This is a genomic window from Streptomyces sp. NPDC001828, assembly GCF_042892175.1.
Lineage (GTDB): Bacteria > Actinomycetota > Actinomycetes > Streptomycetales > Streptomycetaceae > Streptomyces.
This window is the reverse complement of sequence record NZ_JBIATV010000001.1, coordinates 1-54,999: the sequence shown is the minus strand read 5'-3', so window position 1 is coordinate 54,999 and position 54,999 is coordinate 1. Positions and strand designations below refer to the sequence as shown.

The following is a 54,999-nucleotide window of genomic DNA, read 5'->3' as shown; positions in this document are numbered from 1 at the left end:
AGGTCGCTCAGCACCGCGTCTTCACCGTCGTCGACTGCGTCGGCCTTGTTGAGCGCGACGACGATGTGGTCGACGCCCACCTGGCGGGCGAGCAGGACGTGCTCGGCCGTCTGCGGCATGATCCCGTCGAGCGCGGAGACCACGAGGATCGCCCCGTCCAGCTGGGCGGCGCCGGTGACCATGTTCTTGACGTAGTCGGCGTGGCCCGGCATGTCGACGTGCGCGTAGTGGCGGGTGTCCGTCTCGTACTCGACGTGCGCGATGTTGATGGTGATCCCGCGGGCGGCCTCCTCGGGGGCGCGGTCGATGCGGTCGAACGGGACGAAGGTGCCGCTGCCGCGCTCGGCGAGCACTTTGGTGATGGCGGCGGTCAGCGTGGTCTTGCCGTGGTCGACATGGCCCATGGTGCCGATGTTGAGGTGGGGCTTGGTGCGTACGTATGCCGTCTTGGGCATGGCTGAGTGTCCCTCGCGTGGTCGCGGAGCGGTGCTGGGACCCCTGGGTCCGGCCGACCCTCCCCGTGCGGGGTCCGCCGGACTTTCCGGGAAGGGTCAGCTTCGGGCGCCGCCGAGGGGCGCTGCGGCCTCGAATGCGCCGGCCGCGGTGAAGACGGCAGCCTTCGGCGCGTCCGCGACTGCGGACGGCGCTGCGAGGAAGGCGTACCTGGACATGCCGCCGATCATCCCTGGTGGGCGGGGGCGCGTCGAATGGTTTTCCGCGGGCGGAAGTTGCGTGCGGCCCGGGTGCGCGCGAGCTCCCTTACGACGGGCGACCGGCCGGGTCGGTTAGTCTCCCTTGATGTTCGAGCCCGTTGCCCGACCGACGCCAGGTCTCGCCGCACGCTGCGGGAGAGCACTGCTCTCGCCGTGGTCGCGGCTCGCGCTGCTCGTGGTGGTGCTCGCGGCCGCCGGAAGTGCCGTGCTCGTCCTCCAGCCGCAGCGGCTGCTCGCCGACGGCTGGCCGCCCCAGATGGGCGGGGCCTGGGCGGTGGTGCTCTTCGCGGTGGCGTACGGGCTGTGCGCGGCGGCGTTCGTGCCGCGCCCGATCCTCAACCTGGCCGCCGGCGCCCTCTTCGCGACCCCGGCCGGCTTCGTGGCCTCGCTCGTGGGCACGGTCCTCGGCGCGGGCATCGCGTTCGGGCTCGGCCGGGTGCTCGGGCAGGACGCGCTGCGGCCGCTGGTGCGGGGGCGCTGGCTGAAGGCCGCGGACGGGCAGCTGTCGCGGCACGGGTTCCGTTCGATGATGGCCATCCGGCTCTTCCCCGGCGTGCCGTTCGCCGCGGCCAACTACTGCGCGGCGGTCTCGCGCATGGGCTGGGCGCCGTTCCTCGTGGCCACGGGCCTCGGCTCGGTGCCCAACACCCTCGCCTACGTCGTCGCGGGCGGCAGCGCCTCCTCCCCGACCTCCCCCACGTTCCTGATCGCGATGGGCTTCATCGTGCTGAGCGGGGCCGGGGCGGCCGCGGTGGCCTGGCGCAAGCGGAGCGGGCTGCGCAAGCGGTAGGGCGCGGGGGCCGGGCGACCGGGGCGGGCGCGGGGCGACGGAGCGGACGGGGCGACGGAGCGGACGGGGCGGCCAGGAGCGGCCGGGGCGGGCGGGGAGCGCTCGCCAGGCGACGGGCGGCGCTTCTCGCAGGCCGCCCGGCGTCAACCATCCGTTAACCCGGGCCCGTTACCGTGCCGCTCGATCCGCGCAAGATCACCGGTGTGGCCGTGTCGCCCCGGTGCTCCGGCCGGTCCCGGTCGTGCCGACCGGCCGTGGCCCCGACCCCCCTTGGATGGCGCAGTAACCCATGTCTTGGTTCGAATCGTTCATACTCGGGCTCGTCCAGGGGCTTACGGAGTTCCTGCCCATCTCCTCCAGCGCGCATCTGCGGCTGACCGCGGCCTTCGCGGGCTGGCAGGATCCGGGCCCGGCGTTCACGGCGATCACGCAGATCGGCACCGAGACGGCCGTCCTCATCTACTTCCGCTCCGACATCGCGCGGATCGTCTCGGCATGGTTCCGCTCCCTCACCGACCGTTCGCTGCGCGACGACCACGACGCCAAGATGGGCTGGCTCGTCATCGTCGGCTCGATCCCGATCGGGGTGCTCGGCATCGTCCTGAAGCACCAGATCGACACGTCCTTCCGCGATCTGCGGGTGATCGCCTCCACCCTGGTCGTGATGGGTGTGGTCCTCGGCATCGCCGACCGGCTCGCGGCCCGCGACGAGTCGGGGGGACGGCATCGCGCCGCCAAGGAGCGCAAGTCGCTGCGGGAACTCGGCACCAAGGACGGCCTGATCTTCGGCATCTGCCAGGCCATGGCCCTGATCCCCGGCGTCTCCCGCTCCGGCGCCACCATCAGCGGCGGCCTCCTCATGGGCTACACCCGCGAGGCGGCGGCCCGTTACTCCTTCCTGCTCGCCGTCCCGGCCGTGCTGGCCTCCGGGGTCTTCGAGCTGAAGGACGCGGGCGGCCCGGGTCAGGCACCGATGCTGCCCACCCTCTTCGCCGCGGTCATCGCCTTCGCGGTGGGATACGCGGTCATCGCCTGGTTCATGAAGTTCATCTCCAGCAAGAGCTTCATGCCGTTCGTGGTCTACCGCATCGTCCTCGGCATCGCCCTGTTCGCCCTGATCTCCGCCGGCACCCTGAGCCCGGACGCGGGCGGCGGCCTCTGACGGGGGTCCGGGGGCGGCGGCTCGCCGACCGCGCGTCCGGGGGCGGCGGCTCGCCAACTCGGGGCCCGAGGACGGCAGCCCTCCAACTGGGCTTCTGCGGGCGGCAGTTGAGAGCCGGTCCCTCAGTCCTCCGACGCCTGTGGGCCTTCCCCCTTGGACTCCTCCGCGCGCAGCGCCAGATCCTGGAGCACATCGGCCGACGACACGTCCTGCTCGCCGGAGTCATGGACCTGGGCGAGGGCCACGAACGCCAGGCTGAAGGCGGCCACGAGCTGGCGAATGGCCCCGCCGACCTCCCGGGCCACCAGGGTCGCCATCTCCTGCGGTGTCGCGTCGGCCGGGATCTCGATGTGCGGCATCGTCTCGTTGAGCAGGGCGGTGACGATGCCGGTCTCCGTGTCCCGGGGCCCGCGTGCGGCGTCCTCCTCGATCCGGCGGCGGTAGTCGCCGGCCTCGGTGAGAATGCCGATCACTCGCTTGAGAACCTCGCTCTGCTCCATTCCGCGAGGATAGGCGCCGCCGCCTCCCCAGGCGCGGGCCAACGCCCGCACCACTCGGGCCAGTTGTCCCTACGGTCCGAGCGGTGGCCGGTTCACGCCGTCCGGCTCCCGCTCTCCGACCGGGCTCGCGCGGGCCGTCCCTCCCGGCCCAACTCCTTAATGTTGGCTGAGAGTTCCCACTCCGTGGCGGTGGGTCACCTCATGGCCGTAGGCTTGCCCCATGCCCCCGACTTCCGACCGCCGATTCCTTCGCCCCGCCGACGTGGTGAACGCGGACATCCGCTCGCTGTGGGAGCAGTCCGACGGCCGACTCTCGCCCGACGAGGAGGAGCGCTACCACTGGCTCCTGGTCGAATGGGCCGCCGCCGTACGGGGTGACACCGCCCAGGCGGCGTGACGTACGTCGCTCCAAACCTCCTCCCGCCTGTGACCTTGCCCACCCCGCACCCCTCCCACCTGGGGTTCGGCCGGTTCGGCGGGGTCGTTCGCCCGACCGGACCCGTAGCCTGGTCGTATGTCCCACTCCACCGACCGGCCCGACCCCGCGCCGTCCGACGCGGATGCCGCCAACGACGCCATCCGTGCGCTCGTCGACGGCGCGGACGGACAGTGGCCCGCGGAGGAGTACGAGCGGCTGCTCGCCGACTGGGCGGCCGCCGTCGGCGAACCGACCACGCTGGCCGCGGGAACCGCCGCGAAGCCGCGCCCCTGAGCCGGAAGCCGCGAACCCAAGCCGCGAGCTCCGCCCGAAAGACCTCGCACCAACAACACCCGCGCCCGAACCCGCACCGCCTTAATTCCGGTTGCTGTGGCCCTCCTCACGGTGTTGGAGTGGCCGCATGCTGACCCCCGCGCCGGACGGCGCCACCGATGACTCCCTGCTCGCGGCCTTCGACCTCCAGCTGCGCCGGCACGCCCGGCCCGACGGACCGAGCGCCACGGTGGAGCGGGCCGGCGGTGTCGTACGGCAGGTGGGTCCCGGCCACGTCTGGAACGGCGTCATCTGGTCGCAGCTGACCGAGGCCGACGCGGACGACGAAATCGCGGCGCAGGTACGGCACTTCGCGTCGCTCGGCCAGGCGTGGGAGTGGAAGCTGTACGCCCACGACCACCCCGCCGACCTCGGACAGCGCCTGCTGGCGGCCGGGTTCGAGGCCGAGCCCGCCGAGACCGTCATGGTCGCCCGCGTCGCGGACCTCCCGCACGACGACGCGCCCCCGGCCGGCATCACCCTGCGCCCGGTGACCGACGAAGCGGGGGTGGAGCTGATGACGCGGGTCCACGCCGGCGCTTTCGACAACGACCCCGCGCCGTTCAGGGCGCGCCTGCTCGCCCAGTTCGCGGAGGCGCCCGACACCGTGACGGCGGTCGTCGCCATGGCCGGTGACGTACCGGTCAGCTCGGCCCGCATGGAATTCCACCCCGGCACCGAGTTCGCCAGTCTGTGGGGTGGCGGCACCCTGCCCGAGTGGCGCGGCAGGGGCATCTACCGCGCCCTGATCGCCCATCGCGCCCGCATCGCCGCCGAGCGCGGGTACCGCTACCTCCAGGTCGACGCCTCGGACCTGAGCAGGCCCATCCTCCAGCGCCTCGGCTTCACCCCGCTGACGGTGACCACGCCGTACGTACGACTGCCGTAGCCCCGCGCGGCGCGGGAGCGAGCGTCCCCTCAGGCCGTCCCTCGCCCCGGGCCGTCGAACGCTCCGTGCCGGCCCGCTCCCGCCGCGAACCTCGCCGCGCCCTCGGCCGCCTCACCCAGCGCGTGCATGCCGTGCCGCACCTCGTTGAGCAGCGCTTCGGATTCGCCGAGGCCCTCCTGTTCGAGCAGCGACATCCGGTCGTGGCGCAGACAGGTACCCGGGAAAGCCGCGATCTCCGCGGCGAGTTCCTCCGCCCGCGCGCGGGCGGTACCGCTCGGCACGACCCGGTCGGCGAGTCCGATGGCATGGGCCTCGGCCGCGTCCACCGGCCGGCCGGTGAGGATCAGGTCCATGGCGCGGCCGGCTCCGATGAGCCGCGGCAGCCGAACCGTCCCGCCGTCGATCAGCGGCACGCCCCAGCGCCGGCAGAACACCCCGAACACGGCGTCCTCCTCCATCACCCGCAGATCGCACCAGAGCGCGAGTTCCAGGCCGCCCGCCACCGCGTGCCCGGCCACGGCCGCGATCACCGGCTTGGAGAGCCGGAGCCGGGTCGGCCCCATCGGGCCGTCGCCGTCCTCGGTCACCGTGTTGCCGCGCTCGGTGCCGATCGCCTTGAGGTCGGCGCCCGCGCAGAACGTGCCGCCCTCGCCCCAGAGCACCGCGACCGCCGCCGCCTCGTCCGCCTCGAAGGCGCGGAAGGCGTCGGCGAGCGCCCGGGCGGTGGGGCCGTCCACCGCGTTGCGCGCCCCGGGACGCGCGAGGACCACCGTGGTGACCGGGCCGTGCCGTTCGCTGCGTACCGCTGGAGCCGTCTCGTCAGTCATGGCGCCAGCGGTAGCACGCGGCCCCAACCAGCCACAAGTGCGGGGCTCTTGGCGTTCGGGGCGCACTGGCGGAGACTTGGCCGATGACGCAGCGCGTGGATCTCGGGACCCTGCTCGACCGCTTGGCCATCGACGAACTCATCTCCGGATACGCCGCGGCCGTCGACGACGGGGACTGGACCGCCTACCGCGCCCTGTTCGCCGCCGACGGCCGCGCCGACTACCGCCCCGCGGGCGGCATCGAGGGGCCGGCCGAGGAGGTGGCGCGCTGGCTCGAGGAGACCATGCGGCTCTTCCCGGTACGCCAGCACCTGATCACCAACCGGCTGCTCAGCCTCCAGGACCTCGGCGGCTATCCGGGCGACCGGGCCGAGCTGCGCGCCGACTACCTCAACCCGATGTGCTTCGGCGGCAACGGCGACGGCACCCCGCCCGCGCCCGGCTTCGAGTCCGGCGGGCGCTACGCCTTCTCACTGCTCCGCACGGACGCGGGCTGGCGGCTGCGGTCGGTGACCGTGCACGAGAAGTGGCGGCGGGTGTCGGGGGCGCTCGCCGGGGCATGAGCGACGGGAGGGACGCGCCGCACGCCGGGCCATCTGTGCGTGGCGCCGGCTCTCCCGCACACTGGCAGGGCGGAAACACCACTGATCACGGGGGTGGGCAAGGAGGCGCGGTATGCGGATCCCGGTCGGCCGTCACGGTCCGCGCCTGAGCTCTGCCTGGTGGCGCGCGGCGGCCGCGCTGCTCGCCGGGGCGCTGCCCGCGCTCGCCTTCCCCGCGCCCTCGCTGTGGTGGCTCGCCTACGTCGCGCTGGTGCCGCTGCTGCTCCTGGTCCGCTCCGCGAGCAGCGTCCGGCGGGCCGCCGTCGACGGCTGGCTCGGCGGTACGGGCTTCATGCTCGCGGTGCACCACTGGCTCTTCCCGAGCCTCAACGTGTTCATCGTGGTACTGGCCGCGCTGCTCGGGCTGTTGTGGGCGCCGTGGGGCGTCCTCGTCCGCTCCCTCATGGGCGGGGCTCCCTCCGCGCCGCGCGCGCTCGCGGCGGTCGTGGTGGTGCCGTCGGGCTGGCTCGCGGTGGAGCTCGTCCGGTCGTGGCAGGGGCTCGGCGGACCGTGGGGACTGCTCGGCGCGAGCCAGTGGGAGGTGACTCCGGCGCTGCGGCTGATGTCGGTGGGCGGGGTGTGGCTGGTGAGCCTGCTCGTGGTGGCGGTGAACACCGCCGTCACCCTGGGTGTGGTGCTTCCCCCCGTACGTACCGCCATGGTCTCGGTCCTGGTGGTGTGTGCGCTCACCACAGGTGCCGTGTGGATGTGGGCGCCGCACATGGACCGCGACGGCCACCTCAAGGTCGCGGTGGTGCAGCCGGGCGAGATCGAGAACGGGGATGCCCGCTTCGCCCGCAGCGAGGCGCTGACCCGCTCGCTCGCGGGGCAGCACGTGGATCTCGTCGTGTGGGGCGAGAGCAGTGTCGGGCAGGATCTGGCGTCCCGGCCGGACCTGGCCGCGCGGATCGCGAGGCTCTCCCAGGACCTGGGCGCCGACATCCTGGTGAACGTGGACGCGCGCAGGTCCGACAAGCCGGGGATCTTCAAGAGTTCGGTCCTGGTCGGCCCCGGCGGGCCGACCGGGCAGCGCTACGACAAGATGCGCCTCGTACCGTTCGGCGAGTACATCCCGGCCCGTTCGCTGCTCGGCTGGGCGACGTCGGTCGGCAAGGCCGCCGACGAGGACCGCCAACGCGGCACCACGCCCGTGGTGATGACCCTGCCGGACGCGGTGCGGGTGGGGCCGCTCGTGTGCTTCGAGTCCGCGTTCCCCGACATGAGCCGTCATCTGGTGCGCATGGGCGCCCAGTTGCTCATCGCGCAGTCCTCGACCTCGTCGTTCCAGGACACCTGGGCCCCTGCCCAGCACGCCTCGCTCGGCGCGCTGCGGGCCGCCGAGACGGGCCGCCCCATGGTGCACGCGACGCTGACCGGCATCAGCGCGGTCTACGGTCCCGACGGGGGCCGCGTCGGGACCTGGCTGCCCACCTCCGCGAGCACCGCCGCGGTGTACGACGTCCCGCTCGCGACCGGCACCACGCCCTATGTCCGCCTGGGCGACTGGGCGGTGTACGCGGCCCTCGCCGCGCTCGCCCTGTTCTGCGCGGCCGAGGCGGCCCGGGCGTTCAGGAAGCCTGCTCCCAGGCCTCCCGCACCACCCGCTCGCACAGCTCGTGTGTCGCGAGGGCGTCCTGGGCACTGAGCGTCTTGCCGGCCCGTACGGCGTCGAGGAAGGAAAGGACCGACTGCTCGATGCCGCGCTGACGGGCGACGGGCACCCAGTCGCCGCGGCGGCGCACGGTCGGCTGGCCCTTGTGGTCGACGACCTCGGCCAGGTTCAGGACCTGGCGCTTGGTGTCCTGGCCGGAGACCTCCAGGAGCTCCTCGGTGGAGCCGTTCATCCGGTTCATGGTGCCGATCGCGGTGAAGCCGTCACCGGAGAGCTGGAGGACCACGTGCTCCATCAGGCCCTCGCGGACCCTGGCCCGCACGACGGTGTGGTCGATCGGGCCGGGGGCGAGGAAGCGCAGCGTGTCGACGACGTGGATGAAGTCGTCGAGGACCAGGGTGCGCGGGTCCTCGGGGAGCCCGACCCGGTTCTTCTGCATCAGGATCAGCTCGCGCGGGTGGTCGGCGCACTGGGCGTAACCGGGGGCCAGACGCCGGTTGAAGCCGACGGCGAGACTGACGCCGCGCTCCTCCGCGAGCGCCACGAGGCGCTCGGACTCGGCGAGTTCATAGGCCAGCGGCTTGTCGACGTACGTCGGTACGCCCGCGTCGAGGAGCCGGGTCACGATCTCCGGGTGCACGGCGGTCGGCGCGTGCACGAACGCCGCGTCGAGTCCCTGAGCGAGCAGCGAGTCGAGACCGGTGTGGCGCTGCGCGGCCGGTATGCGGTGGACGTCGGCGACGGCGGCGAGGGTGGCCGGGGTGCGGGTCTGCAGATGCAGCTCCGTACCCGCCAGCGCGCTCAGCACCGGCAGATAGGCCTTCTGCGCGATGTCCCCGAGCCCGATGCATCCGACCTTCACGCGGTTCTCCTGTCGCCGAGGGGTGTTCTGCGTCCTTGGCTGGTCAGCATACGTGCGGCGGGGTTTGCGGTGCGGGGTGATGGGCGTTGCCCTGCGGGCGGCGGGGGTTGCCGTGCGTTGCCCTGCGGGCGGCGGGGGTTGCCGTGCCGGCGGGCGGAAACGGCCGCTTCGGCTGCGGACCGTGCGGGGCTGGTCGCGCAGTTCCCCGCGCCCCTGGCGGGGTCGGTGCCGGCCCGAACCTTCAGCCCCAGCACCCCGCGCCCCCGGCAGGGTCGATGCCGGCCCGCATCAGCCTGCGCCGGCGCCCCTGCTGGACCGGCCCTGGCCACGAGCGCCCTTAAGGCGCGAACGGGGGTGCAGGGGGCGGAGCCCCCGCCCCGGGCCCGGTTCACCGTGCGGACCGTGCGGGGCTGGTCGCGCAGTTCTCCGCGCCCCTGGCAGGGTCGATGCCGAGCCCGAACCTTCAGCCCGCAGCACTCCGCGCCCCCGGCAGGGTCGGCGCCGGCCCGCATCAGCCTGCGCCGGCGTCCCTGCTGGACCGGTCCTGGCCAGGCCAGGCAACCTCAGCCCGTCCGGCGATTGAGGACGAGCGCCCTTGAGGCGCGATACGGGGTCCGGGGCGGAGCCCCGGGGACAACCGGGGGCGATAACCGTTGGCCAGGGACGCGGCGGGGCGGCCAGGATGGCCGCATGACGACCCCCGACGTACAGCCCGCCGAAACCACCGACCGCACCGAACCCGCCCTGGACGCCACCGAGCGGGCCATGCTCGAAGGCTGGCTGGAGTACCACCGCGAAACCCTGGCCCAGAAGTGTGCCGGGCTCACCGACGAACAGCTGAAGCGGACCGCCGTCCCGACCTCCGCGCTCACCCTGCTGGGACTGCAGCGCCACCTCTCCGAGGTAGAGCGCTGGTGGTTCGTCACGGTGTTCGCCGGCGGCACCGACGAAGGCGTGTACGGCACCGACGAGGACCCGGACGGCGACTTCCACTTCGGCCCCGGTGACACCTACGCGGAGGCCCTCGCCACCTGGCACGCCGAGGTGGCCGCAGCCCGCAGGGCCGCGGCCGGACGCGGTCTCGACGAGCTCAGCGTCGGCACCGCACGCGGCGGCCGGCACTTCAGCCTGCGCTGGATCTACACCCACATGATCGAGGAGTACGCCCGCCACAACGGCCACGCCGATCTGCTGCGCGAGGCGATCGACGGCACGACCGGAGCCTGAGCCGGGGCGGGCGGCCCACCACGGGGTCACTCGTGCGGGCCATTGTGGGCGCCCGAAGTGGCCCAACGGCCCTCACGGCCAGCAGAGTTGACGGATGCACCGCACCCGCAACACGCTGACGCTCCTGACGGCCGCGGCCACCCTGACCGTCTGCGCAAGCGTCGCGGGCTGCGTAGCCGTCGAGGGCGGCCGCGCACCCTCCGCACCCGCCGCACCGCCCGCCCGGCACCTGTCGGCGACCGCCCCGCAGGCCGTCCAGGCCCCGGCGCGCGAGGCCCTGGACACGGTCATGCCCCCCGATGCCCCCTCCCCCTCCCCCGGCGTTCCGTCAGTCACCCCGCCCGCACCCCCCGAGCGGCATGAGCGGCCCGACCCGCCCCGCCCGGAGCGCCACCCCCGGGCCGATAGGCCCGGGCACCCTTCCGCCGCCCCCGGAAAGCCGCACCCCCGAACCGCCCCGGCGCCGCCCGCATCGGGTGACATCTGCGCACTGGGCCGGCGCTACGGCGGCTGGCGCGAGGACAGCCCGGAGGCAAGCATCTGCCGCGCTACGTACGGTAATTGACGAGCCATCACATCCGCATCGCCGTCACCTGCCCGCAAGGCTCTCGTTCCGGCACACAGCGCGAGCCGAGCCCAGCCCAGCCCCTCCCGCAGGCCCCGCCCCCTCATACCGCGTCCAACTGCCGCTCCAGGCGGCGCAGCGCCTCGCGGATGCCGTTCCCGTACGCGTCGTCGGAGAGCGTGTCCAGCGCGTCATGGGCCCGGTCGAGGTGGAGGCGGGCCTCCTCGGGGCGGTGCAGCTTCACGTAGTCGGCCGCGAGGTTGAGGTGCAGCGAGGGATAGAAGGCCCGTACCGCGAGGGAGGCGTGGTGCTCGGTGAGACGCGCCTGGCTCAGACCGTCGGCGGCCGCCAACGCCCGCAGATCCCAGGCCAGTTCGTCCCCGGCGTCGTCCTGCGTGTCCGCCATGTAGTGGGCCAGGGTGCAGCGGTGCAGCGCGTCGCCGCTCTCGCCGATCTCCGACCACAGGACGCCGAAGCGGTTGCGGGCCTCCTCGCGGTCCCCGCCGTGCAGCAGCATCATCGCCTGCCCGATCCGGGTCATCACGACGTCCCCCGGGGCTTCCTGCATGTCCGTCACCGCTGTCTCCACCCGTCGTCACCAGAACTCCAACGGCTTCGACGCTAACCGCCGCCACTGACAATCGGCCTGAGGCTCGGGCGGGCGCGCCCCCACCTGTCAGCCGGACGCCGTCACACGCCCCGCCGACGGGCCTACCGAGGGGCGCCCGCCCGGCCTCCGCCCGGCGGACCTCAGGCCAGGTTGGGGATGCGCCAGTCGATGGGCTCGTGGCCCTGCGCCGCGACCGCCTCGTTGATCTGCGTGAACGGGTGGGAACCGAAGAACTTCTTGGCCGAGAGCGGCGAGGGGTGCGCGCCCTTGACCACGACGTGGCGCTCCTCGTCGATCAGCGGGAGCTTCTTCTGCGCGTAGTTGCCCCACAGCACGAACACCACCGGGTCCGGGCGCGAGGCGACGGCCCGGATCACCGCGTCGGTGAACTTCTCCCAGCCCTTGCCCTTGTGCGAGTTGGCCTCGCCCGAGCGCACCGTGAGCACCGCGTTGAGCAGCAGCACGCCCTGCTCGGCCCACGGCATCAGATAGCCGTTGTCCGGGACCTCCAGGCCGAGCTCGTCGCGCATCTCCTTGTAGATGTTGCGCAGCGAGGGCGGTGTCCTGACCCCGGGCCGCACCGAGAAGCACAGCCCGTGGCCCTGGCCCTCGCCGTGGTAGGGGTCCTGGCCCAGGACCAGGACCTTCACCTTGTCGTACGGAGTCGCGTCCAGCGCCGCGAACACCTCGTCGCGGGGCGGGAAGACGGGGCCCTTCGCCCGCTCCTCCTCGACGAACGCGGTGAGCTCCTCGAAGTACGGCTTCTGGAGCTCCTCGCCGAGGACGCCCTGCCAGGACGCGGGCAGCATGGCGGTATCGGTCACGTCAACAACCTCCGTGGGACATTCGGTTCCCGCACTCTCTCGCGGAATTCCGAACCTACCCGCCGCCACTGACAACGCCGTCCGCGCCCGCACCTACCAGCTGGTCTTGCGGTGCAACTCCCACATCTGCATGACCGTCTGGGGGTCCATCGCCCGCTCGCCGCCCGCGATGTCGTCGCTCTCCGCGAGGTAGATCTTGCCCTGCCACAGGGGCAGCAGCCGTACGTCGTCGACCAGGATGTCCTGGGCCCGCTCGAACTGCTTGCTCGCGGCGCCCCGGTCGGAGATCTGGCGCGACTGCGGGAGCAGCTGCGTGGTGATCTCGGGCTGGTCGTAGGGCGTGCCCACCGCGTTGTCCTTGCCGACGAAGGGCGCGATGAAGTTGTCGGGGTCGGGGAAGTCGGGGAACCAGCCGCGTCCGAAGACGGGGAAGTCGCCGGCCTGGAAGCCCTCGGTATAGGTCTTCCAGGGGCGGCTGTTGAGCGTCACGTCGAACAGCCCGGAGGCGTCGAGCTGCCGCTTGAGCTCCTTGAACTCCGCTGCCATGGACGAGCCGTAGCGGTCGGTGGTGTACCAGAGGGTGAGCGGGACGGGGGTGGTGATGCCGGCCTTGCGCAGGATGTCCTTCGCCTTGGGCACGCTGGGCGAGCCGAAGGTGTCGAAGAAGCTCGTGGTGTGCCCGTTCACACCGGTGGGGACCATCGAGTACAGCGGTTCGGCGGTGCCCTTGTAGACCTTGGCGACCAGGGCGTCGCGGTCGACGAGCTGGGCGACCGCGCGGCGCACGGCGGGCTTCGCGGCCTCGGGGTCCTTGGGGTTGAAGACCAGGAAGCGGATCTCGGTGCCGGTGTTCTCGACGAGCTGGAACGGCTTTCCGGCGGCCTTCTCGTTGCGGATGTCCTCGACCTCGTCGGCGGTGATGCCGCGGTAGGTGATGTCGATCTGCTTGTTCTTGAGGGCGTCCAGCATGCCCTGCGAATCGCGGAAGTAGCGAATGGTGACGCCGTCGTTCTCGCGCTGCGCGAAGCCCTGGTACGTGCCGTTCTTCTTCAGGACGGCACGGTCGCCCGCCTTGTAGGACTCCAGGGTGTAGGGGCCCGAGCCGGTGAGGCCGCCGTCGTCGCGGAGCTTGTCGGCCGGGTACGCCGCCGGGTCCACGATGGACATGGCGGGCGCGCCGAGCACGTAAGGGAATGTCGCGTCGGGCTTGTTGAGGTGGAAGGTGACGGTCAGGTCGTTGTCGACGGTGACCTTGTCCAGGCTGCTGAGCAGCCCCTTGGGGCCGGCCTTCACGTTGATCTTCATGATGCGGTCGATGGAGTACTTGACGGCGTTCGCGTCGAGTCTGGTCCCGTCCGAGAAGGTCATTCCCTTGCGCAGGGTGCAGGTGAAGGTGCGGCTCGACTTGTCCTGGAATCCGCAGGACCGCGCGGCGTCGGGCTGCGGGGCGCTGCTGCCGGTCGGGAACGCCACCAGGGTCTGGAAGACGTTGCGGTACAGCTCCCAGGATCCGTCCCAGGAGGCGGCCGGGTCGAGCGTGCTCGGCTCGCTCGTGGTGCCCACCGTGATCTCCTGCGGAGTGCCCGAGGACCCGCCCGGAATCAGTCCGCATCCGGCGAGCAGGGATATGGACGCAAGGGCCGTCACGGCGGGTCGGCAGTTGGTCCCTCTGAACACGTGCACGCTCCTCGATCGGCCATGGATCGGCAGACCATACCGCAGTGCCCTGCTGGGTCAACCGACCGTCTCAGCAGGGCACTTGGCATATTCAGGAGCAAATCCGCTCAGGGGTGACGGACGGTGCCTCGGGGCACCCCCGGCGCTGTCGCGTCAGTGCACCCCGACGTTCAGGAAGAGGCCGCCGTCGACGACCAGGGTCTGGCCGGTGACCCAGGCCGACTGGTCGGAGGTGAGGAACGCGGCCGCGCCGCCGATGTCGGAGGGGACGCCGAGCCGGCCCATCGGGTAGGCCGCGGCGGCCTCCGCCTCGCGGCCCTCGTACAGCGCCTGCGCGAACTTGGTCTTGATCACGGCGGGGGCGATCGCGTTGACCCGTACCGTCGGCGCGAACTCGTGCGCCAGCTGGAGGGTCAGGTTGACCATGGCCGCCTTGCTCATGCCGTACGCGCCGATGAAGGGCGAGGCGGAGACGCCGGCGATGGAGGCGATGTTCACGATCGCGCCGCCGTTCTCCTTCTGCCAGGCCTTCCAGGTCTGCTGCGCGAAGCCGAGCGCGGAGATCACGTTGGTCTCGTACACCTTGCGGGCGACGTTCAGGTCGAGCTCGGCGATCGGGCCGAACACCGGGTTCGTACCGGCGTTGTTGACCAGGAAGTCGACCCGGCCGAAGGCCTCCATGGTGCGCTCGACGGCGGCGGCCTGGTGGGCCTCGTCGGCGGCCTTGCCCGGGACCGCGATGACCCGGTCGGAGCCGAGCTTGTCGACGGCCTCCTTGAGGGCGTCCTCGCCGCGTCCGGTGATGCACACCCGGTCGCCGCGGGCGACGAGCGCCTCGGCGATGCCGTAGCCGATGCCGCGGCTGGCCCCGGTGACCAGGGCCACCTTGCCCGACAGTTCAGGAAGTTCAGTCATGTTCCTTGTCCCCGGCCTTAGTTGAGCGGTCCGCCGGCCACGTACATGACCTGGCCGGAGACGAAGCCCGCGGCGTCGCCCGTGAAGAAGGCGATGGCGTTGGCGATGTCCTCGGGGTGGCCGACGCGCTGGACCGGGATCTGGGTGGCGGCCGCGGCCTGGAAGTCCTCGAAGCCCATACCGACGCGGGCCGCGGTCTGCGCGGTCATCTCGGTGACGATGAAGCCGGGCGCGACCGCGTTGGCGGTGATGCCGAACTTGCCGAGCTCCTTGGCGAGGGTCTTGGTGAAGCCCTGCAGACCGGCCTTGACGGCGGAGTAGTTGGCCTGGCCCCGGTTGCCGAGCGCGGAGGACGAGGAGAGCGAGACGATGCGGCCCCACTTGGCGTCCACCATGTGCTTCTGACAGGCCTTGGCCATCAGGAACGCGCCCTTGAGGTGCACGTTCATGACCAGGTCCCAGTCCGACTCGCTCATCTTGAAGAGGAGGTTGTCGCGGAGCACGCCGGCGTTGTTGACGAGGATGGTCGGCGCGCCGAGCTCGGCGGCCACGCGCTCCACGGCCGCCTCCACCTGGGCGCTGTCGGAGACGTCGCAGCCGACGGCGATGGCCCGGCCGCCCGCCGCGGTGATCTTGTCGACGGTGTCCTTGCAGGCCGCCTCGTCGAGGTCGAGTACGGCGACGGCCCGGCCCTCGGCCGCAAGCCGGACGGCGGTCGCGGCGCCAATGCCCCGCGCCGCCCCGGTCACGATGGCGACACGCTGCTCGGTGGTGGACATGCTGTTCTCCTCGCCCTGGGATCCGCGGCCCTCAGTCACTGAGCAACCGCTTAGTAGCTTCAGCAGACGTGACGCTAGAAGCCCTGGCACCCGGTGTCAACGGCCCACGGATCCCCCGGCGCATGTCACACCCCCGCCGGGGCCCGGTTCAGCGCACCAGCAGGTCGAGCAGCCGCTCGGCCTCGGCCTCCGGATCGGCGGTCAGGCCGGTGTGCACCGGGCCGGGCTGCACGACCGTGGAGCGCGGCGCGATCAGCCAGCGGAAGCGGCGGCCCGCGTCGTCACCGGCGGCCTGCCCGGCCGCCTCGCCGCCGCCGCAGACACCCTCGACGGCGCGCAGCGCGGCCCGTACGCCCACGACGTCGGCGTCCGGGTCGAGCGCCTTCAGCTTCGCCTCGTCCAGGTGGGTGCGGGCCGCGACGAAGGAGTGGGCGCGGCAATAGACCAGCACGCCCGCGTTGAAACACTCACCGCGCTCGACGCGTGGCACCACGCGCAGCAGCGCGTACTCGAAGACATCGCGCTTGCTCAACGGTCGTCGTCCTTCTTGCTCTGCTTGGTGGGGTGCGGCCAGGGCTTGATCCGGTCGGTCAGCCAGCCGGGGGCCCGCGAGGGCTTGGTGGCCGTGGGCGCGTCGAGGACGATCCGCTCGTGGATCGTGGCGGCGCGGGCGAGCAGCGGCTCGACATAGGCGCGGCGCAACTCGTCGGTCGTCCCGAAGCCGGGCTCGTCGACCAGCCACTCGTCGGGGACGAGGGCGGTGACCTCGGTCAGGAGTTCCTCGGTGATCAGCGGCGCGAGCTCGGCGGCAGCGGCGGCGATGTCCGGCCCGAAGGGCGCGAGCGCGTGGTCGGAGGCGTTGTAGGGCTTGGCCGCGGAGGCGGCGGCCCCCGGCCAGTTGTGGTGCCAGATCATGGTGGCGCCGTGGTCGATGAGCCACAGGTCGCCGTGCCAGACCAGCATGTTGGGGTTGCGCCAGGACCGGTCGACGTTGTTGATCAGCGCGTCGAACCACACGACCTTGCCGGCCTCGGCCGCGTCCACCTCGTAGGCGAGCGGGTCGAAGCCGAGCGAGCCCGGCAGATAGTCCATGCCGAGGTTGAGACCGCCGCTCGCCTTGAGGAGTTCCTGCACCTCCTGGTCGGGCTCGGACAGGCCGATGACCGGGTCGAGCTGGATGGTGACCAGCTCCGGTACGCGCAGCCGGAGCCTGCGGGCGAGCTCACCGCAGATGATCTCCGCCACGAGCGTCTTGCGGCCCTGGCCGGCCCCGGTGAACTTCATGACGTACGTGCCGAGATCGTCGGCCTCGACGATGCCGGGGAGCGAGCCGCCCTCACGCAGGGGTGTCACATAGCGGGTCGCGACGACCTCATTCAACATTTTTCCCGGCCATCCATCTCTTCAGCCTTCACCAACGGCCCACTTCGGAGGAGCCCAACAGCGGGGTCGCGCATCGACGGCCCTGGAGAGAACCGGGAAACCTTCCGCTGTCGTGCGGCTCCCCCTGCTCCCCGAGCCGACCGCCGAAGGCAGTGCGCCCCTTGCTCCCATGCCTCGGGCATGAAGTGAGCATAGTAACCGCGGGTGATCGCGAGCGAGAGGTACCGGAGCCACCGCGCCAGGGCCACAAACAAGTACCCGGGGCCCATCACGTTTCCGCGCCGCCAGAATCCCTGGGGCACAGAACGCCAGGCGATAGCGAGGAGCGGCCGGGGGGAATCGGCCTGACAGCACGACAGCGGAATCGGTGAACCTGAATTCCCGGTGTCCTCACGGCTGTTCGTGCATCCCGACAAATCCGGTCCAGGCGAATCCGGCGCGAGCGAATAGGAAGGCTCAGCCTTCGGGCCTCACGGCCAAAGGCCCGTCGCCGGCCCAGCACCCGGATCCGGGAGGCGCTCGGGGCGGGCCCGGGGGCGGTGCCGCCCCGGGGCCCAGGGGCGTGGGAGGAGAGCCTCGCCCCGCTCCCACGCCTCGGCCCTCACACCTCCAGGAGGGCGAACAGCCTTTCCCAGCGGGCGACGATCTTGTCGGTGGAATAGCGCTGGATGTTCACGCGGGCGGCCTCGCCCATCCGGTCGCGCAGATCCTTGTCCGCCATCAACTTGCCGAGCTGGCGGGCCAGTTCGGGCGTGTTGCCGGGCGGGGCGAGAAGGCCGTCCTCGCCGTCGCTGATGATTTCGTGGACGCCCGGGGCGACATCGAGGGCGACGCACGGGACGGCCGTCGCCATGGCCTCCATCAGGGCCAGCGGGAAGCCCTCGCCGCGAGAGCTGAGCACGAAGAGCGAGCTGTCCCGCAGCGCGCTGGGGACGTCGTTGGTGCGCCCCATCCACTCGACGGAGGACGCGATGCCGAGCTGCGAGGCCTGCTCGCGCAGAGCGGACTCCTCGGGCCCCGCGCCGAAGATGCGCAGCGTCCAGTCGGGGTGCTCCGGGGCGACCAGGGACCAGGCCTCGAGGAGCAGGTCGACACCCTTCTCCTCGTGCAGCCGGCCGATGCTCACCACGGTCTTGGCCTCGCGGCGCGAGGGCGTCTCGGGGAAGAACGGCAGCGGGTTCGGCATGAAGCCCGCGTTGTCCATGCGCTGACGGATCCAGTTGTCCGCGTCCTCGCGGGTCAGCGCGAGCATGCGGTCCACGTCCGCGTAGTAGCGCAGCACCCGCTGGAAGCGGGAGGACTTGCGGCAGGTCTCGAAGGACTCGTGGCTCATGCCGATCACGGTCACGTTGGAGGTGTCGGCGAGCGCCACCCACTCCATCGCCCAGACCTGCGTGACGACGACGACCGCGCCCGGGCGCGCGGCCCGGAAGATCGCGGTCAGCTTGGCCGCCTGCTGGCGCATGCCGGCGTCCCGCGCGGCGCGGCGGCGCTGTTCGGGAATGTCGAGCCGGTCCTTCAGGCCCCGCGCGGCCTTCACGCTGGGCGGGTGGACGTCGTACAGCGTCGCCGTGCGGTACGGCAGGTCGTCGCCGAACTCCGCGGCCCGGCCTTCGGGGGCCGGGACGATTCCGACGATCTGCACCCGGTGGCCGCGCTCGCTGAGGAGGCGGGCCAGCTGGTGGGACCAACTGGTGATGCCGCCCATCTCGTTCATGCTGTTCGAGACGAAGATGATGTCCCGGGTCACGGCCGCGGCCGGGTCCTGGGGCAGCACCCCGGAGATCTCGGACGTGGTTGCGGTCTGCTTGGCCATCAACGGCTCCACTTGGCGAAGAACTGGTCGACGATGCTCTCGGCGGCGTTGCCGGTGTCGTACTCGCCGAACCGGTCGACGAACTGCCGGCGTGCCGGGGCGTGTTCGAGCGCCTGGGCATCGAGGGATTTCACGGCGGCGTAGAACTCCTCCTCGGTGGTGAACACCGGGCCCGGGGCGGCCTTCTTGAGGTCGAAGTAGGTGCCCCGGCTCTCGTGCGCGTACTCCTCGTAGTCGTACGCGAAGAAGAGCATCGGGCGGTCGAGGAGCGCGTAGTCGAACATCACGGAGGAGTAGTCCGTGATCAGCGCGTCCGCGAGTTCCATGATCGGGCCCACGTCGTGGAGGTTCGACACGTCGATGACGCTGCCGCGCACCGTCGGCGGCAGCACCACGTGGTTGAGGTAGTGCGCGCGCACCAGGAGGACGTACTGGTCGCCGAACTCCTCGGCGAACCGGGCCACGTCGAAGGGCAGCTCGAACTGCTGCCCACCGCTGCTGCGGCGGAACGTCGGCGCGTACAGGAGCACCTTCTTGTCGGCGGGGATGCCGAGTTCGGCCGCGAGCGGGCCGCGCTCGACGCTGCCCTCGGCGAGCTCGCGCCGCCGCAGGCGCACCATCGAGTCGTTGCGCGGGTAGCCCACCCGGAGCAGGGCCCGCTCGGGCAGCCGGAAGGCCTTGGCGAGCGTGCGCACATCGTGCTCGGAGCGGACGAGGAAGCGGTCGAAGCGGTCGAGGGCCGCCTGCTGCTCCTGCTGCTGGCCTCGGGTCATCGCCTTGAGCTCGGCCAGGTCGAAGCCCATGCGCTTGAGGGCCGAGCCGTGCCAGGTCTGGATGTACGTGGTCTCGGGGCGCTTGGCCAGCTTCAGCGGGAAGCCCTGGTTGTCCACCCAGAACTCGGCCTGCGCCAGCGCCTTGAGGTAGGGCAGCGACCAGCGGCGCACCAGGGTGGCGTCCTTGGGGAAGTCCTTCTGGCTGCCGGTGTAGGACCAGATCGCCTCGAAGTCCAGGCCCCGCCGGCGCATCTCCTCGTAGATGGCGCGCGGGCTGTCGCTGTACTGCCGTCCCATGTGGGACTCGAAGACGACCGTGCGCTTCTTGACGGGGAGGCGGCTGAAGGCCTCGTCGTAGACCCGCAGCTTGGTGTCGCCCGAGGTGAGGGTCTTGCGCAGCGACTTGGCCCGACGGTAGCCCGACTTGGCGAGCGCGCCCGGCTTGCCGCGCATGCCGCGGTCGATGAACCCCTGGACCCGCTCGCCGGCCTGGCTCTCGGTGACCAGCTCGAAGGAGAGGTGCCCCTTGGCGGAGACGTGCGGTTCGAGGTGGTCGGCGACCATGCGGGTCAGCCGGGGCCGCACCGGCAGGGCTCCCCGGGACAGGTCCGTGTCGCCGACGGTGAGCCGGGTGGTCGTGCGCGTGCCGTCCGCGTCCAGGGTCAGTCGCACGTCCCAGACGGTGTCGACGATGCCCAGCGGGCGCAGCTGGGCCGTGAGGTCGGCCGCGGCGTCCCAGTGGATGCTCCGGCCGTCGTGCCGCAGCGACTGCACGGGGAAGCTGAACGACTGGAGGCTGCGGCGGCGGGCGGTGAACTGCAGCTCGCCCTTCAGCGTGGCGCCGACCGGGATGATGCCCAGCGGGTTGACGATCTCGCCGGCCATCCGCACGGTCTGGCCCGTGGTCGAGAAGCCGGTGAGCTGGTTGCGCAGGAACAGCTGGTTCAGCGGCTTGTCGTGGTAGCCGAGGCCCGTCACGTCCAGCACGGTGCGGCCGAACGCGTCGTCCAGGTGCTCCTCGCACCAGTAGATCCGTCCGTCGCGCTCGGCGAGCGGGGAGGAGATCTTGTCGCGATGGGTGAGGGTGTCGACGGCGGGGATCAGCCGCTCCCAGTCGCCCTGCCGCAGCAGGTAGGCGCAGATCGCCTGGATGGGCAGGACCTGGGAATAGGCCGCCGGGTCGAGGGTCGCGAGGTAGTCGCCGGCCAGTTCGGCGAATTCACGGCGGTACGCGTCGTCGCGGAACGGCAGATCGCGCAGGTGCAGCACCAGATCGTGCTTGAGGAACTTGACGTCCTTGGCGAACTTCAGGCCCGTCAGCCCGTGTTCGGCCAGAAGGGCGTCGATTCGGCGGTGAATCTCCAGTCGGTGCACGAAGTTGGTCATGTCGTGCCGGCTGTTGGTCACCGACTTGTTCGCGGCGCGTTCGAATACATGCCAGAAATAGACCTGGTTGGGAATGAGAGTGATGCTCTCCGCGGCCAGGTAGGCCTCGGCTATGAACATCAGGTCCTCGTAGTACATCCCCTTGGGAAAGCGCAGATCATTGTCGAGGAGGAACTCGCGCCGGTAGCACTTGTTGGTCGAAAGGGTGTCCCAGACGAACAGGTCCGGCAGGTCGGCGACGGAGGTGAGGGTGCGCGTTTCCGAGTAGAGCCACGAGTACCATTCGTCACGCTTCTGGTTGCGCGTGTCCTTGTGCAGGCGCACGCAGAGGCCGGAAACGATGTCGGAGCCGGACTCCTCGGCGGCTTCGAAGAGGTTCCGGCAGGCGTTGCGCTCCAGCACGTCGTCGCTGTCGAGGAACATCACGTAACGGCCGGTCGCCTGGCTGATGCCCAGGTTGCGGGGTTCGCCGCCGGCGCCGCTGTTCTCGGGGAGCTGGAAGGCTCGGACCCGGTCGCGGTGAGTGGCCGCCAGCGTCTGGGCGACCTGGAAGGACCCGTCGGTACTGCAGTCGTCGACTATCACCACTTCGACATTCCGCAGCGTCTGGTCGAGCACAGACTGGACTGCGCTGGGCAGCCGTTCGGCGTCATTGTAGACGATCACCACTACGGAGATGTCCGGCACAGCAACCTCAACCCTCGCTCTGGATAACTCTGGCGCTTCAAAGATATCCATACGATGTGTGCGCCCTCGGCCACCAGGGTGCCAGGTAGCTGAAACGAGGCGCCCACCCGATCCGGCGGCACCCGCACCCGGCCGGGGCCGTGCCCCCAACGCCCGGACCGCCCGCTCCGCAAGCCCCGCAGGCCTCGTCGACGGCCGCTCCGGGAACATTTCGCCGCCGTAGGATAATCCTTATGCGTTGCAGGATGCGTCACAGGATTACATAGAGGGTCAAATGTACATAAATGATCACTATATCACCGACCCGCCAGGGTGTGCATGTGACGTAGACGACTACTTCGATTCGCTCGCGCACCACCCCGATTGCTACGGCTACGCGGGGCCGCCGGAGTTGGCGAAGGTGGAGCGAGCGCGCCCGCTGGAGGAGTCCCTATAGAGGACGCCGCACGGGTCCGCCCGCCGGCCCGTCCGCCGGCCCGTCGAGCGGCATCTCCTCCAACCGCTCACGTTCCCCGCACAGCGAAGGCACGTGCCGGGTGAACGGGGAAGTCACCCCGGCGCTGAACGCCCCACGCCCCTCTCCCGTACTCCCCCACGCAGTCAAGCGTCGTACGTCGAGAGGACAGTCAGCATGAGCACCGAATCGCAGTCCGTACCCGTCCAGGTACCGGCTCGCCGGACCGTCATCGCCTGCGTCGGCGCGGCCGGGCTCGCCGCCGCGCTCACCGCGTGCGGGAGCGGCTCGGACGGCGCGGCCGCGGCCGGGCCCGCCACGGCCGCCGGGGACGGCGGCGCCAAGGGCGGCGGGAGCGTGCTCGGCAAGACGTCGGAGATTCCGCAGGGCGGCGGGAAGATCTTCGCCAAGGAGGGCGTCGTGGTCACCCAGCCCGCCGCCGGCCAGTTCAAGGCGTTCTCCGCGAAGTGCACGCATCAGGGCTGCGCGGTGTCGTCCGTGTCGGACGGCACCATCAACTGCCCCTGCCACGGGAGCAGGTTCGACGTCACGGACGGCAGCGTCAAGGGCGGTCCCGCGCCCTCCCCGCTGCCCGCCGCCGCGATCTCGGTCGAAGGGGACTCCATCAAGCTCGCGTGACGCGGCGCCCCGCCTTCAGGCAGCCCAGGATGTCGTCCGTGGTGGTCACCGTGGCCACCAGGGCGAGGGTGTGCCGGATCATCGCGGGGGTGTAGTCGGCCGGCACCCCCGCGATCGCGTCGGCCGCGACCACGGCGGTGTAGCCGAGGTTGACCGCGTCGAAGACCGCGTTGGGGATCGCCACGTTCGCCGAGACCCCGGTGATGATCAGGGTGCGGCAGCCGAGGTTGCGCAGGAGCGGGTCCACGTCGGTGCCGGACACGGGCGAGAGGCCGTGCAGACGGCGTACCACGATGTCCTCGTCCGCGACCTCGATCGGCTCGGCGATCCGCACCGCCCGCGAGCCGGAGTGCTGCTGCACGGGCAGCCGCTCGGCGGCCCGGAAGAGCCGTGCGTTGCGGCTGGCCCCACGGCCGTCGGGGCGGCGTTCCGCGACCGCGTGCAGCACCTGGACGCCCACCTCGTGCGCGCAGGCCACCAGACGGGCCACGTTGTGCAGGGCGCCCGACTCCCGTGCCTGCTTGGCGAGTTCGGGCAGCGCGCTGTCCGCGCCGACCACGCCCTGCTGGCACTCGACGGTCATCAAGGCCGTGGTGGCCGGGTCGAGCTGTTCCGCGAGGAGTTCCTTCTTCGCCATGGCGCGGGAGGCTAACCGCCATTGCGTGCCGAGGGAAGAGCACGCCATGATTCCTGACGTCCCGTCAGAACACTGCGGGACGGGGACCGTGGAATCGCGAAGGGGAGGCGTCATGACCGCCACACAGCGCCGGGGCCGACGGATCATGATGAGCGACGAGGAGCGCGACGCCTTCCTCGGCGAGCAGCGCACCTGCCGGGTCGCCACCGTGTCGCTGGACGGCAGCCCGCATGTCGCCCCGCTCTGGTACGTCTGGCACGGCGGCTCGCTCTGGCTGTACTCGATCACCCGCAGCCGCCGCTGGGCCCAGCTCGGCAAGGACCCGCGCGTCGCGGTGGTGGTGGACGACGGCACGGAGTACGGGGAGCTGCGCGGGGTGGAGCTCGGCGGCAGTGTCGTGCCGGTCGGGGAGGCGCCCCGCACCGGTGAGCCGTGCCCCGAACTCGCGCCCGTGGAGGCTTTGTTCGCGGCCAAGAACTTCGGTCTCCAGGAGATGATCCACGACGGGCGGCACGCGTGGCTGCGCCTGACGCCGGACACCGTAGTGTCCTGGGACTTCCGCAAGCTGGGCGGCGACTTCGGGCGCTGAACTCCGAGGCCCGAGCGCGGACCCCACCAGGTCCAAGCGCGCCGGCCTTCGCCTCCGAGCGCCCGCCTCCGCATCCGGGCACCGATCCCCGCGTCCGAGCGCCGGCCTACGGGGTCCGGGCGCCGACCCGGGCTCTACTGGCCCGGCACCAGCTCCTCCCCCGCCGCCGCGAGCGCGTCGACCGCCGCCCTGATCGAGGGCCTGCGGTCGGCCTCGGCACGCCACACCGCGTACACGTGGCGGCTCATCGCCGCGCGCACCGGGACCGCCCGGACCCCGTCCGGGATCGGGCCGCGCCCCAGGCGCGGGGTGATGCTGACGCCCAACCCGGCTTCCACCAGGGCGAGTTGGGTGGCGTGTTCGCGGGCCACATGGGCGACCCTCGGCTCGATCCCCTTGCCACGCAGGGTGAACATCAGCCACTCGTTGCAGAACTCGCCCTCGGGCCAGGTGATCCACTCGTCGTCGGCGAACTCCTCCAGGTCCACCGCCGCGCGGCCGGCCAGCGGGTGGTCCGCGGGCAGGGCGACGTCCGCGAGGTCGTCGAGGACCGCCCGCTTGGCGAGGCCCTCGGGCAGCGGCAGCGGCTTGTTGTACCAGTCGAGTACGAGCGCGACGTCGAGGTCGCCCAGGAGGACGCCCCGCACCGACTCCTCGGCCTCCAGCTCCTCGGAGCGGACGGCGAGCTGCGGGTGCTCCGCGCGCAGCGAGGCGAGGGCCGCGGGGAAGAGCCCGCGCACCGCGGTGGCGAAGCCCGCGATCCGCAGCCGGCCGACGACGCGGTCCCGTTGGGCCTCCAACTCGGCCTGGGCGAGCTGCACTTGGGAGAGGATGCGGGCGGCGTGCTCGGCCAGGAGCTGCCCGGCGTCGGTGAGCCGCACGCCGCGCCCGTTCTTGGCGAGCAGCGGCTGGCCGGCTTCCCGCTCCAGTTTGGCCAGCTGCTGGGAGACCGCGGAGGTGGTCACGTGCAGGGCGTCGGCCGCGCCGCCCACCGAGCCGTGCCGGGCCACCGCGTCGAGGGTGCGCAGGCGCTCCAGGTTCAACATGTAAGCGATGCTAACCGATCACCGCCATGAAGTCTCGCTTGTGCTACGCGGTGCTGAGCCTCATCGTGGTCGTCATGAGCACCGCCACCCCTCCCCGGCCCACCTCCGCCACCGTCCCCCCGGCCGCTCCCCCGGCCCCGTCCACGGCAGGGCGCCGCCCCGCCCTCGACTGGCGGCTCCGGTTCGCCGGGCTCTCGCTGATCTGGGGCTTCAGCTTCCTGCTGATCAAGGTCGGCACGGACGGCTACGCCCCGTTCCAGGTCACCTTCGGACGACTGCTCTTCGGCACCCTCGTGCTCGCGGTGGCGATGGCGGTCAAGCGCGAGCGGCTGCCGCGCGGGCGCCGCACCTGGCTGCACCTCACGGTGGCGGCACTGCTGCTCAACGCCGCGCCGTTCTCGCTGTTCGCGTACGCGGAACTCACGATCCCCTCGACCCTGGCCGGGATCTGCAACGCGACCTCGCCGCTGTGGGGCATGGCGCTGTCCATGGTGGCGCTCTCCGAGGACCGGCCGACCCGCCGCCGGGTCGCGGGCCTCGGGCTCGGCTTCCTCGGGGTCCTCACGGTCCTCGGCGCCTGGCAGGGCTTCCACGGCCTGGACGTGACGGGGACGGCGATGGCCCTGCTCGCCTCGCTCTGCTACCCCATCGGCTGGATCTACGTCCGGCGCACCCTGGCGGGCGGCGGCCACTCCAGCCTGTCCCTGATCGGCTCCCAGCTCGGTGTCGCGACCCTTCAACTGGCCCTGGTCACCCCGCTGTTCGCGGGCCTCCCCCGTTCCTTCCCGCTCGTTCCGCTGCTCGCCGTCGCGGCGCTCGGCGCACTCGGCACGGGCCTCGCGGTGCTCGTCCAGTACGGGCTCGTCAACGAGGTGGGCCCGACGACGGCCCAGATGGTCACCTACTTCATCCCGGTGATCGCCACGGCCGCGGGCGTCGCGGTCCTCGGCGAGAGCATCACCTGGAACACCCCGGTCGGGGCGGCCGTCGTGCTCGCGGGCGCCGCCCTCACCCAGAGCCGCCGGCGCGCGAGGCCGAAGGCTCAGTAGGCGAAGCGGACGCCGGGGCCCGGCCCGACCGCGGAGGCCACGGCGTCCGCGAGCGGCCCGAGCTCGTCCGGGCCCAGGCTCGACACGGTGATCCGGACCCCGGGCGCCGAGGCCATCCGGAAGCGTGCCCCGGGCGCCACCGCCCAGCCCGCGTGCAGCAGCCGGGAGACGGCCCCCGTCTCCTCGGGCACCGGCACCCACACCGTGAATCCGCTCCGCCCGTGCGCCGGGACCCCGCGCTCGCGCAGCGCCCGCAGCAGCCCCTCGCGCCGCTCGCGGTAGGAGCGGGCGACCTTCGCCGGGTCGACCGCGCCGGAGGTCCACAACTCGACCACGGCCCGCTGGAGCAGCCGGCTGACCCAGCCGGGCCCGAGCCGCTGCCGCCCGCGCACCCGGTCCAGGGTGACGGCGTCCCCGGTGAGGACGGCGAGCCGCAGGTCCGGCCCGTACGCCTTCGCCACCGAGCGCACGAAGGCCCAGTGCTCGGTCGCCGGGGCGATGGGGTGCAGCGGCAGGTCGACCATGCCGTGGCCGTGGTCGTCCTCGATGAGCAGCACCCCGGGGTGGGCGGCGAGCACCTCGCGCAGCGCCCGGGCGCGGGCCGCGCTCACGGCGGCTCCGGTGGGGTTCTGCGCCCGGCAGGTGATCACGACGGCCCGGGCGCCCGCCGCCAGGGCGCGATCGAGCGCCTCGGGCAGCGGGCCCTCGTCGTCCAGCGCCATGGGTTCGGGCCGGAGGCCGAGCGCCGGTACGAGATCGAGCAGCGCGCTCCAGCCCGGATCCTCGATCGCGACCGCGTCGCCGGGCCTCAAGTGCGCGGTGAGCACCCGCTCGATGGCGTCGAGCGAGCCCGACAGCACCCCGACCGGCCCGTCCGGCACGCCCTGCTCGTCGAGTTCGGCGCGGGCGAGCCGAGCCAGCTCCTCGTCCACGGGCTCCTGCCCGTACATGAACCGCTCCGGCTGCCCGGCGTTGGCGCGGGCGGCCGCCGCCAGCGCGTCGCCGAGCGGGGGAAGCAGCCGCGCGTCCGGGTTGCCGTCGGCGATGTTGCGCACGCCCTCGGGCACGTCCGCGCGGATGAGGTCGCGGGCGGTGCTCGCGGGCCTCGGCCGCACCCGGCTGCCGCGCCGGCCCGCCGTCTCGATCACCCCGCGGTCGCGCAGCAGCCGGTAGGCGGCCGCGACGGTGTTGGGATTGACGCCGAGCTCGGTGGCCAACTCCCGCAGCGGAGGCAGCAGTTGACCGGGTTCGAGCCCGCCTGAACCCACCGCGCGCTCCACGCTCTCGGCAATCTCCGATGCGCGACGCCCTACGATCCGATATTCTCCTAGCACAAACCTGATTATGCACTAGTGCAATGGAGATCGCAATGTCGGACACCGCGACCGCAGCCCCCTACCAGGCGACCGACCGCACGGTACCGACCCGCTCGCGCGAGCGGGCCTCGTACGACCGCGAGCTGGTGCACGGCATCCTCGACACGGCGTACGTCTGCCATCTGGGCTTCGTCCGCGACGGGGCGCCCGTCGTGCTGCCGACGCTCTTCGCCCGGGTCGGCGAGCGGCTGTACATCCACGGCTCGACCGGTTCGCGTCCGCTGCGCGCGGCGGGCCAGGCCGATCCGGGGCTGCCGGTCTGCCTGACGGTCACCCACGTCGACGGCCTGGTGCTCGCCCGGTCCGCCTTCCACCACTCGATCAACTACCGCTCGGCCGTGGTGCACGGCACCGCGCGGGAGGTCACCGACCCCGAGGAGAAGCGCACCGCGCTCGACGCGATCGTGGACCACGTCGTCCCCGGCCGCTCCCTCGACTCGCGCCCGGCGAACGCCAAGGAACTGGCCGCGACCGCGGTGATCAGCCTCGACCTGAACGAGGTCTCGGCGAAGCTCCGCACCGGCGGCCCGAGCGACGACGCCGAGGACCTCGCGCTGCCGCACTGGGCCGGCGTCCTTCCGCTCGCCCCCGGTTACGGCGCCCCCCTCCCGGCGGACGACCTCGACCCGGCGGTGGCCGTACCGGACTACCTCACCGTGATGTGAACCGGATCGTGCCCCCGGACGGCCCCCGTCTCGCGGCGGGGGCCCCGTGCCTCACAGGAGGACCGCTTCGCGTCGTGTCCTCGCCGCCTGCCGGGTCTCGGCCGCCGCGAGCCCGAGCACCGCGAGCAGCAGCAGCGCGGTGCCGACGGCGGTGGCCGCGGTGATCCGTTCGCCGAGTACGGACACGGCCAGCACGGCCGCGCTCACCGGCTCCAGGAGCATGATCACGGAGACGGTCGCGGCCCGGACGACAGCCGCCCCCGCGAAGTAGAGGGCGTACGCGAACGCGGTGGGCACGGCCGCCACGTACAGCAGGAGCACGACCACCCGCAGCGGTTCCCCGGTGTGCGGCAGCAGGCCCTCCGCGCCCGCGAACGGCAGCAGGCACAGGGCTGCCACGCCGAAGGCCCAGGCCGTGGTGGCCGACGGGTCGCCGGCTCCGCCGTCGCGGCCGAGCCACCTGGTCAGCAGGGTGATGGCCGCGTACCCGGCGGCCGAGACCAGCGCGAGCGCGACTCCGGCGGGCCGGACCGTGCCGCCGCCGTTGCCGATCCACAGGACCGCGAGCCCGGCGAGCGCCCCGGCGACGGCCGCGCTGCCGGCCCAGCCGATCCGCTCGCCCAGGGTGAGGCGGGCGCCGAGCGCGATGAGGACGGGGCCCGCGCCGAGGGTCACCACGGTCGCCACGGCGAGTCCGGTGGCCTCGACGGCCGCGAAGTACGCGCTCTGGAAGACCATCAGGCCGATGCCGTTGCCGAGGACCCGCAGCAGCCTGCGGCCGCGCGGTTCGGCGGCCCTGGGCGCACGGCGGCGGCGCAGCGCCATCGCGCCGAGCAGCAGGACGAGTCCGCCGGCGCAGCGCCAGAAGGACAGGGCGAGCGGTCCGAGGTCGCTGGCCCCGAAGACCAGGGCGGCGGCGCCGCCCGCGGTGCCCCAGGCGACTCCGGCGAAGGCGAGGTAGAGCAGACCGCGGCCGACGGGCAGGGCGGTGGGGGCCGTGGCAGGGCCCGTTGAAGAGTTCGACACGTGCGTACTCCGAGGAGGAAGACGGCTGGCTGTTCGCTGGCGTGGAGTACGCGGGCAGCGACGAGCCGCTCGGGGACTGCCCGAGCCGGGTCTTCGTCTGGAGTGCGGCCGCCCGCGTTACGCGGCGGGAGGCGGCAGTACGGTCGCGTGCATGGGCGCCACCCTAGGCGGCGGAATGTCCGGGCGCCAACTCCCCTTCCGCAGGGGCCGGTCCGCCCGTGACCAGCGGGCCCGAAGGCGCCTTGGGGGCCGCGGACTGAGCGATGAACGCGCCGGCCAGGACCACCGCGCCGCCGATGATCTGCGGCGCGGAGAGGTGTTCGCCGAGCAGGATCCAGGCGAACACGGTCGCGAGCACCGCCTCCAGACAGGCGACCACCCCGGCCACCTGCGGGGAGAGTTTGCGCACCGAGACGACCCCGGTGACATAGGCGAGCACGGTCGCGATCAGCACGATCCAGCACAGCAGCAGCGCGGCGGGCACCTGGGAGCCGTTCATGTCGGCGCTGCCGCCGAGCACCGCCCACTTCATGCCCCACGGGCGGGCCACCACGGTCAGGACGAGCGAGCCGAAGAGCAGGCCGTACGCGATGACGCCGATCGGGTCGGCCGCCCCCTCGCCCTCGCCGCCCTGGTCGGACAGGACGAAGTAGCCGACCTGGCAGCACGCCGCGCCGAGCGCGAGGAGCAGCCCGACCGCGTCGAAGCCGATCCCGGACCAGACCTCGACGACACAGGCGAGGCCGCCGACGGCGAGCACCACGCCGACCGCCGCGGCCCGGGAGACCTGCCTGCGCTGGACGAACCGGACCCAGCCGAGGACGAGCGCGGGCGCCAGATATTCGACGAGCAGCGCGACGCCCACCGGGATGCGCGAGATCGAGGCGAAGTAACAGGCCTGGACGCCGGCGACGGCGAGCAGCCCGAACCCGGCGAGCAGGGCGGGCCTGCGCAGCACCAGGGACCGGTGGCGCCAGGCCAACGGGAGCATGACGAGCGCGGCGCCGGTGACCCGCAGCCACACCACGTGCAGCGGGTCGAGCCCCGCTTCGATGAGCGGCTTGGCCGCCACTCCTGAACCACCGAACGCGAAGGCCGACACCAAGGCGAGTCCCAGGCCGACGCTTCTTCCCTGAGACGCGTGCATCGGGACATCATGGCAGCCCGCATCAGCACCGTCATCCGTGTGACACCTGTCGAGACGGCGCCCCCGCGACCCGGCCGGAGGGAAGCCCCGGCGCAGGTCTTCAGGCCCCCCGCGCCGACCCGCCCAGGCTTCCGGTCAGGCCCGGTTCGCGCGGCTGCGCCAGGCGGTCGGTCAGCGCGGCCGCGTCCACGCCCGCGTGCCGCAGCACCTCCACGCCGCGGCACTCCCGGTCCGCCGCGAGCGCGGCCAGCACGTCGCAGCCGGCGACCGGCTCGCCGCCCCGGGCCTCGGCGCGGCGCAGCGCGTGCTCCATCGCCGTCCGGGCACTGGGCGACCAGCCGGGCTGCGTCACCAGGGGCACCGCCCCCGAGTCCTCCACGGACCCCTGCCAGCGCAGCCCGTATCCGATGCTGCGCTGCACCAAGTAGCCGAGTACTCGCGCCACTTGAGGGCCGTCCTCGAAGGCGGCCCGCACCTCGGGGTCGCTCTCCATCAGGGAGTGCAGCAGATGCGCGGTGTCGAGCTGCCGGTCCCCGTCGCGCAGCGCACGTCTGCGCGCGCCCGCGACCACGGAGGCCAGCTCCGCGGTGAGCCGGACTTCGATGTCTGCGGGAGGGGCCGGGTGAGCGGCTCCTGGGGTAGGACGGTGCACCAGTCCACCTCATCAGCCGCCGGCGCGCGGCACATCGCCGTGGGGGAGCATTCGATCTCCCACAGAAGGTGGGCACGAATGACCGGCTTCTCCTCCTTACGGATGAGATCTCGGAAATCTCCCGCGCGAGGGGAACTCTGAGCGGCGCGAGACGTCTCCGCCCGCGCCCCCGGCGCAACCGGTCCACCGCGCGGGCTCGTCCTTCCCCCGGGACACAGCCGTCCCCACCGCCCGCCGAGGGAGCGCCGATGTGCTGGATGGTCGCCCTGCTGGCCCAGGACGGACAGCAGTACGTGTACCGGGTGTACGCGCCCTGCGACGCACTCCCCGGCGACCTGTTCTGGGCGGCCTTCCACTGCCACGACGAGTCCGCGCGGCCGCGCGCCTGCGACCTGTTCGACTCCGCCCAGATCTGGGCGCTGGAGAGCCAGCAGATCTGACGGTTCATCAGTATTGAATGTTCGTCCGGCTCCGGCTACGTTCCGCGCACGTCCCCGTCACCGTCCCACGTAGTTCCACGTGGTCCCACGAAGGAGTGGTCGCATGGCCGAGGTCAGCGCGGAGGCACGCATCGAGGCTCCGGCCGAGAAGGTCTGGGCACAGCTCACCGACTTCTCCTCGTACGGCGAGTGGAACGCCACGCACACCAGCTTCCCCTCGGGCGGCCCCGACAAGCTGGAGCTGGGCGCCACCTACGCGGAGAACATGAAGCTCATGGGCTTCCCGGCCGAAGTGGCCTGGACGGTGGACGAGTTCGAGGCCGGGCGGGTGTTCGGCGTGCGCGGCAAGGGCCCCATGGGCGTGAGCGTCTTCAACCGGTACACGGTCGTCCCCGACGGCGGGGCCAGCACGGTCCGCATCGACGGCGAGTTCACCGGGGCCGCGGTGTCGCTCATGGCGGGCAAGCTCAAGGACTCGGCGACGGCCGCGCTCAACGAGTCGCTGCGCAAGCTCGGGGGCCTGTGCGCCTAGAACGCGCGAGAGCCCCGCGGCCGGTGGCCGCGGGGCTCCGCTTCGACGGGGTTCAGTCCTCGTCGGCAAGGATCAGATAGAGCTTCTTACGGGCGTCGTTGATGACGGCGAGTGCCTTCTGGCGCTGATCGGCGGAGCCGGTCTTCCAGACCTGGCCGAACGCCTCCATCAGACCGAAGCCGGCCTGCCGGATCTCGTGCATGGCCTCCCAGTCGACCCCGCGCCCGGCGTCCTCCCAGGGAGCCTCGGCTCCCGATTCGGCCTCCGTGCGCCCGGCGTCGGTGAGCGTGAACAGCTTCTTGCCGCCCTCGCTCTCGCTGGTGATCAGACCCTCGTCCTCCAGGAGCTGGAGGGTGGGGTAGACCGAGCCCGGGCTGGGCTTCCACGCCCCGCCGCTGCGCTCGCCGATCTCCTGGATCATCTCGTAGCCGTGCATCGGCCGGTCCTTCAGAAGGGCCAGGATCGACGCGCGGACATCGCCGCGCCGCGCCCTGCCCCGGGGACCGCCCCGGCCGCCACGGCCGCCGGGACCGAACGGTCCACCGCCCCACGGTCCCCCGCCGAAGCCGGGCCCGAAGGGTCCGAAGGCGGCACGCCGCCCCTCGAAGTCGCCCCGACCGCGATGGCCGGGTCCTTGCTGTCCGTATCCATGTGAACGCATGGTTCGCTTCCTTCCATCGTTGATCTGTCGCGATGCGTCAACGATATATCGGTAGCTTTCGTTTGACAACCCCTCGCTTCGGGGGGTGGCCCGACGGCCGCTTCAGGGGCGGCCCGACCGTCGCCTCGGAATGGCCGCGGCCCGGTCGAACGCCGCGTTCGGCCTCGCGCGATTGGCCCAGTCTTCCGGCGCCGAAATGGCCTGGCCCGGAGGGCAGTTGGGAACGTAAGGTCATGATCATGACTGAGGAGAAGACCCCCGCCAGCGCCCCTGCCACCGCCTTTCCGGCCGTGCTGACCCGCCACGCCGAAGCCGAGACCTGCGCCGACCCGAGCAGCGTGATGACCCTGCTGGCGGACGCGGACACCGCCGGTCCCGGCGGCGGCTTCACGAGCTACCGGTCCAGCTTCAGCACGGGAGCCGTGGGAGCACCGGCCCACTTCCACACCAAGGCGACCGAGCTGTTCTTCGTGATCAGCGGGTCCCTGCAGGTGCTGGTGGGGGACGAGGTCACCGTCCTGAACGCGGGCGACTTCCTGGCGGTCCCGCCGCACACCCCGCACGCCTTCGCCGCGGCGCCCGGCGCCGAGGCCGACGTCCTCTTCGTGTTCACTCCCGGGATGGGCCGGTTCGACTACCTGCGCCTGCTCGGCCGGGTGATGCGCGGCGAGGCCGACCCCAAGGAGATCGCCGAGTCGGCCGAGCGCTTCGACAACCACTACGTCGACAGCCCCGCATGGCGGGCCGCCCTGGAGCGCTCGGCATGATCGACCCCACGAGCCACATCCGCGTGGCCCGCCCCTCGCGGGACCTCGCCGCCGCGCGGCACTTCTACGTGGACGGCCTCGGGCTCGACGTACTGTGGCGCACCACCGGGCGCGCCCCGGGCGAGCACGACCTCCTCATGGTCGGGCCGCCCGGCGGGTTCTGGCACTTCGAGCTGACGCACGACCCCGAGCGCCCGCTGGAACCCACCCCGACCGTGGACGACCTGTTCGTGGTCTACCTCGGGGCCCCCGTGGACGAGGCCCTGATCACCCGGCTGGTCGCCTCCGGCGGCACCCGGGTCCCCGCGCACAACCCGTACTGGGACGAGCACGGCGTGACGATCACCGACCCGGACGGCTACCGCCTCGTCCTGTGCACCCGCACCTGGGGCAAGGCCGACTGAGACCCCCGCCGCGGGCCCGCTCGCCCGGGGGCCCGCACGGGCGCACGATGGAAGGAGCGGAGCGGGAGCCGGCGCAAGACGTGCCGGCCCTGGACGCCCCGGTGCGGAACGCCGGAAGGGGGTGCGACGCCATGTCGCGGTTCATGGACGTCCACCACGGGATGACGGGCATCACGGCAGAGCAGCTGAAGCAGGCGCATCAGGCGGACCTCGACATCGAGAAGGACGAGGGCGTCCACTTCGAGAAGGCCTGGGCGGACCCGAAGTCGGGCACGGTCTACTGCCTCTCCGAGGCACCCTCGGCCGAGGCCGTACAGCGCGTCCACGAGCGGGCCGGCCACCCCGCCGACGAGGTGCACGCGGTCCCGCTGGCCGTGTGACCCACGGGCGCCGACGAAAAGCGCGCCCCGCAACGACAAGCCCACAAGCGGTCCAGACACCGCGAATTGGCCTTGGCCCGAGGGATTTCTTGTCCCGTACGGTGCGGACATGCGCATTCGAATCGTCGACGCCTTCACCGACCGCCCGTTCGCCGGCAACCCCGCCGGCGTGCTGCTGCTCGACGCCTTCCCGGCCGACGCCTGGCTCCAGGACGTGGCGCGCGAGGTCAACCACGCCGAGACCGCCTTCGCGCACCCGCTGCCGCCGGGCGGCGACGCGGACTGGGCGCTGCGCTGGTTCACCCCGGCCACCGAGGTCGACATGTGCGGCCACGCCACCCTGGCCACCGCGCACGTCCTGCACTCCAGCGGGGCGGCGAGCGGGACGGTCCGGTTCGCCGCGCGCTGCGGCATCCTCACCGCGACCGCCGCCGAGGACGGCACGATCACCCTGGACTTCCCCACCTCGGAGCTTGTCGAAGAGCCGGTCCCGGCCGGCCTGGACGAGGCGCTGGGCACCATGGTCCGCTCGGTCCACGACACCTCGGCCCACGTCGGTGACCTCCTGGTGGAGCTGCCCGACGAGACGGCCGTACGGGCCCTCGCTCCCGACTTCCGCGCCCTCGGGCGGCACTCCAGGCGCGGCATCATCGCGACGGCCGCCGCCGGCCCGGACACCGGCTACGACTACGTCTCGCGCTGCTTCTTCCCCAACGTCGGCATCGACGAGGACCCCGTGACGGGCAGCGCCCACACCGCTCTCGCCCCGTTCTGGTCGGCGCGCCTGGGCCGTGCCGAGCTGACCGGCCTCCAGGCCTCGGCCCGCTCCGGTCTCGTCCGCACGGCGCTGCACGGCGAGCGCACCCTGCTCACGGGCCGCGCGGTGACGGTGATTGACGGCGAGCTGCTGACCGCGCCTCAAGGGCACGCCGTAACGAGGTAAGGGGCGTAGGCAATAGCCGTACGCCCCTTACTTGTCATGCCCCGCCCCGCCCTCCGGCCGGCTCACATCGTCGGCAGCCAGCTCACCTTGCCCGCGAGCAGCGCGTATCCGACGAAGGCCCCGATGTCGAGCAGCGCGTGCGCCACGACGAGCGGGCCGACCCGCTGCCAGCGGCGGTACAGCAGCACGAAGACGACGCCCATCACCATGTTGCCGAGGAAGCCGCCGACGCCCTGGTAGAGGTGGTACGAGCCGCGCAGCACGGAGCTCGCGACGAGCGCGGCCATCGGCGTCCACCCCAACTGGCCGAGTCTGCGCAGCAGATACCCCACCACGATCACTTCTTCGAGCACCGCGTTCTGCAGCGCCGACAGCACGAGCACCGGGTACTTCCACCACACGTCGGGCAGTGACTCGGGGACCACGGTCAGATTGCCGCCCACCGCCCGCGCCACCAGATAGAAGGCGAGCCCCGCGCTGCCGATCCCGGCGGCGATCAGCACGCCCCGGCCGAGGTCCGGCCACGGCCTGGTCCGGTCGAAGCCGATCACCCGCAGGCCACCGGCGCGCTCGCGCAGCAGCAGGTGGGCCACGAGCGCGACCGGCACGAGCGCGGTCGCGATGCCGAAGAGCTGCCAGGCGAGATCGAGCCACGGCCGCCCGGGGGCGTACGAGGTGTTGAGGTTCGCCGCCTGGTGCTTGAGCCCGCCCGGCTTGGTGAGCGATCCGATGAAGCTGATCAGCGCCGACACTCCGCTCGCGCCGAGCGAGAGCGCCAGTACGAGCACGGTCTCGGACCGCAGGATTCGCGGTGAAGTCCCCTCTTCGGGAAGAGAATCAGCCACGCGCCCGGCCTCCACCTGCACACCTGCCTCCAGTTGACGAATCCCGTTCCATCCCCACCGCCGCCCCGCTAGGGTCTCGGAAGAAATTATGAAGATCGCGCGCGACAGGCCGGGGGACGGGCGCCATTGCGAGGGTGCGGGTCCCCCTTTTCCTTGTTCGGGATTCAAGGAGGGGCACCACCGCCATGGGACGTCACAGCTTGCCCGACGACGCCGCGAACCCAAGCACCGGGGCGGGCCCGGAATCCGCCCGGCGACGGACCGTGGCCCTGGCCACCGCGCTCGTCCTCACCGTGGCCGGGGGAACCGCCGTCGCCGCCCAGCGCGGGCTGCTCTCGTTCGGCCGCTCCTGCGCCTCCACCGCCGTACGGATCGACCTCGTGGCCTCGCCCGACGTGGCGCCGGCCGTCGAAGCCGTGGCCGAACGGGCCCGCAAGGAGAAGATCACCTCGGACGGCTCCTGCATGGACGTGCGGGTGACCGCCCGCGACTCCTACAAGGTGGCCGCCTCCTTCACCTCCCGCGCCAGACCCGACTTCGCGGTGTGGATACCCGACGCCTCGCTGTGGGTGGACCGGGCGAAGGACGCGGCCGGCTCGGCCACCGTCGTCACCGCGGGCCATGTCGCCGGCTCCCCCGTCGCCCTCGGCGTGGTGCCCCCGGCCGCCAAGGCGCTCGGCTGGCCCCAGAAGACGTACAGGTGGGGCGAGTTGGCGATGGCCACCGCCGGGGACGACAAGGTGCGCCTGGGCGCGGCCGACCCCGCCCACAGCGCCTCGGGCCTGCTCGCGCTGAGCTGCATCGGCAAGTCGGCGGGCCCGGGCCCCGAGGGCAGCACCCGGACCGCGGCGCTCGCCAAGGTGCTCTCGCAGCGGGTCACCGACGGCGACGGCCAAGTCGCGGACACACTGGCCCTCGCCAAATCCCCTGCGGACCAAGGCAGTTCACACAGCAGCGGGGCCGTGGTCCTGTCCGAGCAGGCGGCCTTCGCCTACAACGCGGCGCATCGCGCGCGGGGCGCGGACCAGCAGGTGCGGCTCTTCTACCCCAAGGACGGCGCACCCCAGCTCGACTACCCGTACACGATGATCCGCGAGACGGGCATGAGCACCGACGAGAGCCGGGCGGCCATGCGCTTCCTGACGCTGCTCGGCGACCCCGAGTCCGCCCAGGTCCTGGCCGGGCACGGTTTCCGGGTGCCGGGCCGGCCCGTCGCCGACCCCCTCCCTGCGGCCGCCGGGGGCAGTCCCCCGCAGCCGTACGCGAGCGCCGCCGCCGAACCGCCGTCGGCGCAGGAACTCCAGGACGCGCTCGGGATGTGGACGATCACCGTGCAGAGCGCGCGCCTGACGACGGTGGTGGACGCCTCGGGTTCGATGGCGGCGCCGGTGCCGGGGGCGGGCGGACGGTCGCGGATGGACGTCACCAAGGCCTCGCTTCTCCAGGCGCTCTCCCAGTTCACCGCCGAGGACGAGATCGGCCTGTGGGACTTCGCCACCCGTCTGGACGGCCCGCGCGACTACCGCCGTCTGGTGCCGACCGCCCGGCTCGGCGACCCGGCGGCCGGCGGCCGCACCCAGCGCGACAAGCTGTCCGCCGCCTTCGCCGCGCTCCAGCCGGTGCCGGACGGAGCCACGGGCCTGTTCGACACGACCCTCGCCGCCTACAAGGAGGCGACCTCGACGTACGCGAGCGGCAAGTTCAACGCGGTGGTGCTGCTGACCGACGGCGCCAACGAGGACCCCGGCAGCATCTCGCGGGCCGACCTGGTGGCCCAGCTGCAGAAGCTCACCGACCCGTCGAGGCCCGTGCCGCTGATCGCCATCGCGGTCGGCCCGCAGGCCGACAAGGACGAGGTGCGGCAGATCGCGAGGGCGACCGGCGGGGTCGGCTACCAGGTGACCGACCCGGCCGACATCCAGGCCGTGATCCTGCAGGCGATCATGGCCCTCGGCCAGGCCCAGCACCACGGCTAGCCAGGCCCAGCACCACGGCTAGCGACGGCGTGCCTCGGGGCCGGGGAAGCCCGTCGGCCAGGTGTGCACGGGCTCGCCCTCCAGCATCAGCTCCCGGTAGCGCCGGGTGGTGGCGGCGAGCGCGGCCTCCCGGCCGAGCCCCGCGGCCAGCGCCCGGTGGTAGGTGTCGACCTGCCAGGAAGCCCCGTTCACCCGGCGACGGCAGCGCTCCTCGATGATGCCAAGGTAGTGGTCCCGGTCGGCCGCCTCGATCCCCCACGCGTCGAGCCCGGCGGCCGCCAGCGGCAGCAGCTCCTCGCGTACGAGCTTGATGGCGGGCACCCGGGTGACCCCGCCGCCGCGCCTCGGCGCCGGCCACAGCAGTTCGGCGTCGATGCCGTAGCGGCAGGCGGCGTCGAAGTTGGAGGCGGCCGACTCGAAGGGGAGCCGCGTCCACACCGGGCGCTGCTCCTCCGCGAGGGCGCGCACCAGGCCGTAGTAGAAGGCCGCGTTGGCGAGCACGTCCACGACGGTGGGCCCGGCCGGCAGCACCCGGTTCTCCACCCTGAGGTGCGGCACGCCGTCGGCGATCCCGTACACCGGGCGGTTCCAGCGGTAGATCGTGCCGTTGTGCAGCACGAGTTCCTTCAGGCTCGGCACACCGCCGTCCGCGATGACGCGCAGCGGCTCCTCCTCGTCGCAGATCGGCAGCAGCGGCGGGAAGAACCGCAGGTTCTCCTCGAAGAGCTCGTAGGCGGACGACACCCAGCGCTCCCCGAACCAGGTGCGCGGACGCACTCCCTGGGCCCGCAGCTCGGCCGGCCTGGTGTCGGTGGCCTGCTCGAACAGCGGCGGCCGCGACTCCCGCCACAGCTCGCGCCCGAACAGGAAGGGCGCGTTGGCCCCCACCGCGATCTGCACGGCGGTGACGGCCTGGGCCGCGTTCCACACCGCGGCGAAGCGCGCGGGCGTCACCTGCAGATGCAACTGCACGGAGGTGCAGGCGGCCTCGGGGGTGATCGACGCCGAGGTGCAGGAGAGGCGTTCCACCCCTTGGATGTCGAGGGTGAAATCCTCCCCGCGGGCGGCCACTATCTGATCGTTCAGCAACTGGTAGCGGTCGACGTCGGAGAGATTCCCGGATACGAGATCGTCCTGCGTCAGGGTCGGCAGAATTCCGATCATGAGGATGCCGGCATCGACCTCGGCGGCTTTGCGATCGGCATACCCGAGCCCGGTGCGCAGCTCCTCGGCGAGCTGGTCGAAAACCCGGCCGCTGAGCCGGTGCGGCGCGATGTTCACTTCCAGGTTGAACATTCCGAGTTCGGTCTGGAAATCCCTGCTCGCGATGCGCTCCAGCACCTCGCCATTCATCATGCGCGGCATGCCGTCGGGACCCGCGAGATTCAGTTCCAGCTCCAGCCCCATCATGTTCCTGGGACGGTCGAACCGCTTCTGGGCCAGCAGCTTCCCGAGGCCCTCCAGGCACTGCTGAAGCTTGTCCCGGTAGCGGTGCCGATCGGACAGGTCGAATCCGCCTGCCACGACCTTCTCCCCCATCGAAGGGTCCCTCCTCGAATGGGCGGCCGGGGACACCGGCCGCTCGCGTCATGGTCGATAATGCCCAGACTGACTGATCCATAACGCCTGCGCGCGCAGTGCCGAAGGAGTAGCGTCGAGGACTACGGCCTCCGGCACATTCAGCGGGCATACGGCAACGTGCAGTTACCGCCCCCTCGTCAATGGTGAAAAACGCCGACGAGAATCGGCCGACCCCCGCGGGGACAGCTTTCCAGGTGGGGACCTCGCACCGGATATTTCCCCGGGTGGAGCGCCTGCCCAGGAGGACCGGATACCGACTTGCGGGCAATATCCAGGACAGCTAGCCGAAACACTGCGTGAACACGTGTCGTATAAACTCTGCAAACGAGGCAGAGAGTTGGCGCCCCCGGCCATCCATCGTCGGCCCCCCTCTGACCCCGCACCGCAGACAGCGCCGTCCGCACTGCCCCCGCATCACCGTGTCTCCCGAAGTGAGAGGCGACCCACCATGCCGCTGCATGTCCCCCCGGCCCCCGCGCCCGCCCTGCGCAGCGTCCTCGCGGCACTCGGTTCCCCCACCGCCGTACGCGAGGCCCGCACGCCGGCCCTCCGCTCCACCGAAGGTCCGCTCACTCCCGAACTGCCGCTCCCGCTCCACGTCCTGGACGGGATCACCCCGGGCGTCCGGACCCCGCGCACCCGCCTGGCCGGCTGGCGCTTCCTGATCAGCGACCCCGACCATCCGGTCGCCGCAGCGGACACCCGTCTCACCCCCGACGGCTGGGCCTTCTCGCACTTCTTCGAGGGCCCCTACATCACCTCGACCCAGCGCGCCCTGCGCCAGGCCGAGCAGCTGACCACGCACTACCAGCCCCGGCTGCTCTCGGTCCCCGAGCTGTACATGCTCACGCTGTGGCTGCACGCCGACTCCGGTGCCGACGGCGCCTCGGGCACTCCCGCACCCCATGACCTCCTGGTGCCGCTGGCGCCCGCCCCGCCCGGAATCTGCGCGCACCGCCCGCTGCGCGTCAGCGAACTGCTTCCGGTACTCACCCTGCGCCTGGCCCCCGCCCGGCTGCTCGGCCAGCCCGTCTGACGCCACCGCCGGCGGCCCGGGAAAAAAGTGCCCCGCGACCAGTGTGGTCGCGGGGCATCGTGTGTCTATGCTGCGTACGCGCCGCCTGCGCCATACGGGCTAGCCCAGCCGGGCCACCCCGAACCACCCGAAAAGACAAGCCAGTTGAGCTGAACCGTCCGCACGGGTGATACGTCATTAAGCAGTAGGAAGCGCTGCCGCGAAATCCCTGCGGATTGACTCCCGTGGGGCAACACTGGGACCGGACCGACCGACTTACTACGGGGGGCGGCCATGAACAACGCATCGAGCCGCAGCACACTCACCACGACGCAGCGAAAGAACGCATCCATGTGCCAGCACAAGCCAGCCTGTCCGACAGCCTTCTCCGCCGACCGGGAAGCCGCGCAGCCCGTGGCACACCACCCGGAGCAGGGCTGGAGCCTGCTGTGCAACGGTGTCCTGCTCTTCGAGGACACCGGTGAGCTGCTGCCGGACGGGCAGATCATCGCCCCGCACCGGCCGCTCACGGCGGAGCAGGTGGCGACGGCCGCCTAGGCGGCCTCGTACGGGCAGTTCCCGTACGGACCGGTCCCCAGCGGGGCGGTCCGGTACGGACAACAAACACAAGGGCCGGCCCGGGGAGCACACCCCGAACCGGCCCTTACGCGTGCGTGGGTCAGTGGTCGTACTCGTCCAGCGGGGGGCAGGAGCAGACCAGGTTGCGGTCGCCGAAGGCGCCGTCGATGCGGCGGACCGGCGGCCAGTACTTGTCGGCGGCCGACACCCCGGCCGGGAAGACGGCGTCCTCGCGGCTGTAGGCGTGGTTCCACTCGCCGCCGAGCGCGGCCGCGGTGTGCGGGGCGTTGGCGAGCGGGTTGTCGTCGGCCGGCCAGACGCCGGAGGCGACCTTCTCGATCTCGCCGCGGATCGCGATCATCGTGTCGCAGAACCGGTCGATCTCGCCCAGGTCCTCGGACTCGGTGGGCTCGATCATCAGCGTGCCGGCCACCGGGAACGACATGGTCGGAGCGTGGAAGCCGTAGTCGATCAGGCGCTTGGCGATGTCGTCGACGCTGACGCCGGTCGCCTTGGACAGCGGCCGCAGGTCCACGATGCACTCGTGCGCGACGAGGCCGTTGGGGCCCGTGTAGAGCACCGGGTAGTGCGGCTCCAGGCGCTTGGCGATGTAGTTCGCGGCGAGCACCGCGACCTGCGTCGCCCGCTTGAGGCCCTCGCCGCCCATCAGACGTACGTACGCCCACGAGATCGGCAGGATGCCCGCGGAGCCCCACGGCGCGGCCGAGATCGGGCCGACGCCCGTCTCGGGGCCGGCGCTCGGCTGGAGCGGGTGGTTGGGCAGGTACGGGGCGAGGTGCGCGCGCACGCCGACCGGGCCGACGCCGGGGCCGCCGCCGCCGTGCGGGATGCAGAACGTCTTGTGCAGGTTGAGGTGCGAGACGTCGCCGCCGAACTTGCCCGGCTTGGCGAGGCCCACCAGGGCGTTGAGGTTGGCGCCGTCGACGTACACCTGGCCGCCGGCCTCGTGGACCAGGGCGCAGATGTCGGCGACGTGCTCCTCGAACACGCCGTGCGTGGACGGGTAGGTGATCATCAGCACCGAGAGCTCGTCGCGGTACTGCTCGATCTTGGCGCGCAGGTCGTCGGCGTCGACCTCGCCGTCGTCCGCGGTCTTGACGACCACGACCTTCATGCCGGCCATCACGGCGCTCGCGGCGTTGGTGCCGTGCGCGGAGGACGGGATGAGGCAGATGGTGCGCTGGGTGTCGCCGTTGGCGCGGTGGTAGGCGCGCACCGCGAGCAGACCCGCGAGCTCGCCCTGCGAGCCGGCGTTGGGCTGGATGGACACCGCGTCGTATCCGGTGACCTCGGCGAGGCGCTCCTCCAGCTCGCGGATGAGCGTGAGGTAGCCGGCGGCCTGCTCGACCGGCGCGAAGGGGTGGATCTGCCCGAACTCGGGCCAGGTCACCGGCTCCATCTCGGTCGTCGCGTTCAGCTTCATCGTGCAGGAGCCGAGCGGGATCATGCCGCGGTCGAGCGCGTAGTCGCGGTCGGCCAGCTTGCGCAGGTAGCGCAGCATCGCGGTCTCGGAGCGGTGCTGGTGGAAGACCGGGTGGGTCAGGTACTCGTCGGTGCGCAGCAGCGCCTCCGGCAGCGTGTCGGCGGCCGCGGTGTCCAGCGCCTCCACATCGGCGTCGACCCCGAACGCGGCCCAGACTGCGGCCAGTTGGGCCCGCGTGGTGGTCTCGTCGCAGGCGAAGGAGACGGTGTCCGCGTCGACCAGGTGCAGGTTGACCCCGCCCTGGCGGGCGGCCTTGACGGCCTCGGCGGCCTTGCCCGGGACGCGTACGGTCAGCGTGTCGAAGTAGGCGCCGTGGGCGACGTCGACCCCGGCGGCCCTCAGGCCCTCGGCGAGGACGACGGCGTAGCGGTGGGTGCGCCGCGCGATCTGCTTCAGGCCGTCCGGGCCGTGGTAGACGGCGTACATGCCGGCCATCACGGCGAGCAGCACCTGCGCGGTGCAGATGTTGCTGGTGGCCTTCTCGCGGCGGATGTGCTGCTCGCGGGTCTGCAGGGCCAGGCGGTAGGCCTTGTTGCCGTCGGCGTCGACGGAGACGCCGACGAGGCGGCCCGGCAGGCTGCGGGCGAACTTCTCCTGGACCGCCATGAACCCGGCGTGCGGTCCGCCGAAGCCCATCGGGACACCGAAGCGCTGGGTCGTGCCGACGGCGATGTCCGCGCCGAGCGAGCCCGGCGAGGCGAGCAGGGTGAGCGCGAGCAGGTCGGCGGCGACCGTGACGATCGCGCCAAGCTCGTGGGCCGCGTCGATGACCGGCTTGAGGTCGCGGACCTGGCCGGAGGCGCCCGGGTACTGGAGCAGCACGCCGAAGACGCCGCGCTCGGCGGCCTCGGCGGGGATGCCGTCGCTCAGGTCGGCGACGACGACCTCGACGCCCGTCGGCTCGGCGCGCGTCTGGATCACGGCGACCGTCTGCGGCAGGGTGTCGGCGTCGACGAGGAAGACCCCGCCCTTGACCTTGCCCACGCGCCGCGACAGGGCGAGCGCCTCGGCGGCCGCGGTGCCCTCGTCGAGCAGCGAGGCGCCGGAGGTCGGCAGGCCGGTCAGCTCGGCGACCATGGTCTGGAAGTTGAGCAGCGCCTCCAGGCGGCCCTGCGAGATCTCCGGCTGGTAGGGCGTGTACGCCGTGTACCAGGCCGGGTTCTCCATGACGTTGCGCAGGATGACCGGCGGCGTGAAGGTGCCGTAGTAACCGAGGCCGATCATCGGGGCGAGCACCTGGTTGCGGTCCGCGAGCCGGCGCAGCTCGGCCAGCACCTCGGCCTCGGTGCGCGCCTCGGGCAGACCCAGCGCCCCGGCGCTCTTGATGACCTCGGGAACGGCGGCGTCTGTGAGCTCGTCGAGCGAGCCGTAGCCGACCTGGGCGAGCATCTTGGCCTGCGCCTCGGCATCGGGCCCGATGTGGCGCTGCTCGAAGGGGATGCCACGCTCCAGCTGGCTGAGCGGAATGCGGTTGGCGGTCATGACGGAGGCCTCCTGGTCGCACGACCTGCGAGGGGCACCACGGCGCGGGTACCCGGACGGCCTCCCCCTCTGTCATCTCAACCTGAGAGCTTCACCGGGGCGCATGGGGGCGACCCGGCTTTCACCGTCGGTGAGGAAAGGTTCCGCCCGGGCTGAAGTGCCCGTACGTCCCCCGTCCTGCTTTCCAGAGTGACCTCGTCCGTGCGGTCCGTGGGCCTGAGAGATTCCGGGGAGGAGTTGCTCCTTCGGCGTCCGCCGAGAACTCGATGAGCTCTTCGGTGGACTCTCCCGCACGGGGTCAGCAGCCGCTTGCCAGCGTACCAGCGAGGTCCGAGCTCGATTCTTTGTTCACCTGCTCAAGTGGCCAACACCCGGGATGTGCACTTTCGTAGTGCTTATGGAGCAGTTGTAACCGGTTGCGACCAATTGGAGGGACCGTGCAGACCGATATCGATCCGCGCAGCCTGATCGGCCGCAAGGCATACGACCGCAATGGGCACAAGATCGGAACGGTGGACGAGGTCTACCTGGACGACGCCACGGGCGCGCCCGAGTGGGCCGCGGTGCGCACCGGACTGTTCAGCCGGGACGCCTTCGTCCCGCTGGAACCGAGCACCCTGGTCGACGAGACGCTGCGCGTCCCGTACGACCGTGCCCTGATCAAGGACGCGCCGGACTTCGGCGTCGGCCGCCACCTCTCCCCGGAACAGGAGCTCCAGCTCTACCACCACTACGGTCTGGACATCGCGGCCCCCGAACCCGGCCCGCCGCCCTCCGACCGCGACTTCGGCCGGCTCGCCAACGGCGAATCCTGACCCGCCGCCGCCCCTTCCGCGGCCCCCGCCTCCCCGTCCCTCCGCGCTCCGGCCCCTCCTCCCTCCCCGCTCTCCGCTCCGGTCGGCTCGACCAGCGGCAGCGGCTCGGAAGGCTCCAGGCCGGGGTCGTCCACCTTGAACGTCCTCACCCGCCCGGGCGCCCGTGCCGTCGGCGTCTCGAAGCGCACCGTGACCCGCCCGACCCCGCTGCCCTGCACCCAGCCGGGCCCGTACTCGGCATGCCGTACGTCGTGCCCGGCCAGCCAGCGCCGCTGTGCCGGGTCCTGCGGGGGCTCCGCCTCCGCCTCGGCGGCCGGGGTGGACTCCTCGCCCAGCGGCCCCGCCGGCTCCTCCACGGCCCGCTCCCCTGCGGCCTGCGCGAACAGGTCCTCCTGCGTGAAGTCGGCGAGCCCGCTGACCCCGACGCCGAGCAGCCGCACCCCGCCCGTGGTGTCCACCGCCTCAAGGAGCCGCGCGGCGGCCTCCCGGACCACCGCGGGGTCGTCGGTGGGCCCGCGCAGGGTCTCGGACCTGGTCAGCGTGGAGAAGTCGTACCGACGTACCTTGAGCACGATGGTGCGGCCCGAGTGCCCCGACGCCCGCAGCCGCTGCACACACCGGTCGGCGAGCCGCCCCACCTCGATGGTGATCCTCAGCCGGTCGTGCAGGTCCACATCGAAGGTGTCCTCCACGGACACCGACTTCGCGTCCCGCTCGGCCACCACGGGCCGGTCGTCGTGCCCGGCCGCCATCCGGTAGAGCGAGGCGCCGTGCGACTTGCCCAGGAGCCGTACGAGCTCGTCCTCGCCCGCCTCGACGAGGTCGGCCACGGTGGTCATCCCGGCCCGGCGCAGATGTTCCCCGGTGGCCGGGCCCACCCCCGGCAGGGTGCGCACCGACATCGGCCCGAGGAGCTCGCGCTCGGTGCCCGGCTCTATCAGGACGAGCCCGTCCGGCTTGGCCTCCTCCGAGGCGATCTTGGCCAGCATCTTGGATCCGGCGAGCCCGACCGACCCGCTCAGCCCGGTGACCGCCCTGATGTCCCTGCGCAGCCGCTCACCGGCCGCCCGCGCCGAGGCCGACTCGAAGGCCACCCCGCCGGCCTCCAGGTCCACGAACGCCTCGTCCAGGCTCAGCGGCTCGACCAACGGCGACAGCCGGCCGAGCAGCTCCATCACCTGTTCGCTGATGGTGCGGTACAGCTGGAAGCGCGGCACCAGATAGGCGGCGTTGGGACAGAGCCGCCGGGCCTGCGCCATCGGCATCGCCGAACGCACCCCGAAGCGTCTCGCCTCGTACGACGCCGTCGAGACCACTCCGCGCGGCCCGAGCCCGCCCACCACGACCGGCTTTCCGCGCAGGCTCGGCTTCGACGCCTGCTCTGCGGCGGCGAAGAAGGCATCCATGTCGAGATGCAGAATGGTCGGCGCGGCTCTCACATCACTGATGCTGCCGTACGCCACTGACAATCGGCCCCGGCGGCGCCGCCGGGGCGTCAGACCGCGCGGTTGCGCCGCCTGGCCAGCTCATCGGCCGGGTTGTGGCCGACCAGGGTCTCGCCGGTGTCGACGCGCTCACCGTGCAGCTGGGAGAGCGCCGCCTCGACGTCCTGCCACACCACGCCGACGGCGATGCCGAAGATGCCCTGGCCGCCCTGGAGGAGGTTCACCACCTCGTCGGGGGACGAGCACTCGTAGACGGTGGCACCGTCGCTCATCAACGTCATCCGCTCCAGATCGCGGAAGCCGCGCTCACGCAGGTGCTGCACGGCGGCGCGGATGTTCTGGAGGGCGACCCCGGTGTCGAGGAAACGCTTGACGATCTTCAGGACGACGACGTCCCGGAAGCTGTAGAGGCGCTGCGTGCCCGAGCCGTAGGCCGGACGCACGCTCGGCTCGACCAGACCGGTACGCGCCCAGTAGTCGAGCTGTCGGTAGGTGATCCCCGCCGCCGCGCACGCGGTCGGGCCCCGGTATCCGATCGTTTCGGTACTCGGGTCGGCCGCACTGCTGTGGAGCGGGTACGGCCCGCTCTCCCCCGGACCGAGTCCGGGAGCGCCCCCTGCCGTACCGTCGCCGCTCATACTCACGCCGACCCTCCGTCCTTGACCTGCCCACTCGAAGGTAGGCAGTCACTCGGGGTGCGTCAACGATCGCCACACTCGGCACGCCGAGTGATAATCACCCTGAGAGTGGTTTCCCGTGTCTCTCTTGCGGGAAAGGCTACTCGAATGCGCCGAAACCCCTCCGGCGCACGCGCAGCGCGCGACACCACTCCGACGGCCGCCGGATCACTCGTTTCCGGTGCTCATTGGCTGTTGGTACCGAAGTCCTCGGGCGAGATCTGGTCGAGGAACTCACGGAACTTCTCGACCTCGTCCTCCTGCTCGTCCGGGATCGCGATGCCGGCATCGTCGAGCACCCCGTCACTGCCGTAGATCGGCGTGCCGGTGCGCAGAGCCAGCGCTATGGCGTCGGACGGCCGCGCGCTCACCTCGACCCCACTGGCGAAGACCAGCTCCGCGTAGAAGACGCCTTCGCGCAGGTCCGTGATGCGGACCTCGGTCAGCTCCTGGCCCACGGCCTCAAGGACGTCCTTGAAGAGGTCGTGCGTCAGCGGCCGCGCCGGCGCCATGCCCTGCTGGGCGAAGGCGATCGCGGTCGCCTCCCCCGGACCGATCCAGATGGGGAGGTACCGGTCGCCTCCTACTTCACGCAGGAGCACGATCGGTTGGTTGGAGGGCATTTCCACCCGGACACCCACGACGTCGAGCTCGTTCACACAGCAACCCTAGGACGTGCTCGGCAGGTTTGGGTAGTCGGGCACCTACAAGATCAGTGAAGCCGGACACCCAGGGCGGTCTGCACGAGTGCCGCGTGGAGCCGTACGGAGAGCGCCGCGAGCTCCTTCGTGGTGGCCTCCGCATGGGCCCTGGTCTGCGGATTACGGTGCAATCGCAGGGGTGCCACCACCTGCTCGACCAGTCCCGCCTCACGGTCGGCCGCAGCCTTCATGGCGCGCAAATGGCGCGGTTCCAGACCGAACCGCCCCATATCGGCCACAAGGCGTGCCACATTCACCGATTCGGCGTCGAAACCACCGTCGGGCCCGGGCGTGACAAGCCCGTAGGACTCCCATTCGGCCAGCTCCGCCTCGGAGGCCTCGGCGGCCGCCATGAGCTCGGCCCGGCCCACCCGGGCGGCCGTGGGACGCTCGGCCTCGGGCTCACCCAGGCCGTCGAGCAGCTCACGGGAGCCGCCCGAGGACGGCAGGGCGGGCTGTTCGCCCCGGGCGAGGGCATCCAGGTGCTCGCGGATGACCTTGAGCGGCAGATAGTGGTCCCGCTGCATCCGCAGCACCTGGGCCAGCCGCTCTACGTCCTCGGCACTGAACTTGCGGTACCCCGATGGCGTACGCCGGGGCTCCACCAGGCCCTCGGACTCGAGGAACCGGATCTTCGAGATCGTCACTTCGGGAAATTCTTCGCGCAGCTGGCCGAGGACGCCGCCGATGCTCATCAGGCGGCCGCCCGCGGTGGCGGTGCCGGATCCGGCACCGCCCGTCGGTGTCTGCAGCATGGACCTTCCCTGGCCGGGGCTCAGAGCGCGCGCTGGCTCGCGTAGAAGACCAGCCGGTACTTGCCGATCTGGACCTCGTCGCCATTGGCCAGGTCGACGGAGTCGATGCGCTCACGGTTCACGTACGTGCCGTTGAGACTGCCGACGTCGGAGACGGTGAAACGCCCGTCGGGACCGCGCCGGAACTCCACGTGGCGGCGCGAGACCGTCACGTCGTCGAGGAAGATGTCGCTCTGCGGGTGGCGGCCGGCCGTGGTCAGCTCGCCGTCCAGGAGGAATCGGCTTCCCGAGTTCGGCCCGCGGCGCACCACCAGGAGCGCCGAGCCCAACGGCAGGGCGTCGACGGCGGCCTGCGCCTCCGGGGAGAGCGACGGCAGCTGCGTCTGCCCGGTGACTTCGGCGTCGTACGCCTCGAGGCCGGAGATCGAGATGGTCGAGGTGGTCTCGGAGGCGCGCTCCGGAACGACACCGGCGCGCAGCGGAGCACCGCAGTTGGAGCAGAAGCGACTGGCTGCGGGGTTGGTGTGCCCGCACCTCGTACAAACAGGCATGCCCGACATCGAAGGATCCTCCTGCCGCGGCGGCACCGCGTGGGCGCTGGTGGCATACGGGTCGGAGCCAAACCCTCCACCCGTACTTGAGGTTGACGGATCCCCGAAACCTATGCGCCCCGCACCGGCGGGGTCAACAGACGACGCGCCCGGAATGTCGCCTCCGGAACCAGCCACCTCATCGCGGAACAGCGGGCGCTCGCCGCCCTGCTCCTCCGGCTCTCCGGGGCGCTGAGCACGGTGCCTGGCGGCGCTGCCGCCGTCCTGGCGTGCGCTCTTGCCGAACAACTTCGCAAACAACTTCACGGGCGATTCCCCTTGACCGAAATAGACCCGCCCGTGGGGCAGGACGAACCCAGAACCAACACACCGGCCGAACCGGACATCCTCACAACGTCCGTATCCGCCAAACAGTTTCCACCACGCACCACTGTTACGGAGCGGCGACCCCCCGCAACGTCCTGCCCTTGTGCGGCAGCTCTCACGCATGCCCCCATCAGTGCGAGGACGACTGAGCGTAGTCAGGCCGCTTCGCGGCTCGCAAGGCGTTCACGATGATCTTCTCCGAGCGGACCACAGTGGCGGTGGCCTGCTCCTTCTCCAGAGTCTGCACCACTCCACCAGGGATGTTGAGCGCCGGCTCCAGATCCTGCGGCCTGCCGATCACCTTGAAGACGTACGGGGCGGTGACCTTGGTTCCGTCCACTCCGATGCCGCCGGTCTCGTCGGAGAAGTACGTATTGGCCACCACGCGGACGTCATTGATCTGGATCGCCTCCGCGCCCGCAGCGCGCAGCTCCTGCACCGTGTCAAGCACCTTGTCGGACTCGACGGCGCCCTTGGGGTCGCTGATCGTCAACGTGATGCCGGGGCCCTGCGCCGCGACCGTCCCGGCCAGGATGCCGAGCTGCTGCTCCTTCTCGACGGTCTGCTTGCGCGCCTCCTCCGCCTGGTTGGAGCTGGTCTCCAGCTCGGTGCGCTGGCCCTCCAGACGCTGCTTCTCGTCCTCGAGACGCTTCGTACGGGAATCCAGTTCATCCAGGATGCGCACCAGGTCCTCCTGGCGGGCCCCGCGCAGCGCGCTGTTGTCGCTGTTCGAGCGGACCTGAATGGCGAGCCCGAGACCCAGGACGAACAGCAGCAGCGCCACGATGAGCTGCGCCCGGCTGACCCGCGGGGGCCACAGGCCGGCGGCGAGCCGCTGGCGCCCCGTCAGCGGGGCCTTCGCCTCGGCGGTTTCACCCGGCGCGTCGACGGGCCGCTCCTCGTCGCCGTCACCCGGACCGGTGTTCTTCTCCACGTCGCTCATCGGCCTCAGGCCCTGAAGACGTGCCGGCGGATGGCGGCCGCGTTGGAGAAGATCCGGATGCCGAGCACCACGACCACGCCGGTCGACAGCTGCGCGCCGACGCCCAACTTGTCGCCGAGGAACACGATCAGCGCCGCGACCACCACGTTCGACAGGAACGAGACCACGAAGACCTTGTCGACGAAGATGCCGTCGAGCATGGCACGGAGCCCGCCGAAGACCGCGTCCAGTGCCGCGACCACGGCGATCGGCAGATACGGCTCGACCACCGCAGGCACCTCGGGCCGGACGAAAAGTCCGACCACGACTCCCACGACAAGGCCAAGTACGGCGATCACGATGTGCCCTTCCCTGTGTCGGCCGCGCCCTTGCCGGCGCCCGTGGCCATTGGTTTTGCGGTACGCACGGTCAGGCTCGGCGCCGCCGGGAGACGCACGTCGCCCTCGGCCGAAATACTGGCCCTGATCCCGTAGTTCTGCTGGAGCACATGCAGGTACTGGCCGTCCGCGCTGTCCTGGAAATCGGTGCTCAGCTTCTTGCCGTCGCCCACCGCGAGCACCGTGTAGGGCGGCACCAGTGGCCTGTTGTCGACCAGTATGGCGTCGCCCGCGGCCCGGATCGCCGAAAACGATGTCAGGCGCTGCCCGTTGATGGCGATCGCCTCAGCGCCCGACTGCCACAGCCCGTTGACGACCCGCTGCATGTCACGGTCGCGTACGCGACCGGTGTCGGCGAACGTCGTGCTCTCGCGCGGCCGGCTGCCGTCGCCCTGGGAGGTCTCCTTGGCGTCGTCGACCACCAGCTTCACGCCGGAGCCGTGCACCTCCGTCGCGCCGGACAGGAGCGCCACCAATTCGCCCTGGTCCCCGCCGTGTTTCTCCAGCGCCTTGCGCTGCCGGTCCCCGACCTCGGTCCGCAGCCCGTCCACTTCGCTCTGCAGCTTGTCGGCGGCCTTGGTCTCCGAGTCAACCCGGTCGATCAGCTCCTGGCGCTCCTTGGCGACCACAGGGGCGGTGATACGGGCCTGCGCCGCGCCGACCGTCACCACGAGGGCGGCGAGCACCAGACCGGCCGCGAGGCCCAGCTTCGCCTTCAGCGTGCGCGGCATCCCTGCCTGGCCCTCGGCCTTGCGCCGAGCGGTCGCCTCCGCGTATCCGTCGTCGAGCGCGTGGTCCATGACATTGGTCAGCAGCGACATCGACGCGTCGGGACGCGGGGGCGGAGACGGCGTGCTCCGAACGGGGGGCTGCTGCGGCATGCCGCACATCGTCGCACGTCGTCGGCGCTACCACCGAATGGCCCCACCGGTGTGCCGGGCCGGGCCCGAAGGCCCGGCCCGGCACACCGCTACGACGTCAGTGACCTGCGCTGTCGACCACTGCGGCCCACTCGTCGAGCAGCGCCTGAGCCGACACGTCGTCCGGCCCCTCGGCCCACAAATGGGTGACGGCCTCGGCCGGGTCGGGCAGCACCATCACCCAGCGGCCGTCGGCCTCGACGACCCGCACGCCGTCCGTGGTGTCCACGGACCGGCCCCCGGCGGCCTCCACCACGCGGCGCATGACCATGCCCTTGACCGCCCACGGCGTCGGGATGTCCCGCTTGAGGACGTGCGCCTGCGGAATCCGGGCGTCGATCTGGCTGAGCGTGAGCTGGGTGCGCGCCACCAGCCCGATGAGCCGCACGAACGCGGCCGCACCGTCGAAGACGCTGCTGAACTCGGGCACGATGAACCCGCCGCGCCCATCGCCGCCGAAGATCGTGGACTCCTCGCGGCCCACCCGCGTCAGATCGTCCGGAGAGGTCGTCGTCCACTCCACCTGCGTGCCGTGGTACGCGGCGACCTGCTCGGCGATCCTGGTGGTCGTGACCGGCAGAGCCACCCTGCCGCTGCGCCGCTCGGCCGCGACCAGGTCCAGCATCACCAGGAGCGCACGGTCGTCCTCGACGATCCGGCCCCGCTCGTCGACCAGCGAAAGCCGCTCGCCGACCGGGTCGAACCGCACCCCGAAGGCCGCCCGCGCCGAGGCGACGATCTCCCCGAGCCGCACAAGACCGGCACGCCGGCTCTCCACGGACTCGGTGGGCCTCGACTCGTCGAGACCGGGGTTGATCGTCAGCGCATCCACCTTGAGCCGACCCAGCAGGCTGGGCAGCACCAGGCCGGCGCTTCCGTTGGACGCGTCGACGACGACCTTGAGCCCCGCCTCCGCGATCCCGGTGGTGTCGGCCTTGCGCAGCAGCGACCCGGTGTACGAGTCGAAGACGCTGGAGGGGAACTGCAGGTCGCCGATCTCACCGGGGAAGGCGCGCCGGTATTCCTGGCGGGCGTAGACCCGGTCGAGCTTGCGCTGTCCGGCCTGGGAAAGGTCGGCGCCCCGCTCGTCGAAGAACATGATGTCCACGGAATCCGGGACACCCGGTGACGTCCGGATCATGATCCCGCCGGCGCTGCCCCGCGCGGTCTGCTGCCGTGCGACGGGCAGCGGCACGTTCTCCAGGTCCCGTACGTCTATGGCGCTGGCCTGCAGCGCCGAGATGACGGCCCGCTTCAGCGCACGCGCGCCACGGGAGTGGTCGCGCGCCGTGGTGACGGTCGACCCCTTCTTCAGCGTCGTGGCGTACGCACCGGCGAGGCGTACGGCGAGTTCGGGTGTGATCTCGACGTTCAGGATCCCGGAGACACCACGGGCTCCGAAGAGATGGGCCTGGCCTCTGGATTCCCAGATCACCGAGGTGTTGACGAATGCACCGGCCTCGATGGTCTTGAAGGGATAGACCCTGACGTTCCCCTGGACAATCGATTCCTCACCGACGAGGCATTCGTCGCCGATGACAGCGCCGTCCTCGATGCGGGCGGCCCGCATGATGTCGGTGTTCTTGCCGATCACACAGCCGCGGAGATTGCTGTGCTGCCCGATGTAGACGTTGTCGTGGACGACGGCCTTGTGCAGGAAGGCGCCGCTCTTGACGACCACGTTCGAGCCCACGACGGTGTGCTCGCGGATTTCCACATCCGCTTCGACCTTGGCGTAGTCGCCGATGTAGAGGGGCCCGCGCAGCACCGCGTCGGGGTGGACCTCGGCACCTTCCGCGACCCACACGCCCGGGGAGATCTCGAACCCGTCGATGTCGACGTCGACCTTGCCCTCGAGTACGTCGGCCTGCGCCTTGACGTAGCTCTCGTGCGTGCCGACGTCCTCCCAGTAGCCCTCGGCGACATAGCCGTAGATCGGCTTGCCTTCCTTCATCAGCTGCGGGAAGACATCGCCGGACCAGTCGACGGACTTGTCGGCCTCGACGTAGTCGAATACCTCGGGCTCCATCACGTAGATGCCCGTATTCACCGTGTCGGAGAAGACCTGACCCCACGTCGGCTTCTCCAGGAAGCGCTCGACCTTACCCTCTTCGTCGACGATGGTGATGCCGAATTCAAGGGGGTTGGGGACGCGCGTCAGGCACACCGTGACGAGTGCGCCCTTCTCCTTGTGGAAATTGATGAGATCGGTCAGGTCGAAATCGGTGAGGGCGTCACCAGAAATGACCAGGAAGGCATCGTCCTTGAGAGCTTCCTCGGCGTTCTTGACGCTGCCTGCGGTACCGAGGGGCTTCTCTTCATTGGCATAGGTGAGCTCCATTCCGAGCTCTTCTCCGTCACCGAAGTAGTTCCTGACGAGCGACGCCAGAAACTGCACGGTCACGACGGTCTCATTGAGCCCATGCCGCTTGAGCAGCCGCAGCACGTGCTCCATGATCGGTCGATTGACGACCGGCAGGAGCGGCTTGGGCATGCTCGAAGTCATGGGGCGAAGGCGTGTGCCCTCGCCACCAGCCATAACGACGGCCTTCATGTCGGAAACGTCCTCCTCGAAGAGACGGCGGTCTGGCCGACTTCGCCCGGACGGGCAAGGCCTCTGGCGCCACACGCGTCCGCCGACTACCCGTCGGGGGCCGCGGTCGCCGAGCTAATCGGCCGCTGCGTCCGCCTTCACCAACCGGCGGACCTGAACCACATACAAGATTCCTGCCCACCAATACAGAGTTGTACCCCACCCAGCGAACGCCCATCCGAAAATCGCCGCCAGGGAGGCCAGCCACCCGTGCCCGTCGCTGAGCAGCAGCAACGGGAAGGCGTACATCAAGTTGAACGTGGCGGCCTTGCCCAGGAAGTTCACCTGCGGCGGCGGATAGCCATGCCGGCGAAGGATTCCCACCATCACCAGAAGCATCAACTCGCGTGCCACCAGGGCAGCGGTCAACCAAATCGGCAGGATCTCCCGCCAGGTGAGGCCGACGAGCGTGGAAAGGATGTACAACCGGTCGGCGGCGGGGTCGAGCAGGCGTCCCAGATTGCTGATCTGGTTCCACCGCCGGGCCAGCTTGCCGTCCAAGTAGTCACTGACACCGCTCAGCGCCAACACCAGCAGGGCCCAGCCATCACTGTTCGGACCGCCGAAGACGGGGCGGAGGATCAGCCACAGGAAGAGCGGAACGCCGACCAGGCGCGCCATGCTGAGAATATTGGGGATGGTGAGCACCCGGTCCGTCTGAACGCGAGTCTCCTGGACCTCCACCCGGGGGCCTCCTGTGGGAAATGTGCCGACGATGCCCCCTGACCCTACCGTCAGCACGCGCCAATGCTGCACAGGGGGTAGGAGCACCAGGCCAGCACCTCACAAAGCGGACGGAAACACGAAAAAGCCCCGCACCGTGACCGTAATTCCTTACGGTCTGGTGCGGGGCTTTCCCCTAAAAATTGTTCGGCGGCGTCCTACTCTCCCACAGGGTCCCCCCTGCAGTACCATCGGCGCTGAAAGGCTTAGCTTCCGGGTTCGGAATGTAACCGGGCGTTTCCCTAACGCTATGACCACCGAAACACTATGAAGTTGAACTCAACCGACATGGGAGTTCATTGCTTCAGAACAAACACAGTGGACGCGAGCAACTGAGGACAAGCCCTCGGCCTATTAGTACCAGTCAGCTCCACCCGTTACCGGGCTTCCACAT

56 protein-coding genes, 1 rRNA gene and 1 riboswitch (1 of these 58 only partly in view) are annotated in these 54,999 nt (G+C 71.3%); of the genes, 23 read left to right on the top strand and 34 right to left on the bottom strand.

Annotation, left to right across the window (positions count from 1 at the left end):
- Nucleotides 1-455 carry the start of an elongation factor Tu gene (gene tuf / locus ACFYZA_RS00285; RefSeq protein ID WP_382587103.1) on the bottom strand. Its footprint begins 727 nt before the window's first position, so 455 of the gene's 1,182 nt are visible here — the first part of the coding sequence; it begins with the start codon at nt 453-455; the stop codon falls past the left edge of the window.
- Nucleotides 456-798: 343 nt separating this feature from the next.
- Between tuf and ACFYZA_RS00280 the strand changes: the two genes are divergently transcribed.
- On the top strand, nt 799-1,503 hold the full coding sequence (locus ACFYZA_RS00280) for a TVP38/TMEM64 family protein (protein WP_382587100.1): 705 nt from the start codon (nt 799-801) through the stop codon (nt 1,501-1,503).
- Nucleotides 1,504-1,792: 289 nt separating this feature from the next.
- Nucleotides 1,793-2,665 (top strand): undecaprenyl-diphosphate phosphatase, encoded by an 873-nt coding sequence (locus tag ACFYZA_RS00275; protein ID WP_388485868.1) that lies wholly within the window; start codon nt 1,793-1,795, stop codon nt 2,663-2,665.
- A 122-nt stretch (nt 2,666-2,787) separates the two neighbouring features.
- Here ACFYZA_RS00275 and ACFYZA_RS00270 read toward each other — a convergent pair whose 3' ends face one another.
- The gene (locus tag ACFYZA_RS00270) at nt 2,788-3,165 is read right to left on the bottom strand and encodes a hypothetical protein (protein WP_388485866.1); all 378 of its coding nucleotides are present in this window, start codon (nt 3,163-3,165) and stop codon (nt 2,788-2,790) included.
- A 220-nt stretch (nt 3,166-3,385) separates the two neighbouring features.
- Between ACFYZA_RS00270 and ACFYZA_RS00265 the strand changes: the two genes are divergently transcribed.
- The 3 genes from ACFYZA_RS00265 to ACFYZA_RS00255 all read left to right on the top strand — a co-directional run bounded on the left by ACFYZA_RS00265 (nt 3,386) and on the right by ACFYZA_RS00255 (nt 4,805).
- On the top strand, nt 3,386-3,562 hold the full coding sequence (locus ACFYZA_RS00265) for a hypothetical protein (RefSeq protein ID WP_159030178.1): 177 nt from the start codon (nt 3,386-3,388) through the stop codon (nt 3,560-3,562).
- Between the two features lie 117 nt (nt 3,563-3,679).
- Nucleotides 3,680-3,877: a hypothetical protein gene (locus ACFYZA_RS00260; RefSeq protein ID WP_382586691.1), complete on the top strand. Its 198-nt coding sequence runs from the start codon at nt 3,680-3,682 to the stop codon at nt 3,875-3,877.
- Between the two features lie 127 nt (nt 3,878-4,004).
- The gene (locus ACFYZA_RS00255) at nt 4,005-4,805 is read left to right on the top strand and encodes a GNAT family N-acetyltransferase (RefSeq protein WP_388485863.1); all 801 of its coding nucleotides are present in this window, start codon (nt 4,005-4,007) and stop codon (nt 4,803-4,805) included.
- A gap of 29 nt (nt 4,806-4,834) precedes the next feature.
- Here ACFYZA_RS00255 and ACFYZA_RS00250 read toward each other — a convergent pair whose 3' ends face one another.
- Nucleotides 4,835-5,632 (bottom strand): crotonase/enoyl-CoA hydratase family protein, encoded by a 798-nt coding sequence (locus tag ACFYZA_RS00250; protein ID WP_388485861.1) that lies wholly within the window; start codon nt 5,630-5,632, stop codon nt 4,835-4,837.
- An 83-nt stretch (nt 5,633-5,715) separates the two neighbouring features.
- Here ACFYZA_RS00250 and ACFYZA_RS00245 point away from each other — a divergent pair, with 83 nt between their 5' ends.
- Nucleotides 5,716-6,195, top strand: coding sequence for a nuclear transport factor 2 family protein (locus tag ACFYZA_RS00245; protein ID WP_382586682.1), 480 nt, complete (start codon nt 5,716-5,718; stop codon nt 6,193-6,195).
- A gap of 112 nt (nt 6,196-6,307) precedes the next feature.
- On the top strand, nt 6,308-7,879 hold the full coding sequence (gene lnt, locus ACFYZA_RS00240) for an apolipoprotein N-acyltransferase (RefSeq protein WP_388485858.1): 1,572 nt from the start codon (nt 6,308-6,310) through the stop codon (nt 7,877-7,879).
- Here lnt and ACFYZA_RS00235 read toward each other — a convergent pair.
- Nucleotides 7,803-8,708 (bottom strand): Gfo/Idh/MocA family protein, encoded by a 906-nt coding sequence (locus tag ACFYZA_RS00235; RefSeq protein ID WP_388485856.1) that lies wholly within the window; start codon nt 8,706-8,708, stop codon nt 7,803-7,805. The two genes, lnt and ACFYZA_RS00235, sit on opposite strands and share 77 nt — an antisense overlap.
- A gap of 690 nt (nt 8,709-9,398) precedes the next feature.
- On the opposite strand from ACFYZA_RS00235, the gene ACFYZA_RS00230 reads away from it, so the two are divergent.
- Both ACFYZA_RS00230 and ACFYZA_RS00225 read left to right on the top strand, forming a co-directional pair.
- Complete coding sequence (locus ACFYZA_RS00230; protein WP_388485853.1) at nt 9,399-9,935, top strand: DinB family protein; 537 nt, start codon at nt 9,399-9,401, stop codon at nt 9,933-9,935.
- Between the two features lie 94 nt (nt 9,936-10,029).
- Nucleotides 10,030-10,500 (top strand): hypothetical protein, encoded by a 471-nt coding sequence (locus tag ACFYZA_RS00225; protein ID WP_388485851.1) that lies wholly within the window; start codon nt 10,030-10,032, stop codon nt 10,498-10,500.
- A gap of 103 nt (nt 10,501-10,603) precedes the next feature.
- Here the strand turns inward: ACFYZA_RS00225 and ACFYZA_RS00220 are convergent, their stop codons facing one another.
- The 9 genes from ACFYZA_RS00220 to ACFYZA_RS00180 form a co-directional block, all read right to left on the bottom strand.
- Nucleotides 10,604-11,077 carry a hypothetical protein gene (locus ACFYZA_RS00220; protein ID WP_382586667.1) on the bottom strand — a complete coding sequence of 158 codons (474 nt, stop codon included), beginning with the start codon at nt 11,075-11,077 and terminating at the stop codon, nt 10,604-10,606.
- Between the two features lie 173 nt (nt 11,078-11,250).
- Nucleotides 11,251-11,934: a uracil-DNA glycosylase gene (gene ung / locus ACFYZA_RS00215; RefSeq protein ID WP_388485849.1), complete on the bottom strand. Its 684-nt coding sequence runs from the start codon at nt 11,932-11,934 to the stop codon at nt 11,251-11,253.
- Between the two features lie 93 nt (nt 11,935-12,027).
- A complete protein-coding gene (locus ACFYZA_RS00210; protein WP_382586661.1) occupies nt 12,028-13,617 on the bottom strand; it encodes an ABC transporter substrate-binding protein in 1,590 nt (529 codons plus the stop codon).
- A 147-nt stretch (nt 13,618-13,764) separates the two neighbouring features.
- On the bottom strand, nt 13,765-14,526 hold the full coding sequence (locus ACFYZA_RS00205; RefSeq protein WP_382586658.1) for an SDR family oxidoreductase: 762 nt from the start codon (nt 14,524-14,526) through the stop codon (nt 13,765-13,767).
- 17 nt (nt 14,527-14,543) lie between these two features.
- Nucleotides 14,544-15,305 (bottom strand): 3-oxoacyl-ACP reductase FabG, encoded by a 762-nt coding sequence (gene fabG / locus ACFYZA_RS00200; protein WP_382586655.1) that lies wholly within the window; start codon nt 15,303-15,305, stop codon nt 14,544-14,546.
- A 148-nt stretch (nt 15,306-15,453) separates the two neighbouring features.
- The gene (locus ACFYZA_RS00195) at nt 15,454-15,837 is read right to left on the bottom strand and encodes a DUF3037 domain-containing protein (protein WP_382586652.1); all 384 of its coding nucleotides are present in this window, start codon (nt 15,835-15,837) and stop codon (nt 15,454-15,456) included.
- A complete protein-coding gene (locus ACFYZA_RS00190) occupies nt 15,834-16,688 on the bottom strand; it encodes a HipA family kinase (protein ID WP_388485844.1) in 855 nt (284 codons plus the stop codon). The genes ACFYZA_RS00195 and ACFYZA_RS00190 overlap by 4 nt, the downstream gene beginning before the upstream one ends.
- A 601-nt stretch (nt 16,689-17,289) precedes the next feature.
- Nucleotides 17,290-18,504 (bottom strand): glycosyltransferase, encoded by a 1,215-nt coding sequence (locus tag ACFYZA_RS00185; protein WP_388485841.1) that lies wholly within the window; start codon nt 18,502-18,504, stop codon nt 17,290-17,292.
- The gene (locus ACFYZA_RS00180) at nt 18,504-21,401 is read right to left on the bottom strand and encodes a CDP-glycerol glycerophosphotransferase family protein (RefSeq protein WP_388485839.1); all 2,898 of its coding nucleotides are present in this window, start codon (nt 21,399-21,401) and stop codon (nt 18,504-18,506) included. The genes ACFYZA_RS00185 and ACFYZA_RS00180 overlap by 1 nt, the downstream gene beginning before the upstream one ends.
- A gap of 580 nt (nt 21,402-21,981) precedes the next feature.
- On the opposite strand from ACFYZA_RS00180, the gene ACFYZA_RS00175 reads away from it, so the two are divergent.
- The gene (locus ACFYZA_RS00175) at nt 21,982-22,443 is read left to right on the top strand and encodes a Rieske (2Fe-2S) protein (protein WP_382586621.1); all 462 of its coding nucleotides are present in this window, start codon (nt 21,982-21,984) and stop codon (nt 22,441-22,443) included.
- Here ACFYZA_RS00175 and ACFYZA_RS00170 read toward each other — a convergent pair.
- Complete coding sequence (locus ACFYZA_RS00170; protein ID WP_388485837.1) at nt 22,430-23,080, bottom strand: isochorismatase family protein; 651 nt, start codon at nt 23,078-23,080, stop codon at nt 22,430-22,432. The two genes, ACFYZA_RS00175 and ACFYZA_RS00170, sit on opposite strands and share 14 nt — an antisense overlap.
- Before the next feature lie 112 nt (nt 23,081-23,192).
- Here ACFYZA_RS00170 and ACFYZA_RS00165 point away from each other — a divergent pair, with 112 nt between their 5' ends.
- On the top strand, nt 23,193-23,669 hold the full coding sequence (locus tag ACFYZA_RS00165; protein WP_388485835.1) for a pyridoxamine 5'-phosphate oxidase family protein: 477 nt from the start codon (nt 23,193-23,195) through the stop codon (nt 23,667-23,669).
- Between the two features lie 134 nt (nt 23,670-23,803).
- On the opposite strand, the gene ACFYZA_RS00160 is transcribed toward ACFYZA_RS00165, so the two are convergent.
- Nucleotides 23,804-24,715: a LysR family transcriptional regulator gene (locus tag ACFYZA_RS00160; RefSeq protein ID WP_388485833.1), complete on the bottom strand. Its 912-nt coding sequence runs from the start codon at nt 24,713-24,715 to the stop codon at nt 23,804-23,806.
- Between the two features lie 38 nt (nt 24,716-24,753).
- Between ACFYZA_RS00160 and ACFYZA_RS00155 the strand changes: the two genes are divergently transcribed.
- The gene (locus ACFYZA_RS00155) at nt 24,754-25,764 is read left to right on the top strand and encodes a DMT family transporter (protein WP_382587453.1); all 1,011 of its coding nucleotides are present in this window, start codon (nt 24,754-24,756) and stop codon (nt 25,762-25,764) included.
- Here ACFYZA_RS00155 and ACFYZA_RS00150 read toward each other — a convergent pair.
- Nucleotides 25,758-27,098 carry an aminotransferase class I/II-fold pyridoxal phosphate-dependent enzyme gene (locus ACFYZA_RS00150; protein WP_388485831.1) on the bottom strand — a complete coding sequence of 447 codons (1,341 nt, stop codon included), beginning with the start codon at nt 27,096-27,098 and terminating at the stop codon, nt 25,758-25,760. The two genes, ACFYZA_RS00155 and ACFYZA_RS00150, sit on opposite strands and share 7 nt — an antisense overlap.
- Nucleotides 27,099-27,133: 35 nt before the next feature.
- On the opposite strand from ACFYZA_RS00150, the gene ACFYZA_RS00145 reads away from it, so the two are divergent.
- Complete coding sequence (locus ACFYZA_RS00145) at nt 27,134-27,805, top strand: pyridoxamine 5'-phosphate oxidase family protein (protein ID WP_382586606.1); 672 nt, start codon at nt 27,134-27,136, stop codon at nt 27,803-27,805.
- Nucleotides 27,806-27,856: 51 nt separating this feature from the next.
- Here ACFYZA_RS00145 and ACFYZA_RS00140 read toward each other — a convergent pair whose 3' ends face one another.
- The 3 genes from ACFYZA_RS00140 to ACFYZA_RS00130 all read right to left on the bottom strand — a co-directional run bounded on the left by ACFYZA_RS00140 (nt 27,857) and on the right by ACFYZA_RS00130 (nt 30,630).
- Nucleotides 27,857-28,831: a DMT family transporter gene (locus tag ACFYZA_RS00140; protein ID WP_388485829.1), complete on the bottom strand. Its 975-nt coding sequence runs from the start codon at nt 28,829-28,831 to the stop codon at nt 27,857-27,859.
- 163 nt (nt 28,832-28,994) lie between these two features.
- Entirely contained in the window at nt 28,995-29,978 is a 984-nt protein-coding gene (locus ACFYZA_RS00135; protein ID WP_388485826.1) for a DMT family transporter, read from the bottom strand.
- Between the two features lie 100 nt (nt 29,979-30,078).
- Nucleotides 30,079-30,630 (bottom strand): Clp protease N-terminal domain-containing protein, encoded by a 552-nt coding sequence (locus ACFYZA_RS00130; protein WP_388485825.1) that lies wholly within the window; start codon nt 30,628-30,630, stop codon nt 30,079-30,081.
- Nucleotides 30,631-30,878: 248 nt separating this feature from the next.
- On the opposite strand from ACFYZA_RS00130, the gene ACFYZA_RS00125 reads away from it, so the two are divergent.
- Nucleotides 30,879-31,070 carry a hypothetical protein gene (locus ACFYZA_RS00125; protein ID WP_382586594.1) on the top strand — a complete coding sequence of 64 codons (192 nt, stop codon included), beginning with the start codon at nt 30,879-30,881 and terminating at the stop codon, nt 31,068-31,070.
- A gap of 103 nt (nt 31,071-31,173) precedes the next feature.
- Nucleotides 31,174-31,602, top strand: coding sequence for an SRPBCC family protein (locus ACFYZA_RS00120; protein WP_388485823.1), 429 nt, complete (start codon nt 31,174-31,176; stop codon nt 31,600-31,602).
- A 52-nt stretch (nt 31,603-31,654) separates the two neighbouring features.
- Here the strand turns inward: ACFYZA_RS00120 and ACFYZA_RS00115 are convergent, their stop codons facing one another.
- Nucleotides 31,655-32,263, bottom strand: coding sequence for a PadR family transcriptional regulator (locus tag ACFYZA_RS00115; RefSeq protein WP_382586589.1), 609 nt, complete (start codon nt 32,261-32,263; stop codon nt 31,655-31,657).
- 239 nt (nt 32,264-32,502) lie between these two features.
- Between ACFYZA_RS00115 and ACFYZA_RS00110 the strand changes: the two genes are divergently transcribed.
- The 4 genes from ACFYZA_RS00110 (at nt 32,503) to ACFYZA_RS00095 (ending at nt 34,757) form a co-directional block, all read left to right on the top strand.
- Nucleotides 32,503-33,030 carry a cupin domain-containing protein gene (locus ACFYZA_RS00110; RefSeq protein WP_388485821.1) on the top strand — a complete coding sequence of 176 codons (528 nt, stop codon included), beginning with the start codon at nt 32,503-32,505 and terminating at the stop codon, nt 33,028-33,030.
- Nucleotides 33,027-33,434 carry a VOC family protein gene (locus ACFYZA_RS00105; RefSeq protein WP_388485819.1) on the top strand — a complete coding sequence of 136 codons (408 nt, stop codon included), beginning with the start codon at nt 33,027-33,029 and terminating at the stop codon, nt 33,432-33,434. The genes ACFYZA_RS00110 and ACFYZA_RS00105 overlap by 4 nt, the downstream gene beginning before the upstream one ends.
- A gap of 131 nt (nt 33,435-33,565) precedes the next feature.
- Nucleotides 33,566-33,814, top strand: a complete 249-nt coding sequence (locus ACFYZA_RS00100) for an SCO4226 family nickel-binding protein (RefSeq protein WP_382586579.1) — start codon at nt 33,566-33,568, stop codon at nt 33,812-33,814.
- A 109-nt stretch (nt 33,815-33,923) separates the two neighbouring features.
- Nucleotides 33,924-34,757, top strand: a complete 834-nt coding sequence (locus ACFYZA_RS00095) for a PhzF family phenazine biosynthesis protein (protein ID WP_388485816.1) — start codon at nt 33,924-33,926, stop codon at nt 34,755-34,757.
- A gap of 62 nt (nt 34,758-34,819) precedes the next feature.
- On the opposite strand, the gene ACFYZA_RS00090 is transcribed toward ACFYZA_RS00095, so the two are convergent.
- Nucleotides 34,820-35,623: a CPBP family intramembrane glutamic endopeptidase gene (locus ACFYZA_RS00090; RefSeq protein ID WP_382586573.1), complete on the bottom strand. Its 804-nt coding sequence runs from the start codon at nt 35,621-35,623 to the stop codon at nt 34,820-34,822.
- A gap of 164 nt (nt 35,624-35,787) precedes the next feature.
- Between ACFYZA_RS00090 and ACFYZA_RS00085 the strand changes: the two genes are divergently transcribed.
- Entirely contained in the window at nt 35,788-37,578 is a 1,791-nt protein-coding gene (locus ACFYZA_RS00085; RefSeq protein ID WP_388485814.1) for a substrate-binding and VWA domain-containing protein, read from the top strand.
- A gap of 18 nt (nt 37,579-37,596) precedes the next feature.
- On the opposite strand, the gene ACFYZA_RS00080 is transcribed toward ACFYZA_RS00085, so the two are convergent.
- Entirely contained in the window at nt 37,597-39,117 is a 1,521-nt protein-coding gene (locus ACFYZA_RS00080) for a glutamate--cysteine ligase (protein WP_382586567.1), read from the bottom strand.
- A 490-nt stretch (nt 39,118-39,607) separates the two neighbouring features.
- Between ACFYZA_RS00080 and ACFYZA_RS00075 the strand changes: the two genes are divergently transcribed.
- Nucleotides 39,608-40,195 (top strand): hypothetical protein, encoded by a 588-nt coding sequence (locus tag ACFYZA_RS00075; RefSeq protein ID WP_382586564.1) that lies wholly within the window; start codon nt 39,608-39,610, stop codon nt 40,193-40,195.
- A gap of 330 nt (nt 40,196-40,525) precedes the next feature.
- Nucleotides 40,526-40,732: a DUF5999 family protein gene (locus tag ACFYZA_RS00070; protein ID WP_275901355.1), complete on the top strand. Its 207-nt coding sequence runs from the start codon at nt 40,526-40,528 to the stop codon at nt 40,730-40,732.
- A gap of 121 nt (nt 40,733-40,853) precedes the next feature.
- On the opposite strand, the gene gcvP is transcribed toward ACFYZA_RS00070, so the two are convergent.
- Nucleotides 40,854-43,739 (bottom strand): aminomethyl-transferring glycine dehydrogenase, encoded by a 2,886-nt coding sequence (gene gcvP / locus ACFYZA_RS00065; RefSeq protein WP_382586560.1) that lies wholly within the window; start codon nt 43,737-43,739, stop codon nt 40,854-40,856.
- A 194-nt stretch (nt 43,740-43,933) separates the two neighbouring features.
- A riboswitch (glycine riboswitch) is annotated at nt 43,934-44,040 on the bottom strand.
- A 124-nt stretch (nt 44,041-44,164) separates the two neighbouring features.
- Between gcvP and ACFYZA_RS00060 the strand changes: the two genes are divergently transcribed.
- A complete protein-coding gene (locus ACFYZA_RS00060; protein ID WP_161244386.1) occupies nt 44,165-44,554 on the top strand; it encodes a PRC-barrel domain-containing protein in 390 nt (129 codons plus the stop codon).
- Here ACFYZA_RS00060 and ACFYZA_RS00055 read toward each other — a convergent pair.
- The 11 genes from ACFYZA_RS00055 to rrf form a co-directional block, all read right to left on the bottom strand.
- A complete protein-coding gene (locus ACFYZA_RS00055; RefSeq protein ID WP_388485811.1) occupies nt 44,470-45,993 on the bottom strand; it encodes a DNA polymerase IV in 1,524 nt (507 codons plus the stop codon). The genes ACFYZA_RS00060 and ACFYZA_RS00055 overlap by 85 nt on opposite strands.
- 56 nt (nt 45,994-46,049) lie before the next feature.
- Entirely contained in the window at nt 46,050-46,637 is a 588-nt protein-coding gene (locus tag ACFYZA_RS00050; RefSeq protein WP_382587450.1) for a MerR family transcriptional regulator, read from the bottom strand.
- A 224-nt stretch (nt 46,638-46,861) separates the two neighbouring features.
- Nucleotides 46,862-47,335: a bifunctional nuclease family protein gene (locus ACFYZA_RS00045; protein WP_006123076.1), complete on the bottom strand. Its 474-nt coding sequence runs from the start codon at nt 47,333-47,335 to the stop codon at nt 46,862-46,864.
- 53 nt (nt 47,336-47,388) lie between these two features.
- Nucleotides 47,389-48,132, bottom strand: a complete 744-nt coding sequence (locus ACFYZA_RS00040) for a MerR family transcriptional regulator (RefSeq protein ID WP_388485808.1) — start codon at nt 48,130-48,132, stop codon at nt 47,389-47,391.
- A gap of 20 nt (nt 48,133-48,152) precedes the next feature.
- Nucleotides 48,153-49,031: an FHA domain-containing protein gene (locus ACFYZA_RS00035; protein ID WP_382587447.1), complete on the bottom strand. Its 879-nt coding sequence runs from the start codon at nt 49,029-49,031 to the stop codon at nt 48,153-48,155.
- Between the two features lie 148 nt (nt 49,032-49,179).
- Nucleotides 49,180-49,992 (bottom strand): DUF881 domain-containing protein, encoded by an 813-nt coding sequence (locus tag ACFYZA_RS00030; protein ID WP_382586548.1) that lies wholly within the window; start codon nt 49,990-49,992, stop codon nt 49,180-49,182.
- Between the two features lie 5 nt (nt 49,993-49,997).
- Nucleotides 49,998-50,330 carry a small basic family protein gene (locus ACFYZA_RS00025; protein WP_031069011.1) on the bottom strand — a complete coding sequence of 111 codons (333 nt, stop codon included), beginning with the start codon at nt 50,328-50,330 and terminating at the stop codon, nt 49,998-50,000.
- Nucleotides 50,327-51,250, bottom strand: coding sequence for a DUF881 domain-containing protein (locus tag ACFYZA_RS00020; RefSeq protein ID WP_382586544.1), 924 nt, complete (start codon nt 51,248-51,250; stop codon nt 50,327-50,329). Before ACFYZA_RS00020 ends, ACFYZA_RS00025 begins: the two co-directional genes overlap by 4 nt.
- A gap of 97 nt (nt 51,251-51,347) precedes the next feature.
- Nucleotides 51,348-53,843, bottom strand: a complete 2,496-nt coding sequence (locus ACFYZA_RS00015) for a sugar phosphate nucleotidyltransferase (RefSeq protein ID WP_382586541.1) — start codon at nt 53,841-53,843, stop codon at nt 51,348-51,350.
- Nucleotides 53,844-53,957: 114 nt separating this feature from the next.
- A complete protein-coding gene (locus ACFYZA_RS00010; RefSeq protein ID WP_100572761.1) occupies nt 53,958-54,566 on the bottom strand; it encodes a CDP-alcohol phosphatidyltransferase family protein in 609 nt (202 codons plus the stop codon).
- 184 nt (nt 54,567-54,750) lie between these two features.
- Nucleotides 54,751-54,867 (bottom strand): 5S ribosomal RNA (gene rrf / locus ACFYZA_RS00005).
- Nucleotides 54,868-54,999 lie beyond the last annotated feature (132 nt).

Bases quoted from the DNA above. Each gene is read 5' to 3' on its own strand.
- lnt (WP_388485858.1), top strand. From the start codon at position 6,308: ATGCGGATCCCGGTCGGCCGTCACGGTCCGCGCCTGAGCTCTGCCTGG.
- ACFYZA_RS00255 (WP_388485863.1), top strand. From the start codon at position 4,005: ATGCTGACCCCCGCGCCGGACGGCGCCACCGATGACTCCCTGCTCGCG.
- ACFYZA_RS00015 (WP_382586541.1), bottom strand. From the start codon at position 53,843: ATGAAGGCCGTCGTTATGGCTGGTGGCGAGGGCACACGCCTTCGCCCC.
- ACFYZA_RS00100 (WP_382586579.1), top strand. From the start codon at position 33,566: ATGTCGCGGTTCATGGACGTCCACCACGGGATGACGGGCATCACGGCA.
- ACFYZA_RS00270 (WP_388485866.1), bottom strand. From the start codon at position 3,165: ATGGAGCAGAGCGAGGTTCTCAAGCGAGTGATCGGCATTCTCACCGAG.
- ACFYZA_RS00105 (WP_388485819.1), top strand. From the start codon at position 33,027: ATGATCGACCCCACGAGCCACATCCGCGTGGCCCGCCCCTCGCGGGAC.
- ACFYZA_RS00080 (WP_382586567.1), bottom strand. From the start codon at position 39,117: ATGGGGGAGAAGGTCGTGGCAGGCGGATTCGACCTGTCCGATCGGCAC.
- ACFYZA_RS00125 (WP_382586594.1), top strand. From the start codon at position 30,879: ATGTGCTGGATGGTCGCCCTGCTGGCCCAGGACGGACAGCAGTACGTG.
- ACFYZA_RS00050 (WP_382587450.1), bottom strand. From the start codon at position 46,637: ATGAGCGGCGACGGTACGGCAGGGGGCGCTCCCGGACTCGGTCCGGGG.
- ACFYZA_RS00175 (WP_382586621.1), top strand. From the start codon at position 21,982: ATGAGCACCGAATCGCAGTCCGTACCCGTCCAGGTACCGGCTCGCCGG.
- ACFYZA_RS00265 (WP_159030178.1), top strand. From the start codon at position 3,386: ATGCCCCCGACTTCCGACCGCCGATTCCTTCGCCCCGCCGACGTGGTG.
- ACFYZA_RS00020 (WP_382586544.1), bottom strand. From the start codon at position 51,250: ATGCCGCAGCAGCCCCCCGTTCGGAGCACGCCGTCTCCGCCCCCGCGT.
- ACFYZA_RS00145 (WP_382586606.1), top strand. From the start codon at position 27,134: ATGTCGGACACCGCGACCGCAGCCCCCTACCAGGCGACCGACCGCACG.
- ACFYZA_RS00110 (WP_388485821.1), top strand. From the start codon at position 32,503: ATGACTGAGGAGAAGACCCCCGCCAGCGCCCCTGCCACCGCCTTTCCG.
- ACFYZA_RS00205 (WP_382586658.1), bottom strand. From the start codon at position 14,526: ATGACTGAACTTCCTGAACTGTCGGGCAAGGTGGCCCTGGTCACCGGG.
- ACFYZA_RS00260 (WP_382586691.1), top strand. From the start codon at position 3,680: ATGTCCCACTCCACCGACCGGCCCGACCCCGCGCCGTCCGACGCGGAT.
- ACFYZA_RS00085 (WP_388485814.1), top strand. From the start codon at position 35,788: ATGGGACGTCACAGCTTGCCCGACGACGCCGCGAACCCAAGCACCGGG.
- ACFYZA_RS00275 (WP_388485868.1), top strand. From the start codon at position 1,793: ATGTCTTGGTTCGAATCGTTCATACTCGGGCTCGTCCAGGGGCTTACG.
- ACFYZA_RS00180 (WP_388485839.1), bottom strand. From the start codon at position 21,401: ATGGATATCTTTGAAGCGCCAGAGTTATCCAGAGCGAGGGTTGAGGTT.
- ACFYZA_RS00170 (WP_388485837.1), bottom strand. From the start codon at position 23,080: ATGGCGAAGAAGGAACTCCTCGCGGAACAGCTCGACCCGGCCACCACG.
- ACFYZA_RS00280 (WP_382587100.1), top strand. From the start codon at position 799: ATGTTCGAGCCCGTTGCCCGACCGACGCCAGGTCTCGCCGCACGCTGC.
- ACFYZA_RS00225 (WP_388485851.1), top strand. From the start codon at position 10,030: ATGCACCGCACCCGCAACACGCTGACGCTCCTGACGGCCGCGGCCACC.
- fabG (WP_382586655.1), bottom strand. From the start codon at position 15,305: ATGTCCACCACCGAGCAGCGTGTCGCCATCGTGACCGGGGCGGCGCGG.
- gcvP (WP_382586560.1), bottom strand. From the start codon at position 43,739: ATGACCGCCAACCGCATTCCGCTCAGCCAGCTGGAGCGTGGCATCCCC.
- ACFYZA_RS00250 (WP_388485861.1), bottom strand. From the start codon at position 5,632: ATGACTGACGAGACGGCTCCAGCGGTACGCAGCGAACGGCACGGCCCG.
- ACFYZA_RS00030 (WP_382586548.1), bottom strand. From the start codon at position 49,992: ATGAGCGACGTGGAGAAGAACACCGGTCCGGGTGACGGCGACGAGGAG.
- ACFYZA_RS00160 (WP_388485833.1), bottom strand. From the start codon at position 24,715: ATGTTGAACCTGGAGCGCCTGCGCACCCTCGACGCGGTGGCCCGGCAC.
- ACFYZA_RS00070 (WP_275901355.1), top strand. From the start codon at position 40,526: ATGTGCCAGCACAAGCCAGCCTGTCCGACAGCCTTCTCCGCCGACCGG.
- ACFYZA_RS00115 (WP_382586589.1), bottom strand. From the start codon at position 32,263: ATGCGTTCACATGGATACGGACAGCAAGGACCCGGCCATCGCGGTCGG.
- ACFYZA_RS00135 (WP_388485826.1), bottom strand. From the start codon at position 29,978: ATGCACGCGTCTCAGGGAAGAAGCGTCGGCCTGGGACTCGCCTTGGTG.
- ACFYZA_RS00120 (WP_388485823.1), top strand. From the start codon at position 31,174: ATGGCCGAGGTCAGCGCGGAGGCACGCATCGAGGCTCCGGCCGAGAAG.
- ACFYZA_RS00190 (WP_388485844.1), bottom strand. From the start codon at position 16,688: ATGTTGAATGAGGTCGTCGCGACCCGCTATGTGACACCCCTGCGTGAG.
- ACFYZA_RS00245 (WP_382586682.1), top strand. From the start codon at position 5,716: ATGACGCAGCGCGTGGATCTCGGGACCCTGCTCGACCGCTTGGCCATC.
- ACFYZA_RS00185 (WP_388485841.1), bottom strand. From the start codon at position 18,504: ATGGCCAAGCAGACCGCAACCACGTCCGAGATCTCCGGGGTGCTGCCC.
- ACFYZA_RS00165 (WP_388485835.1), top strand. From the start codon at position 23,193: ATGACCGCCACACAGCGCCGGGGCCGACGGATCATGATGAGCGACGAG.
- ACFYZA_RS00230 (WP_388485853.1), top strand. From the start codon at position 9,399: ATGACGACCCCCGACGTACAGCCCGCCGAAACCACCGACCGCACCGAA.
- ACFYZA_RS00075 (WP_382586564.1), top strand. From the start codon at position 39,608: ATGCCGCTGCATGTCCCCCCGGCCCCCGCGCCCGCCCTGCGCAGCGTC.
- ACFYZA_RS00040 (WP_388485808.1), bottom strand. From the start codon at position 48,132: ATGCTGCAGACACCGACGGGCGGTGCCGGATCCGGCACCGCCACCGCG.
- ACFYZA_RS00095 (WP_388485816.1), top strand. From the start codon at position 33,924: ATGCGCATTCGAATCGTCGACGCCTTCACCGACCGCCCGTTCGCCGGC.